Source organism: Oceanicella sp. SM1341 (genome assembly GCF_003448965.1).
In the GTDB taxonomy this organism is placed as follows: Bacteria; Pseudomonadota; Alphaproteobacteria; order Rhodobacterales; family Rhodobacteraceae; genus Paroceanicella.
The window spans coordinates 161,668-211,128 of record NZ_QRGC01000005.1; the positions used below are offsets into that span (position 1 = coordinate 161,668).

At 68.5% G+C, this 49,461-nt stretch carries 46 protein-coding genes, 2 tRNA genes and 1 pseudogene (1 of these 49 only partly in view); 19 read left to right on the plus strand and 30 right to left on the minus strand.

From position 1 onward, the window contains the following. From acs to D3P35_RS07335, 6 genes are all read right to left on the minus strand, one after another. Positions 1 to 775 carry the start of an acetate--CoA ligase gene (gene acs / locus D3P35_RS07310; RefSeq protein WP_118134009.1) on the minus strand. Its footprint begins 1,163 nt before the window's first position, so 775 of the gene's 1,938 nt are visible here — the first part of the coding sequence; the start codon lies at positions 773 to 775; its stop codon lies beyond the left edge, outside the window. Between the two features lie 61 nt (positions 776 to 836). After that, the gene (locus D3P35_RS07315; RefSeq protein WP_118134011.1) at positions 837 to 1,604 is read right to left on the minus strand and encodes an ABC transporter ATP-binding protein; all 768 of its coding nucleotides are present in this window, start codon (positions 1,602 to 1,604) and stop codon (positions 837 to 839) included. After that, on the minus strand, positions 1,601 to 2,359 hold the full coding sequence (locus D3P35_RS07320) for an ABC transporter ATP-binding protein (protein ID WP_118134013.1): 759 nt from the start codon (positions 2,357 to 2,359) through the stop codon (positions 1,601 to 1,603). Before D3P35_RS07320 ends, D3P35_RS07315 begins: the two co-directional genes overlap by 4 nt. A 10-nt stretch (positions 2,360 to 2,369) precedes the next feature. Next, the gene (locus tag D3P35_RS07325; RefSeq protein WP_118134015.1) at positions 2,370 to 3,533 is read right to left on the minus strand and encodes a branched-chain amino acid ABC transporter permease; all 1,164 of its coding nucleotides are present in this window, start codon (positions 3,531 to 3,533) and stop codon (positions 2,370 to 2,372) included. A gap of 1 nt (position 3,534) precedes the next feature. Next, positions 3,535 to 4,563, minus strand: a complete 1,029-nt coding sequence (locus D3P35_RS07330; RefSeq protein WP_118134017.1) for a branched-chain amino acid ABC transporter permease — start codon at positions 4,561 to 4,563, stop codon at positions 3,535 to 3,537. A 78-nt stretch (positions 4,564 to 4,641) separates the two neighbouring features. Then, the gene (locus tag D3P35_RS07335) at positions 4,642 to 5,985 is read right to left on the minus strand and encodes a substrate-binding protein (RefSeq protein WP_118134019.1); all 1,344 of its coding nucleotides are present in this window, start codon (positions 5,983 to 5,985) and stop codon (positions 4,642 to 4,644) included. Positions 5,986 to 6,195: 210 nt separating this feature from the next. On the opposite strand from D3P35_RS07335, the gene D3P35_RS07340 reads away from it, so the two are divergent. From D3P35_RS07340 to D3P35_RS07365, 6 genes are all read left to right on the plus strand, one after another. Next, positions 6,196 to 7,506, plus strand: coding sequence for a helix-turn-helix transcriptional regulator (locus tag D3P35_RS07340; RefSeq protein ID WP_118134021.1), 1,311 nt, complete (start codon positions 6,196 to 6,198; stop codon positions 7,504 to 7,506). 569 nt (positions 7,507 to 8,075) lie between these two features. Beyond that, positions 8,076 to 8,453 (plus strand): response regulator transcription factor, encoded by a 378-nt coding sequence (locus D3P35_RS07345; protein WP_118134023.1) that lies wholly within the window; start codon positions 8,076 to 8,078, stop codon positions 8,451 to 8,453. Positions 8,454 to 8,463: 10 nt separating this feature from the next. Next, positions 8,464 to 8,769, plus strand: coding sequence for a hypothetical protein (locus D3P35_RS07350; RefSeq protein WP_118134025.1), 306 nt, complete (start codon positions 8,464 to 8,466; stop codon positions 8,767 to 8,769). Continuing rightward, on the plus strand, positions 8,769 to 11,543 hold the full coding sequence (locus D3P35_RS07355; RefSeq protein WP_198670504.1) for an ATP-binding protein: 2,775 nt from the start codon (positions 8,769 to 8,771) through the stop codon (positions 11,541 to 11,543). Before D3P35_RS07350 ends, D3P35_RS07355 begins: the two co-directional genes overlap by 1 nt. 35 nt (positions 11,544 to 11,578) lie before the next feature. Next, positions 11,579 to 12,466, plus strand: coding sequence for a tRNA (adenosine(37)-N6)-dimethylallyltransferase MiaA (miaA, locus tag D3P35_RS07360; RefSeq protein ID WP_118134029.1), 888 nt, complete (start codon positions 11,579 to 11,581; stop codon positions 12,464 to 12,466). A 169-nt stretch (positions 12,467 to 12,635) separates the two neighbouring features. Continuing rightward, a complete protein-coding gene (locus D3P35_RS07365) occupies positions 12,636 to 13,880 on the plus strand; it encodes a glycoside hydrolase family 108 protein (RefSeq protein WP_118134031.1) in 1,245 nt (414 codons plus the stop codon). A gap of 13 nt (positions 13,881 to 13,893) precedes the next feature. Here D3P35_RS07365 and pobA read toward each other — a convergent pair whose 3' ends face one another. Next, complete coding sequence (gene pobA, locus D3P35_RS07370) at positions 13,894 to 15,063, minus strand: 4-hydroxybenzoate 3-monooxygenase (protein WP_118134033.1); 1,170 nt, start codon at positions 15,061 to 15,063, stop codon at positions 13,894 to 13,896. 106 nt (positions 15,064 to 15,169) lie between these two features. Between pobA and D3P35_RS07375 the strand changes: the two genes are divergently transcribed. Continuing rightward, complete coding sequence (locus D3P35_RS07375) at positions 15,170 to 16,033, plus strand: helix-turn-helix domain-containing protein (protein WP_157982059.1); 864 nt, start codon at positions 15,170 to 15,172, stop codon at positions 16,031 to 16,033. A gap of 422 nt (positions 16,034 to 16,455) precedes the next feature. Continuing rightward, positions 16,456 to 17,823 carry an aminotransferase gene (locus tag D3P35_RS07380; protein ID WP_118134037.1) on the plus strand — a complete coding sequence of 456 codons (1,368 nt, stop codon included), beginning with the start codon at positions 16,456 to 16,458 and terminating at the stop codon, positions 17,821 to 17,823. 827 nt (positions 17,824 to 18,650) lie between these two features. On the opposite strand, the gene D3P35_RS07385 is transcribed toward D3P35_RS07380, so the two are convergent. Next, complete coding sequence (locus D3P35_RS07385) at positions 18,651 to 19,082, minus strand: DUF6314 family protein (protein ID WP_118134038.1); 432 nt, start codon at positions 19,080 to 19,082, stop codon at positions 18,651 to 18,653. A 48-nt stretch (positions 19,083 to 19,130) separates the two neighbouring features. Here D3P35_RS07385 and purB point away from each other — a divergent pair, with 48 nt between their 5' ends. The 4 genes from purB to D3P35_RS07405 all read left to right on the plus strand — a co-directional run bounded on the left by purB (position 19,131) and on the right by D3P35_RS07405 (position 23,772). Then, positions 19,131 to 20,429 carry an adenylosuccinate lyase gene (gene purB, locus D3P35_RS07390; protein WP_118134040.1) on the plus strand — a complete coding sequence of 433 codons (1,299 nt, stop codon included), beginning with the start codon at positions 19,131 to 19,133 and terminating at the stop codon, positions 20,427 to 20,429. 165 nt (positions 20,430 to 20,594) lie between these two features. Beyond that, a complete protein-coding gene (locus tag D3P35_RS07395) occupies positions 20,595 to 21,485 on the plus strand; it encodes a fatty acid desaturase (RefSeq protein ID WP_118134042.1) in 891 nt (296 codons plus the stop codon). 132 nt (positions 21,486 to 21,617) lie between these two features. After that, positions 21,618 to 22,682 (plus strand): aromatic ring-hydroxylating dioxygenase subunit alpha, encoded by a 1,065-nt coding sequence (locus D3P35_RS07400; RefSeq protein ID WP_118134044.1) that lies wholly within the window; start codon positions 21,618 to 21,620, stop codon positions 22,680 to 22,682. Positions 22,683 to 22,965: 283 nt separating this feature from the next. Continuing rightward, the gene (locus tag D3P35_RS07405) at positions 22,966 to 23,772 is read left to right on the plus strand and encodes a hypothetical protein (protein WP_118134046.1); all 807 of its coding nucleotides are present in this window, start codon (positions 22,966 to 22,968) and stop codon (positions 23,770 to 23,772) included. Positions 23,773 to 23,883: 111 nt separating this feature from the next. Here D3P35_RS07405 and D3P35_RS07410 read toward each other — a convergent pair whose 3' ends face one another. Further along, positions 23,884 to 24,471, minus strand: coding sequence for a TetR/AcrR family transcriptional regulator (locus D3P35_RS07410; protein WP_118134048.1), 588 nt, complete (start codon positions 24,469 to 24,471; stop codon positions 23,884 to 23,886). Between the two features lie 194 nt (positions 24,472 to 24,665). Here D3P35_RS07410 and D3P35_RS07415 point away from each other — a divergent pair, with 194 nt between their 5' ends. Genes D3P35_RS07415 through D3P35_RS07425 form a run of 3 tightly spaced genes read left to right on the plus strand, consistent with a single transcriptional unit; the run spans position 24,666 to position 28,490 of the window. After that, positions 24,666 to 25,187, plus strand: a complete 522-nt coding sequence (locus D3P35_RS07415) for a (2Fe-2S)-binding protein (protein WP_118134050.1) — start codon at positions 24,666 to 24,668, stop codon at positions 25,185 to 25,187. Then, on the plus strand, positions 25,184 to 26,242 hold the full coding sequence (locus D3P35_RS07420) for a xanthine dehydrogenase family protein subunit M (RefSeq protein ID WP_118134052.1): 1,059 nt from the start codon (positions 25,184 to 25,186) through the stop codon (positions 26,240 to 26,242). Before D3P35_RS07415 ends, D3P35_RS07420 begins: the two co-directional genes overlap by 4 nt. Beyond that, positions 26,235 to 28,490 carry a xanthine dehydrogenase family protein molybdopterin-binding subunit gene (locus D3P35_RS07425; RefSeq protein ID WP_118134054.1) on the plus strand — a complete coding sequence of 752 codons (2,256 nt, stop codon included), beginning with the start codon at positions 26,235 to 26,237 and terminating at the stop codon, positions 28,488 to 28,490. The genes D3P35_RS07420 and D3P35_RS07425 overlap by 8 nt, the downstream gene beginning before the upstream one ends. Before the next feature lie 66 nt (positions 28,491 to 28,556). On the opposite strand, the gene D3P35_RS07430 is transcribed toward D3P35_RS07425, so the two are convergent. The 3 genes from D3P35_RS07430 to D3P35_RS07440 all read right to left on the minus strand — a co-directional run bounded on the left by D3P35_RS07430 (position 28,557) and on the right by D3P35_RS07440 (position 30,468). Continuing rightward, positions 28,557 to 29,738 (minus strand): arabinose transporter, encoded by a 1,182-nt coding sequence (locus D3P35_RS07430; protein ID WP_118134102.1) that lies wholly within the window; start codon positions 29,736 to 29,738, stop codon positions 28,557 to 28,559. A 219-nt stretch (positions 29,739 to 29,957) separates the two neighbouring features. Then, positions 29,958 to 30,033, minus strand: a tRNA-Ala gene (locus tag D3P35_RS07435). A 90-nt stretch (positions 30,034 to 30,123) separates the two neighbouring features. Next, positions 30,124 to 30,468: an FYDLN acid domain-containing protein gene (locus tag D3P35_RS07440; RefSeq protein ID WP_118134056.1), complete on the minus strand. Its 345-nt coding sequence runs from the start codon at positions 30,466 to 30,468 to the stop codon at positions 30,124 to 30,126. Between the two features lie 278 nt (positions 30,469 to 30,746). Between D3P35_RS07440 and D3P35_RS07445 the strand changes: the two genes are divergently transcribed. Then, positions 30,747 to 32,000, plus strand: coding sequence for a polyhydroxyalkanoate depolymerase (locus D3P35_RS07445; protein ID WP_118134058.1), 1,254 nt, complete (start codon positions 30,747 to 30,749; stop codon positions 31,998 to 32,000). Positions 32,001 to 32,017: 17 nt separating this feature from the next. Continuing rightward, the gene (locus D3P35_RS07450; protein ID WP_118134060.1) at positions 32,018 to 32,707 is read left to right on the plus strand and encodes a M48 family metallopeptidase; all 690 of its coding nucleotides are present in this window, start codon (positions 32,018 to 32,020) and stop codon (positions 32,705 to 32,707) included. Positions 32,708 to 32,836: 129 nt separating this feature from the next. On the opposite strand, the gene D3P35_RS07455 is transcribed toward D3P35_RS07450, so the two are convergent. The 6 genes from D3P35_RS07455 to D3P35_RS07480 all read right to left on the minus strand — a co-directional run bounded on the left by D3P35_RS07455 (position 32,837) and on the right by D3P35_RS07480 (position 37,615). Then, positions 32,837 to 33,277, minus strand: a complete 441-nt coding sequence (locus tag D3P35_RS07455; RefSeq protein ID WP_118134062.1) for a low molecular weight phosphatase family protein — start codon at positions 33,275 to 33,277, stop codon at positions 32,837 to 32,839. A gap of 4 nt (positions 33,278 to 33,281) precedes the next feature. Continuing rightward, entirely contained in the window at positions 33,282 to 33,752 is a 471-nt protein-coding gene (locus D3P35_RS07460) for a UPF0262 family protein (RefSeq protein ID WP_118134064.1), read from the minus strand. Continuing rightward, complete coding sequence (gene hisD / locus D3P35_RS07465; RefSeq protein WP_118134066.1) at positions 33,749 to 35,062, minus strand: histidinol dehydrogenase; 1,314 nt, start codon at positions 35,060 to 35,062, stop codon at positions 33,749 to 33,751. The genes D3P35_RS07460 and hisD overlap by 4 nt, the downstream gene beginning before the upstream one ends. A 583-nt stretch (positions 35,063 to 35,645) precedes the next feature. Further along, positions 35,646 to 36,125 (minus strand): DUF2948 family protein, encoded by a 480-nt coding sequence (locus tag D3P35_RS07470; RefSeq protein WP_118134068.1) that lies wholly within the window; start codon positions 36,123 to 36,125, stop codon positions 35,646 to 35,648. 8 nt (positions 36,126 to 36,133) lie between these two features. Further along, a complete protein-coding gene (gene murA, locus D3P35_RS07475; RefSeq protein ID WP_118134070.1) occupies positions 36,134 to 37,399 on the minus strand; it encodes a UDP-N-acetylglucosamine 1-carboxyvinyltransferase in 1,266 nt (421 codons plus the stop codon). A 30-nt stretch (positions 37,400 to 37,429) separates the two neighbouring features. Continuing rightward, the gene (locus D3P35_RS07480; RefSeq protein ID WP_118134072.1) at positions 37,430 to 37,615 is read right to left on the minus strand and encodes a hypothetical protein; all 186 of its coding nucleotides are present in this window, start codon (positions 37,613 to 37,615) and stop codon (positions 37,430 to 37,432) included. Positions 37,616 to 37,697: 82 nt separating this feature from the next. Here D3P35_RS07480 and D3P35_RS07485 point away from each other — a divergent pair. Both D3P35_RS07485 and D3P35_RS07490 read left to right on the plus strand, forming a co-directional pair. Then, positions 37,698 to 37,772 (plus strand) — tRNA-Thr (locus tag D3P35_RS07485). Positions 37,773 to 38,428: 656 nt separating this feature from the next. After that, positions 38,429 to 39,493, plus strand: coding sequence for a bifunctional 2-polyprenyl-6-hydroxyphenol methylase/3-demethylubiquinol 3-O-methyltransferase UbiG (locus D3P35_RS07490; protein WP_118134074.1), 1,065 nt, complete (start codon positions 38,429 to 38,431; stop codon positions 39,491 to 39,493). A gap of 39 nt (positions 39,494 to 39,532) precedes the next feature. Here D3P35_RS07490 and D3P35_RS07495 read toward each other — a convergent pair whose 3' ends face one another. The 12 genes and pseudogenes from D3P35_RS07495 to D3P35_RS07540 all read right to left on the minus strand — a co-directional run bounded on the left by D3P35_RS07495 (position 39,533) and on the right by D3P35_RS07540 (position 49,380). Continuing rightward, positions 39,533 to 40,780 carry a DNA phosphorothioation-associated DGQHR protein 1 gene (locus tag D3P35_RS07495; protein WP_118134076.1) on the minus strand — a complete coding sequence of 416 codons (1,248 nt, stop codon included), beginning with the start codon at positions 40,778 to 40,780 and terminating at the stop codon, positions 39,533 to 39,535. Further along, a complete protein-coding gene (locus tag D3P35_RS26070; RefSeq protein ID WP_157982060.1) occupies positions 40,777 to 41,322 on the minus strand; it encodes a hypothetical protein in 546 nt (181 codons plus the stop codon). Before D3P35_RS26070 ends, D3P35_RS07495 begins: the two co-directional genes overlap by 4 nt. A 9-nt stretch (positions 41,323 to 41,331) precedes the next feature. Further along, positions 41,332 to 42,885 carry an ATP-binding protein gene (locus D3P35_RS07500; protein WP_118134078.1) on the minus strand — a complete coding sequence of 518 codons (1,554 nt, stop codon included), beginning with the start codon at positions 42,883 to 42,885 and terminating at the stop codon, positions 41,332 to 41,334. Further along, entirely contained in the window at positions 42,882 to 44,966 is a 2,085-nt protein-coding gene (dndD, locus tag D3P35_RS07505; protein ID WP_118134080.1) for a DNA sulfur modification protein DndD, read from the minus strand. Before dndD ends, D3P35_RS07500 begins: the two co-directional genes overlap by 4 nt. Positions 44,967 to 44,969: 3 nt before the next feature. Continuing rightward, positions 44,970 to 45,173 (minus strand): hypothetical protein, encoded by a 204-nt coding sequence (locus D3P35_RS07510; protein WP_093412630.1) that lies wholly within the window; start codon positions 45,171 to 45,173, stop codon positions 44,970 to 44,972. After that, a complete protein-coding gene (gene dndC, locus D3P35_RS07515) occupies positions 45,174 to 46,328 on the minus strand; it encodes a DNA phosphorothioation system sulfurtransferase DndC (protein ID WP_118134082.1) in 1,155 nt (384 codons plus the stop codon). A 31-nt stretch (positions 46,329 to 46,359) separates the two neighbouring features. Then, entirely contained in the window at positions 46,360 to 46,761 is a 402-nt protein-coding gene (locus D3P35_RS26075) for a hypothetical protein (RefSeq protein WP_157982061.1), read from the minus strand. A 29-nt stretch (positions 46,762 to 46,790) separates the two neighbouring features. Continuing rightward, positions 46,791 to 46,916, minus strand: a pseudogene (locus D3P35_RS26715) (IS5/IS1182 family transposase); the annotation flags it as partial. 172 nt (positions 46,917 to 47,088) lie between these two features. Continuing rightward, positions 47,089 to 47,898 (minus strand): DNA adenine methylase, encoded by an 810-nt coding sequence (locus D3P35_RS07520; protein ID WP_118134084.1) that lies wholly within the window; start codon positions 47,896 to 47,898, stop codon positions 47,089 to 47,091. Positions 47,899 to 48,075: 177 nt separating this feature from the next. Further along, entirely contained in the window at positions 48,076 to 48,423 is a 348-nt protein-coding gene (locus D3P35_RS07525; protein WP_118134086.1) for a hypothetical protein, read from the minus strand. A gap of 1 nt (position 48,424) precedes the next feature. After that, positions 48,425 to 49,069 (minus strand): lysozyme, encoded by a 645-nt coding sequence (locus D3P35_RS26080; protein ID WP_157982062.1) that lies wholly within the window; start codon positions 49,067 to 49,069, stop codon positions 48,425 to 48,427. 47 nt (positions 49,070 to 49,116) lie between these two features. Further along, on the minus strand, positions 49,117 to 49,380 hold the full coding sequence (locus D3P35_RS07540) for a hypothetical protein (RefSeq protein WP_118134089.1): 264 nt from the start codon (positions 49,378 to 49,380) through the stop codon (positions 49,117 to 49,119). Between the last annotated feature and the right edge of the window lie 81 nt (positions 49,381 to 49,461).

Consider the following 49,461-nt stretch of genomic DNA (forward strand, 5'->3'; position numbering starts at 1 on the left):
TGTAGAGGATGAACAGCGGGTCCTCCGCCGCCACTTCCACCGCCGGGCAGTGGTCGGAGACGCGCTCCATCTCCTCGTGCAGCCAGGTGTCGCGGTCCGGGTTCCAGGCGATGTCGCCGCCGGTGCGGCGCACCACCAGCATCTTCACGTCCGGCAGCTTGGCCAGCGCCTTGTCGGCATTGGCCTTGAGCGCGGTCTGGCGGCCGCCGCGCGGCGCCTCGTCGGCGGTGATGACCAGCTTCGCGCCGCAATCCACCACGCGGCTTGCCAGCGCATCGGGCGAGAAGCCGGCGAAGACGATGGAATGCACCGCCCCGATGCGCGCGCAGGCGAGCATGGCATAGGCCGCCTGCGGGATCATCGGCAGGTAGAGCACCACGCGGTCGCCCTTCCGCACCCCCATGCCGTGCAGCACGTTGGCAAAGCGGCAGACCTGCTCGTAGAGCTCCTGGTAGGTGATGTGCTGGGAGACGCCGGGGTCGTCGCTCTCCCAGATGATCGCGGTCTGGTGGGCGCGGGCGGGAAGGTGGCGGTCGATGCAGTTCGCCGCCACGTTCAGCGTGCCGTCCTCGAACCACCTGATCGAGACGTTGTGATAGTCGAACGAGGTGTTCTTCACCTTCGTGTAGGGCTTGATCCAGTCGATGCGCCGGCCGTGCTCGCCCCAGAAGGCGTCCGGGTCGCTCACCGAGGCCTGGTACATGGTGCGATAGGTCGCGTCGTCGACCAGTGCATGCGAAACCGTATCGGCGGATGGGGTGCGCATGTCGTTCATCGCGGGCTCCTCTCCTGAACTTTCTGTCCTTTTGCCGGAGGGACTCGGGCGGTCCCCCGGATCAGATGGCGAGATACTCGTGCCGCAGGTCGGCGTTGTCGAGCACCTCCTTGGCGGTACCGTCGAACACCACTGTTCCCATGTCGAGAATTATCGCCCGGTCGGCCAGTTGCAAGGCGGCCACGGCGTTCTGCTCCACCAGGATGGTGGTGATGCCGAGCTCCTTGATGGAGGCGACGATGCGCTCGATCTCCTGCACGATGACCGGGGCGAGGCCCTCGTAGGGCTCGTCGAGCAGCAGCAGCTTGAGGTCGCGCGCCAGCGCCCGGGCCACGGCGAGCATCTGCTGCTCGCCGCCCGACATGGTGATCGCCTCCTGGCGGCGGCGCTCGGCGAGGCGGGGGAAGCTCTCGTAGATGCGGTCGAGCGACCAGCCCTTCGGCCCGGTGATCTGGGCGAGCTGCAGGTTTTCCTCCACCGTGAGGCCGGGGATGATGCGCCGGTCCTCCGGCACGAGACCCACGCCGAGGTTCGCCGCCTGGTGGGCGCGCATGGTGTGCAGCGGCTGGTGGTCGAGCCAGATCTCGCCGTGGCGCAGGGCGGGCGTGTCGACCCGGGCGATGGTGCGCAGGGTGGAGGTCTTGCCGGCGCCGTTGCGGCCCAGCAGCGCCACCACCTCGCCCTCGTGGATGTTGAAGTTCACGCCCTGCACGATGTAGCTCTCGCCGTAATAGGCGTGCAGGTCCCAGGCCGAGAAGAAGGCCGGGGCGGTGGCGGCGTGGTTGGCGTTGCGCGCGGCGCCGCCGGGGGTGTGATCGAGCGGGGTCATGCGTGCGCTCCTCCGAGATAGGCTTCCTGGACCTTGGGGTTGCCCTTGATGTTCTCGGGCGCGTCCTCGACGATCGGCGTGCCCTGGGCCATCACGGTGATGCGGTCGGCGAGCGAGAAGACCACGTGCATGTCATGCTCGATCACCACCTTGGTGATGCCCCGGCTCTCGCCGATGCGCTTCAGCAGGTCGATGGTGTTGTTGGTGTCCGCGCGGCTCATGCCGGCGGTGGGCTCGTCGAGCAGCAGCAGCTTCGGGTCCTGCGCGAGGCACATGGCGAGTTCGAGCCGCCGCTTGTCGCCGCGCGAGAGGGCGGAGGCGATCATGTTGCGCTTGGAGGCGAGGCCCACGTCCGAGAGGTTGCGCTCGGCATGGTCGCGGATCTCGCCGTCGGCCTTCACCCGGCCGAAGGCGTTGAGGCGGTAGGCCCCGTCACGCCGGGCGAAGCTCGCGATCATCACGTTTTCCCACAGCGAGAGGTCGGCGAAGATCTCGGGTGTCTGGAAGACGCGGCTCACGCCGGCCTGGTTGATCTGGTGCGGCTTCAGCCCCAGCAGGGACTGGCCGTTGAACATCACCGAGCCGGTGTCGGGCATCAGCCGGCCCACGAAGCAGTTGAGCAGGGTCGACTTGCCGGCGCCGTTGGGCCCGATGATGGCGTGCACGGAGCCTTCGCGCACGCTCAGGTTCACGTTGTTGAGCGCCTGCAGGCCGCCGAAGCGCTTGTTGACGTTCTGGACCTCGAGAATTCCCATGATGTCCTCCTCACTCGGCCGGCACGCGGGCCGTCGCCTTGTCGCCGCCCTTGGGGCGGGAGAACCAGGCGATGATGCGGTTGAACCCTTCCACCAGCCCGCCGGGCAGGAAGATGACGATGATCATGAACAGCAGGCCGAGGGTGAGGTGCCAGCCCTCGCCCACGAAGGCGCCCATCACCCAGACCACGCCCTCGCGCAGGGTCTCGGGCAGGAAGTCGAGGAAGCCGGAGAGCACGTTGTCGTTGATCTTGGAGAAGATGTTCTCGAAGTACTTGATGAAGCCCGCGCCCAGCACCGGGCCGATCAGCGTGCCCACGCCGCCGAGGATGGTCATCAGCACCACCTCGCCGCTTGCGGTCCACTGCATGCGCTCGGCGCCGGCCAGCGGGTCGGTGCAGGCCATCAGCCCGCCGGCGAGCCCGGCATACATGCCCGAGATCACGAAGGCGGTGAGCGCGTAGGGCCGGGTGTTGATGCCGGTGTAGTTCAGCCGCGCCTGGTTGGTGCGGATGGCGCGCAGCATCAGCCCGAAGGGCGAGCGGAAGATGCGCAGCGAGATGTAGAAGGCGATGATCAGGATCACGGCGCAGAAGTAGAAGCCCACGTTGAACTGCACGTCCATGCCGAGGAAGGAGCCCCGCCAGGTGTCGATCATCCTCAGCCCCAGCACCGAGGGCAGCGGCAGGCCCTCGGAGGCGCCGTCGAGGATGCGCGGATCGGAGGAGAGCACCTTCAGCCCGGTCTCGCCGTTGGTGATCGGGGTGAGCACCGAATAGGCGAGGTTGTAGCACATCTGCGCGAAGGCGAGCGTGAGGATGGAGAAGTAGATGCCCGAGCGCCGCAGGCTCACGTAGCCGATCACCAGCGCGAAGAGGCCGGAGAGCAGCACCGCGAGGATGATCGCCGGGATCACCGACATGGAGAGCAGCTTGAAGCTCCACACCGCCATGTAGGAGCCGATGCCGAGGAAGGCGGCATGGCCGAAGGAGAGGTAGCCGGTGAGGCCGAAGAGGATGTTGAAGCCCACCGCGAAGATGCCGAAGATCGCGAAGCGCTGCAGCAGGTCCGGGTAGCCCGCCCCGAAGGGCGCGAGGATGATCGGGCCGAGCAGCACCATGGCGGTGAAGGCCAGCATGATCGCGGTGTCGTTGTTGCGCAGTTTCTCGAGCATGTCAGGTCTCCATCACACCCTTGCGGCCCATGAGGCCACGGGGACGCAGCAGGATGACGGCAATGGCGACGAGATAGATGATGATCTGGTCGATGCCGGGGAAAATCTGCTTCACCTCGTTCATCGAGGCGAAACTCTGCAGGATGCCGAGCAGGAAGCCGGCCGCGACGGCGCCGGGCAGCGAGCCCATGCCGCCCACCACGACGACCACGAAGGACAGCACCAGGAAGTCCATGCCCATGTGGTAATCGGGCGAGACGATGGGGGTGAACATCACGCCCGCGAGCCCGGCAACCACGGCCGCGAGCCCGAACATGAAGGTGAAGCGCTTGTCGATGTCGATGCCCAGCAGGCCCACGGTCTCGCGGTCGGCCATGCCGGCGCGCACCACCATGCCGAAGGTGGTGAACTGCAGGAAGCAAAACACCGCGCCGATGATGCCGGCGGCGAAGAGGAAATAGACGAAGCGCCACAGCGGGTAGACGATCGTGCCGGCCTGGAAGCCCATCCAGGCGCCGAAATCCATCATCCCGCGCAGCGCGTCGGGCGCGGGCTGGGGGATCGGGTTCGCCCCGAACCAGCTCTTGATGATCTCCTGCAGCACGATGGCGAGGCCGAAGGTCACGAGGATCTGCTCGGCATGCGGGCGCTTGTAGAAATGCTTGATGAGCCCGCGCTCCATCACCACGCCGACGATCATCATCAGCGGCACGGCGAGCAGGATGGACACCAGCACGGAGTATTCCAGCAGCACGGTGCCGAAATCGCCGAACCAGTCGGTGATGTAGGGGGTGCGGATCTCGGCCGGGGTGCCCCAGGGGGTTTTCTCGGTCTCGCTCAGCGCCACCTTTTCCAGCGAGAGCAGCTTCTGCATGGTGACGGCGCAGAAGGCGCCGATCATGAACAGCGCGCCATGGGCGAAGTTCACCACGCCCAGCGTGCCGAAGATGAGAGTGAGGCCGAGGGCGATCAGCGCATAGGCCGAGCCCTTGTCGAGGCCGTTGAGGATCTGCAACAGGATGGCGTCCATCGCCGGTGTCTCCCCCGTGATGCCGGTTGATCTCGGGCCGGCCGGGGGGTGTCCCGGCCGGCGGATGTCAGCGCTGTGTCAGGCGCCGGGGTTGCACGAGCCCAGTTCGCCGCCGGCGAACATCGGGTGGTCGGAGGCGTAGGTCACGTCCTCCACTGGCACCTCGGAGACGACCTCGAGCAGGTCGTACTGGTTGGTGGGGTTGTCGGCCCCCTTCACCACGAGCACCTTCTTGAAGCACTGGTGGTCGGCGCCGCGGTAGAGGGTCGGGCCGTTGCCGAGGCCGTCGAACTCGTAATCCTCCAGCGCCGCGATCACCTCGCAGGGGTTGAAGGTGCCGGCCCGCTCCACCGCATCGGCGTAGAGGATCGCCTGCACGTAGCCGGTCTGCGCCGCCTGGCTGGGGGGCGAGCCGTATTCCTGGCCGAAGGACTTGGTGAAGGCCTGGGTGGCCTCGTCGGGCAGTTTCCAGTCCCAGTTGGCGGAGCCGTAGATGCCCTTCACGTTCTCGCCCGCGCCCTGCGCCATCAGCTCGGAGTAGAGCGGCACCACGATCTCGAAGGTCTTGCCGTTCACCTGCTTGTCGCGCAGGCCGAACTGCACCGCCTGGGTGAGCGAGTTCACCATGTCCTTGCCGTAGTGGTTGAGGATCAGCACGTCGGCGCCGGAGTTGAGCACCGGGGTGATGTACTGCGAGAAGTCGCCGGCGCCGAGCGGCGTGCGCACCTTCTGCACCGTCTCCCAGCCGATCGCCTCGGTGGAGGCGGCGATGCTCTCCTCCTGGGTCCAGCCCCAGGTGTAGTCTGCGGTGAGGTGGTAGGCGCGCCGGTCCGAGCCGTAGGCGTCCTTCAGCACGGGCGCCAGCGCCGCGCCGGACATGTAGGCGTTGAAGAAGTGGCGGAAGCCGTTCTTCTTGCGGTCCTTGCCGGTGGTGTCGTTCGAGTGGGTGAGGCCGGCCATGAAGATGACCCCCGCCTCCTGGCACAGGCCCTGCACCGCCACCGCGACGCCGGAGGAGGAGCCGCCGGTGATCATCACCGCCCGGTCCTTCTCGATCATCGCCTTGGCCGAGGCGCGGGCGGCATCGGACTTGGTCTGGGTGTCGCCGGTGACATAGGCCACCTTCTTGCCCAGGATGCCGTTGCCCTGCAGCGCCTTCGAGGAGAAGGTGTTGAGCATGCCGCCGTCGCCCTCGCCGTTGAGGTGCTTGACCGCGAGCTGGTAGGCGCGCAGCTGGTCGGCGCCCTCGTCGGCATAGGGGCCGGTCTGGGGCACGTTGAAGCCGAGCGTGACCGTGCTGCCCGTGGGTTCGTTGACATAGGCATGCGCGCCGCGAACGAAGAACGAGGGGGCGGCGAGCCCCACGCCCAGAGTGGCACCGGTCTTCAGCAGCCCACGACGCGTGAATCTGTTACCCGACATGCGGATCCTCCCATTTGACTATACTCCGCCCGGGCTCCCCGGACGCGTTGCCTATTCTGGCGAGTCATTCTCCGACCAATCTGTAAATCCTCAAACAAGTTATTGCTTTGATTGCATTATATTGTAATAATTTGACGATGTTGCGTTGCAAATCAGTCAAGAATTTACATTGCAACGCGGTAAATCGTTGAACCGGAGGGTGAAATCACGATGGCGCGATCCCTCGCCGGCCTGCGCATCCGCGAGCGCCGCCTCGCCCTCGGCCTCACCCAGGTCGATCTCGCCGCCCGGGCGGGCATTTCGGCCTCCTATCTCAACCTCATCGAGAAGAATCGCCGCGCCGTGGCGGGGCGCGTTCTGCTCGCCCTCGCCCGCGCGCTCGACCTCGCGCCGGCCGAGCTCACCGGCGCCCCGGAGCAGAGCCTGCTCGCCGCCCTGCAGGAGGCGGCGACCGCGAAGGGCCTGGCCTCGGCCCGGCCCGAGGAGCTGCTCGGCCGCTTCCCGGACTGGGCGCGCCTGCTCGCCGGCATGCTCGACGAGAACCAGCGCCTGCGCCGCGCCGTCACCGCCCTGTCGGACCGGCTGGCGCATGACCCGTTCCTCGGCCAGTCGGTGCACGAGATCCTCACCAACGTGACCGCGATCCGCTCGACCACCGACATCCTCGCCGACCCCGGCGAGATGGCGCCCGCCCAGCGCGGCCGCTTCCTCGACATCCTGGGCCAGGAGAGCACGCGGCTCGCCGAGGTGGCGCAGGCGCTCGCCACCTATTTCGACGCCGCCGCCACCGCCAGCGCCCCGGCCGCGACGCCAGAGGAGGCGCTCGACCAGTTCCTCGACGCGCATGACCACCAGTTCCCCGCCCTCGACGCCGAGCCGGGCGCGCCCCTCGCGCCGCTCATGGAGCACGAGAGCCTCGGCGCCGCCCCGGCCCGGCGGCTCGCCCAGGCGCATCTCGAGCGCTATGCGCGTGACGCGATGCTGCTGCCGCTGGCCGAGTTCGCCGCCCGGGCCGAGGAGGCGCGCTTCGACCCGCTGCGCCTCGCCACGCTCTTCGCCGTGCCGCCGGAGCGGGTGTTCCGCCGCCTCGCCACCCTGCGCCGCGACGGGCTGGAGGCCCCGCCCATGGCCTGCCTGCAGGTGAGTGCGGCCGGCCACGTGCTGATGCGCCGCCCCCTGCCCGGCCTGCCCCTGCCCCGGCACGGGCGGGGCTGCCCGCTCTGGCCGCTGTTCGACGCGCTCGGCCGCCCGGGCGAGCCGCGCGCCGCCACCTGCGCCCTGCCCGACGGGGCGGAATACCTCGGCCTCGCCCTCGCCACGCCGCTGGCCCCGCCGGGCTTCGGCGCGCGGCCGGTGTGGCAGGGCTCGATGCTGCTGGTGCCGCTCGTGCTGGCCCGGCGCGCCGGCATGGCCCCGCCGCCGCAGGGCGAGGCGCCCGAGCCCGTCGGCCCCGGCCCCGGCTGCCGCATGTGCCCGCGCGCCGATTGCACCGCCCGGGCCGAGCCCTCGGTGCTGGCCTGAGCGGCGGGCCGCGGGTCGAAGCGCCCGAGCCGGTACTTCCCAACCCCGTCTACCGCATGCGCGGGCGCTGGGGCTGCGCTGCCCGCACCAGGGTCTTCGCGCCGGCCTGCCAGCCGGGCGGAACCGACGATGCCGCCGCAGGGCGAGGCGCCCGAATTCGCAGGCCCCCGCCCCGGCTGCCGCGCCCCCCCTTTGCGACGGTTGCGCCGCGCGCGCCGCGCCCACCGGGCTGGCCGGAGCGGCGGGGCTGGCGGCACGCGCGAGGGGACGTGGCCGGCGCCACCGGTTGGCCTGTTGCCGGGGGGGGCAGCGCCGATCCGCGGCCCCCGAATCCGCGTGCCTGACCGCGCGGCAGGCCATGCTGTCGCGGCCTCAGCCCCCGCCGGCCGCCGGCCGGGCCCGTGCGCGGCACCGGCGTCGAGCCTGCCACCCGGGGTTGCGACGTGGCGGCAGGGCGGACCATCCGGGCCCGTTGGTCCAAAAAGCATTTGCCAGCCGCGCCCCTCCCGGGCGATGATCGGCCGATAACAGGGCCGTGACAGAGCCCGAGCAAGGGGAGGGGCCGCGTCGTGACGCGCCGGGTACTCATCATCGAGGATGAGCCGAACATCATCGAGTCGCTCGCCTGGCTGCTCGGACGGGAGGGGTTTGACGTGACCAGCGAGCAGGACGGCGGCGCGGCGCTGGACCGTATCGCGCGCGAAACACCCGACCTCGTGATCCTCGACGTGATGCTGCCGCATTGCGACGGGTTCGAGATCCTCCGCGCCATCCGCGCCGGCAAGGACACCGCCCGCACCCCGGTCATCATGCTCACCGCCCGCGGCCAGGCGCGCGACCGCGAGACGGCGGAGAAACTGGGCGTCGACCTGTTCATCACCAAGCCCTTCCTCAATTCCCACGTGGTGGAAAGCGCCCGGCGCCTCGCCGCCCGCGCCGAGCCCTGAGGCGGCGGCCATGCAGGCGCCCCCCTCCGCCCCCGGACATGCGGCGCCCCCCGCGGGCGCGGCACCGGGCGACGCCCCCGGGCCCGACCCCGGCGCCGACCGGCACCGCGGACGCCAGCTGCAGGACCGCGCCCTGGTGCTGCCGCTGGTCGCGGTCTTCCTGTTCATGCCGCCGGCCATCCGGCTCTTCGCCGGGCCGCAGACCCTGCTCGGCCTGCCGGTGATCGTGCTCTATGTCTTCGGTGTCTGGGCGCTGCTGGTGCTCTGCGCCTTCCGCCTCTCGCGCGGGCTGGCGCGCGGCGGCGAGGCGCCTTGATCTCCTCCAACCTGATCATCGGCGTGTGCACGGCCTATGTCGTGCTGCTGTTCGGCGTGGCCTTCCTGGCCGACAGGCGGGCCCGGCGCGGCCGGCTCGACTGGCTGCAGTCGCCGCTGGTCTACACGCTGTCCATCTCGGTCTACTGCACCGGCTGGACCTTCTACGGCGCCGTGGGCTCGGCGGCGCGCTCGGGGCTCGAGTTCGTCGCCATCTACACCGGGCCGGTGATCGTGTTCATTGGCTGGTGGTGGTTCCTGCGCAAGCTGGTGCGCATCGGGCGGCTGCAGCGCATCACCTCGATCGCCGATCTCGTCTCCTCGCGCTACGGCAAGTCCAACACCCTCGCGGTGCTGGTGACCGTGCTCGCCGTGGTCGCCTCCACCCCCTACATCGCGCTGCAGCTCCAGTCGCTCACGCTGAGCTTCACCGTGTTCGCCCCGGCGCGCGAGGGCATCCCGCCCGATGGCGCGGGGTTCTGGATCGCGGCCGGGCTCGCGCTCTTCACCATCCTCTTCGGCACCCGCAACGTCGACGCGAACGAGCGCCACCACGGCGTGGTGACCGCCATCGCGCTGGAGGCGGTGATCAAGCTCGTCGCCCTCGTGGCGGTGGGGCTCTTCGTGGTGTTCGGGCTGGGGGGCGGCCCGGGCGAGGTGTTCGCCGACATGCCGCCCGCCCTCACGGCGCCCGAGGGGTTCGGCGCGCGCTGGCTCACCATCACCTTCCTCTCGGGCGCGGCGGTGGTCTGCCTGCCGCGCATGTTCCAGGTGACCGTGGTGGAGAACGTCGACGAGCGCCACCTCGCCACCGCGGCCTGGGCCTTCCCGCTCTACCTGCTGCTGATCTGCCTCTTCGTGCTCCCCATCGCGGTGACCGGGCTGCGCCTGCTGCCGCCGGGGGCAAACCCGGACATGTTCGTGCTCACCCTGCCGCTGATGGCGGGCCAGGACGTGCTGGCGCTGGTGGCGCTGATCGGCGGGTTCTCCTCGGCCACCTCGATGGTGATCGTGGCCACCATCGCCCTCTCCACCATGGTGTCGAACCACATCATCATGCCGATCTGGCTGCGCCTCACCCTGCGCGAAACCAAGACCTCGGGCGACGTGCGCTCCATGCTGCTGATCAGCCGGCGGGCCAGCATCATCGTGCTGCTGCTGCTGGGCTATCTCTACTTCCGCCTCTCGGGCAGCTCCACGGCGCTCGCCTCCATCGGGCTGATCGCCTTCGCCGGGGTGGCGCAGATCCTGCCGAGCCTCGTGGCGGGCGTGTTCTGGCGCGGAGCCACGCGCCGCGCCGCGCTTGCCGCCACCGCCTGCGGCTTCGCGATCTGGGTCTATACCCTGCTGCTGCCGAGCTTCGAGGCCGGGCTGGGTGCGCCCGGGCTGCTGGCCAACGGCCCCTGGGGCATCGCCGCCCTGCGCCCGCACGCGCTCTTCGGGCTGGAGGGGGTCGACCCGCTCTCCCACGCCCTGTTCTGGTCGATGAGCGTGAACGTGGCGGTGCTGGTGGGCGTGAGCCTCGTCACCCTGCCGAGCCCGCTGGAGCGGCTGCAGGCGGCGCTCTTCGTCGACGTGTTCCGCATGCAGACCGCGGCCCCCGGCGCCTACATCCGCCGCTACGCCACCTCGGAAGACCTGTTCACCCTCGCCCAGCGCATCCTCGGCACGGAGCCCGCGCACCGGCTCTTCACCGAGCTCGCGCGCGACCAGGGCCTCTCCTCCGGCCTGCCGCGCCCGGATGACGCGCTGATCGAGCGGCTGGAGCGTGAGCTCGCGGGCGCCGTGGGGGCTGCCTCGGCGCATGCGATGGTGGGGCAGATCGCCTCCGGCGAGACGATCTCCATGGGGGCACTCATCTCCATCGCCGACGAGACCGCCCAGATCGTGGAATATTCCCACCGGCTGGAGGAGAAATCCCGCGAGCTGGAGGAGACCGCCGCCGAGCTGCGCCTTGCCAACATGCGCCTGCAGGAGCTGGGCGCCCAGCGCGACGCCTTCCTCGCCCAGGTGAGCCACGAGCTGCGCACGCCGATGACCTCGATCCGCTCCTTCTCCGACATCCTGCGCGAGAACCGCGACCTGCCGCCGGAGCAGGCGCGCCGCTTCCTCGGCATCATCTCCGACGAGAGCCAGCGCCTCACCCGGCTGCTCGACGAGATCCTCGACCTCGGCTTCCTCGAGAGCAGGCGCGTGGCCTGGGAGCTGGAGCAGGTCGACCTCGAGGACGTGCTCGACCGCGCGCTCTCGGCCACCGAGGCGCTCACCGCCCGCTCGGGCCTGCGCATCACCCGCTCGGCCCGCCAGCGCGACGCGCAGGTGATGGCCCAGCGCGACCGGCTGGCGCAGGTGTTCATCAACCTCATCTCCAACGCGGTGAAATACGCCGGGCCCGACGCCGCCCTCACCCTCACCATCCGCGCCGAGCGCGGCGGCATCACCGTGGACGTGGCCGATGACGGCCCCGGCGTGCCCGACAGCGACCGCGAGCAGATCTTCGAGAAGTTCGCCCGGGCCCGCGGCCTCTACGACAGCCGCGGCGCCGGGCTGGGCCTGCCGATCAGCCGCGAGATCATGCGCAACTTCGGCGGCGACCTCACCCTGCGCGCCAGCCGGCGCGGGGCGATCTTCCGCGTCTACCTCCCCCGGCCGGGCACCGAGGCAGCACAGCGCGCGGCCGCCGCCCCGGGCAGCGGAAGCACGGCCGGCGCCGCCACAGGGGCAATGCCCCCCCGCGCGGCTGCGGCGGATGACAGCGCGCCCGGGCTCGGGTAAGCAGCGCCGCAGGCAGCCCTTCGGAAGAGCACAGCATGACCGCGATCCTCCTCGCCGGCCCCACGGCCTCCGGGAAATCCGCCCTCGCCCTCGCGCTGGCGCGCGAGACCGGCGGGGTGATCGTGAATGCCGATGCGCTGCAGGTCTACGCCGACTGGCGGCTGCTCACCGCCCGGCCCTCGGCGGAGGAGGAGGCGCAGGCGCCGCACCGGCTCTACGGGATGCTGGGCTTCGACGCACCCTGGTCGGCCGGGCACTGGCTGCGCGCCGTCACCGCCCTTCTGCGGGAGGTCGAGACGCCGATCTTCGTCGGTGGCACCGGGCTCTACTTCCTCGCCCTCACCGAGGGGCTGGCCGAGATCCCCGAAACCCCCGCAGAAGTGCGCGCCCGCGGCGACGCGCTGCGGCGCGCGCAGGGCGCGGCGGGCCTCGCCGCCCTGCTCGCCGAGCGCGACCCCGGGACGCTTGCGCGCATCGACGCGCGCAACCCCATGCGCCTGCAGCGCGCCTGGGAGGTGCTGGAGAGCACCGGCCGCCCGCTCTCGGCCTGGCAGGACGACACGCCGCCGCCGGTCATCGCCCCCGACACCGCGCTGCGGCTGGTGATGATGCCCGAGCCCGGCTGGCTCAACGCCCGCATCGACCGGCGCTTCGACATGATGATGGCAGACGGCGCGCTCGACGAGGTGCGCGCCGTCCTGCCCCGCTGGCAGCCGGAGCGCCCGGCGGCACAGGCGCTCGGAGCGCGCGAGCTTGTCGCCCACCTGCGCGGCGAGACCGGGCTGGCGGAAGCGGTGGCGCAGGCCAAGCTCGGCTCGCGGCAATATGCCAAGCGCCAGCGCACCTGGTTTCGCAACCGCATGAAGGGCTGGCGGCAGGTCGACCCCGCCGCCCTGCCGCCGCTGCGCGACCTGCTGGGCTGAGCGCGCCGTTGGACCGCGCCCCGGCTTTGCGGTAGACTGCGCGCGCTCCGCGGGTTTCCTTCGCGTTTCGTGACACTGCGCACATCGCTGCCCCCCGTTTGCTTCCATCGTTGCACAGGCGCCGCGGCGCACCACCCCCGTGTTCAACGTCATCGCGACGGAGGCAATCATGGCACCCCTCATCGGCCTCGCCCTCTCGGTTCTGCCCTCCCTGGCCAAGCGCATCGTCGACAACGTGCTGCCCGACGTGGAGAGCAAGGTGACCGGGGTGGTGCGCAACGTGCTCGGCACCACCGACCCTGCCGAGATCGAGCGCAAGCTGCAGGACGCGAAGCTCGCCGCCGAGCTGCGCCTCGCCCTCGCCCGCATCGAGGCGGAGGCGGACGCCCGCGAGCAGCAGATGCGCCTCGAGACCATGCGCCTGCAGTTCGAGACCTTCCGCGCCGAGCTGGGCGACACGAAGAGCGCGCGCGACACCATGACCAGCCTGGTGAAGGAGGGCAGCATCATCGCCTGGGGGCCGGTGGTGGTCTCCACCATCGTGGTGGTGGGGTTCTTCGTGGTGCTGCGCCAGCTGGTGATCGGCGACATCGTCCTCACGGCGGAATCGCAGGCCCGCTTCCAGATCGTGAACATCACCGTGGGCGCGCTCACCGCGGGCTTTGCCACGGTGATCAGCTTCTGGCTGGGCTCCTCGCAGGGCTCGCGCACCAAGGACATGAACGCCCTGCGCGCGCAGGGGCTGGTGGCCGACGCCCAGCGCGAGAGCGCCCAGGCCACGCGCGACATCGTCACCGAGCAGGGCCGCCAGACCGCGGCGCTGATCGGCAAGGTGACCGCGGCACCGCCGCCGCCCGCCCCCGCCGCCGCCGCGCCGGCCAAGAGCGCGCGCCGCTTCCAGCGCTGCATGCAGACCATCTTCCAGCACGAGGGCGGCTATGCCGACCACCCGCACGACCCCGGCGGCGCCACCAACATGGGTATCACCCACAAGACCCTCGCCGCCTGGCGCAAGGTGGAGAGCTGCACCCGCGAGGAAGTCCGCGCCCTCACCGAGGAGGAGGCGACCGAGATCTACCGCGCGCTCTACTGGAACGCGCTGAACTGCGACCAGCTTCCGCTGGGCGTCGACCTCGTGACCTTCGATTTCGGGGTGAACGCGGGCGTGGGCCGGGCCGCGCGCATGCTGCAATCCATCGTGGGGGTGGAGGCCGATGGCCAGATCGGCCCCATCACCCTCGGCGCGGTGAAGCAGATGGAGGCGGAGTTCGTCATCACCCGCTTCAGCGAGCGGCGGCTCGACTATTACAAGAGCCTCGCCGGCTGGGAGACCTTCGGCCGCGGCTGGGAACGCCGCACCTCCGAGACCCGGGAAATCGCCCTGCGCCAGGCCGCGGAGCCGGCGCGGGGCTGAAGCAGGGCCGGCCTCAGAACGGCAGGCCGACGTAATTCTCCGCCATCGCCGCCTGGGCGGCGGGGGAGCTCGCGAGATAGTCGATCTCCGCCTCCTGGATGCGCTGGCCGAAGGCGCCCTGGTCGTCGAAGCGGTGCAGGGTGGTGGTCATCCACCAGGAGAAGCGCGTGGCCTTCCACACCCGCGCCAGCGCACGCTCGGAGTAGGTGTCGAGCCCGCCCGGCTCGCCGTCGCGGTAATGCGCGATCAACGCTTCGGAGAGATAGTGGACGTCGGACATGGCGAGGTTGAGCCCCTTCGCGCCGGTGGGCGGCACGATGTGCGCGGCATCGCCACAGAGAAACAGCCGGCCCCAGCGCATGGGCTCGGCCACGTAGGAGCGCAGCGGGGCGATGGATTTCTCGATCGACGGGCCGGTCACCAGCGTCTCCGCCGCCTCGTGGGGGATGCGGCGGCGCAGCTCGTCCCAGAACCTGTCGTCGGACCAGTTCTCGACATGAGCATCCACCGGCACCTGCAGGTAGTAGCGGCTCAGGTGCGCGTTGCGCATGGAGCAGAGGGCGAAGCCGCGGGCGTGGTTGGCATAGATCAGCTCGTGGCTCACCGGCGGCGTCTCCGACAGGATGCCCAGCCAGCCGAAGGGATACACCCGCTCGGTCTCGCGCAGCACCGATGCGGGGATGCAGCCGCGGCTCACGCCGTGGAACCCGTCGCAGCCGATGACGAACTCGCAGTCGATGCGCTCCTCGGTGCCGTTCTTCACGTAGGTCACCCAGGGGGCGGAAGTGTCGAGCCCGTGCGGGGTCACCCCCTCGGCCTCGTGGATCACCGTGCCTCCGGAAGCGGCGCGGGCGAAGTAGAGGTCGCGGGTCACCTCGGTCTGGCCGTAGACCATCACCGGCTTGCCGGCGCGTTGGACAAAATCAACACGGAACTGCGCGTTGCGCGCCGCAAGGAACGTGCCCTCGTGCACGAATCCCTCCCGGTCCATCCGCGCGCCCACGCCGGCGGCACGCAGCATTTCCACCGTGCCCCATTCCAGGACACCGGCCCGGATGCGGCCCAGAACATAATCGCGTGTGCGCCGCTCGAGCACCACGTTTTCAACGCCTGCAAGGTGCAGGAGCTGGCTCAGGAGCAGCCCCGAGGGCCCTCCACCGATGATGACAACGGGTGTACGCATTGAAAGATCCTCCCTTTTGCGTGCAATCTACCCCTGCGCCGGGCTTCTTGCGACAGGAGAGGTCGGACGATTACTTGCACAAATCGAACATGGGAGAGTGTGTCGCATGGCGATCCCCAGCTTCGAGCTTTTCGGCGAGGCGGAAACCACCGGCGACATGCCGGACGTGCTGCACTGCGAGTCCATCGCGGCGCGCAGCCGTATCTACGACTGGTCCTTCGTGGCCCACAGGCACCACGGGCTGCACCAGTTCTTCTGGGTTTCGCGCGGCGGCGGCCGGGTGAGCATCGACGGTGAGCCGCAGGGCTTCGGGCCGCACACGCTGCTGTTCATCCCGCGGCTCTGCGTGCACGGCTTCGCCTTCACGCCCGGCACCTCGGGCTGGGTGGTCACCCTGCCCGCCTCCATGCCGCTGCCGGTGCCCGAGACCCCGCAGGTGCTCAAGGTGAACGGCGTGTCCGACCCCGCGGGGGTCACCGGCCTCTTCGCCGCCATCGCCGAGGAGCATTCGCACGAGCGCCCGGGCCGGGCCGAGGCGCTGCAGGCGCATGCCATGCTGCTCTCGGTCTGGGTGATGCGGGCGATGGAGGCGCGCGAAACCCCGCCCGACAGCCCGCGCCGCAAGCTCATGCGCCGCTTCGGCGCCCTGCTGGAGGAGAACTACCGCCAGCACTGGCAGGTGGACCGCTACGCCGAGACCCTCGCGGTCACCCCCACGCATCTCACCCGCACCTGCCGCGAGGTGACCGGCAAGGCCGCCTCGGCGCTGATCCAGGAGCGGGTGCTGCTCGAGGCGCGGCGCCAGCTCGCCTACACCGACATGCGCGTCTCCGAGATCGCGCAGGACCTGGGCTACCAGGACCCCGCGTATTTCACCCGCATCTTCACCAACAAGGTGGGCCGCACCCCCACCGCCTTCCGCGAGGCCCCCGGCGCCGGCGCCCCCGACCTCGGCGAGGCCACGCCCTGAGCTGACCGCCCGCCTCGCCGGCGGGCGGGCGCGACACTGTCACCTCCGCCCCCCTGCCCCGGGGGGCGCCACAGGTCTGCCCCCGCGTGCGGCCCCTGCCTTGCGGGCCTGCTCCGCCCCGGCCCGCAAGGCAGCGACGCTCCGTGGCCACGGGCAACTCATGCCCCCACACGATCTCGGGCAGGATCTGCCTCGCGCGGCCCCCGGCGCGACCCGCCTCGCGCGGCCCCCGGCGCGACCCGCCTCGCACGGCCTCCGGCGCGACCCGCCTCGCACGGCCTCCGGCGCGACCTGCCTTGCGCGGCCTCCGGCGCGATACCTCCGGCGATGCGCTCTGCGTGGCACCGCCCGTTTCCCCCGGATTACCATTGACGCGCCCTCGGCCATCGGCTCGATTGGGGGCCGGAAAAATGGAGATCCCAATGCCTCAGTTCGCCCCGAATTCCTGGGAAGCCCGCGCCGACGAGAACGTGATGTACGGCTTCACCGACCTGCCCTCGCTGCACGCGCGCGGCCCTGTCGTGCTCACCCACGGCACCGGCATCAACGTGCATGACGTGCACGGCCGCTCCTATCTCGACGCGAACTCGGGCCTGTGGAACATGGTGGCGGGCTTCGACCACAAGGGGCTCGCCGAGGCCGCCAAGGCCCAGTACGACCGTTTCCCCGGCTACCACGCCTTCTTCGGCCGGCTGTCGGACCAGACCGTGGCGCTGTCGGAGAAGCTCGTCGAGGTCTCGCCCTTCGAGCACGGCAAGGTGTTCTTCACCAACTCCGGCTCCGAGGCCAACGACACGATGGTCAAGATGCTGTGGTTCATCAACACGGTGATGGGCCGCCCGGAGAAGCGCAAGATCATCACCCGCTACAACGCCTACCACGGGGTGACGGCCGTCTCCGCCTCGATGACCGCGAAGCCCTACAACCAGTTCTTCGGCCTGCCGCTGGAGGGGTTCGTGCACGTCGAATGCCCGCACTACTGGCGCGAGGGCCAGCCGGGCGAGAGCGAGGAGGCCTTCGTCGCCCGCCTCGCCGCGAGCCTCGAGAGCCGCATCCTCGCCGAGGGGCCGGAGACCATCGCCGGTTTCTTCGCCGAGCCGGTGATGGGCGCGGGCGGGGTGATCGTGCCGCCGATGGCCTATTTCCCGGCCATCCAGGCGGTGCTGAGGAAATACGACATCCCGCTCATCTCCGACGAGGTGATCTGCGGCTTCGGGCGCACCGGCGCGGTCTGGGGCTGCGAGACCTTCGGCTTCATGCCCGACGCGATCATCTCCTCGAAGAACCTCACCGCGGGCTATTTCCCCATGGGCGCGGTGATCCTGGGCGAGAAGCTCGCGGCCGAGCTGATGGAGGCCTCCGAGAAGATCGAGGAATTCGTGCACGGCTTCACCGCCTCCGGCCACCCGGTGGGCTGCGCCGTGGCGCTGAAGGCGATCGACGTGATCCTCAACGAGGGGCTGATCGACAATGTGCGCGCCCTCGCGCCGCAGTTCCGCGCCCGGATGGACGCGCTCCTGGAGCTGCCCAACATCGGCGAGGCCCGCGGCATCGGCCTGATGGGCGCGCTCGAGGCGGTGAAGGACAAGGACACGAAGACCCCCTTCGGGCCCGAGGTGTCGGTCTCCGAGCGCATCGCCAACCGCTGCACCGACAACGGGCTGATCTGCCGCCCGCTCGGCCAGGCGATCGTGCTCTGCCCGCCGTTCATCATCACGCCCTCCGAGCTCGACCACATGTTCGACATGCTCGAAAAGTCCCTGCGCGAGGTCTTCGCCGAAGTCGCCTGACCTCCCGCGCGACCGCCGGGCGCGCGCGCCCGGCCCGGCCCAAAGGCGCGGTGCCCGACAGGGCAGCGCGCCACGGGAGCCCTCCGCCTCCGCCGGGCAAGGGCGCCGACGCCTGATCGGGCCCGCACGCCCGACAAGGACCCGGCTCGCGACGGCATGCCGGAGCGTTCTCCCTCCCCGCCCGAGCGCTGACCACGGACATCGCGAGGCGGCCCGATCCGACGGCACGCCGGTTGCTCCCGGCCCGGGCCGTGTCTGGTGCAACATGCTCCGGAACCTCGGGCCGGTCTCGAGCCATGCCCCGTGGCCACCCCGCCCTGAAGTCGCGCGCTTCGATGCGGATACGCAAGGTGCCTTCGCCAGCCCCCAGTCGTCCGGCGGACACCGGCCCGTCACCCCCCTGGCACCCGGTGACCGCGAAACCCGGAGCACACCCGTGCACACTCCGGGACTTCGATCCGCCCGCGAGGCGCGCGTTCCACGCCGACCGCCTTGCGCCCGACTGCTGCTCCATACCGGATGACGACCGACCGGAGGCACTTCACCGCTCGGGCAGTGGGCTTGCACCGGGCTTCCCGGGCATGGGGAAAATGCGCCCGGCTTCGATCGAGCCGCCGGCTCCCGTCCAACCAGCACCGACCAGCCACACGCGCCCCGCAATCGCACTTGCACGGTCGCGCGTCCCCGCCGCGAGGCGCGCGCTCCGCCGGCCATGCGACGAAACGGGGCCCTCCCGCCCTCCGTCGACCCGCCCTGCGGGCGCGTCTCCTGCGGTTTGGGCCCGGCCGCGCGTGCCGCGCGGCGGGGATGGCGGAGAGGGGGTGCGCTCAGTCCGGGCGGCTGTAGCGGGTGACGAGGCGGTAGTCCTTGCGCGGGCCCTCCACCCGCCACTCGCACTGCCAGCGGTCGGGGTCGGGGCCGAAGACATAGGCCACCTCGTAGCGGTCCGGCGGGCAGAGGTGCAGGGCCTCGGCACGCCGCGCGTCCGCCTCGAAGGCGTGGAAGAAGCGGCCGTCCTCGAAGTAGACCTGCACCTCGTCCCCGCCGGGAAAGCGGTAGATGTAGCGCCGCGTGGCGCGCATGGTGAGGCCGGCGAGGCTGAGCGTGCCGTCCTCCTCGTAGAGCAGCCCGCCGGGCACGGGCGAGAAGCTCGCCCGGCCCTCGAAGCGCCCGGTGCGCGCGCTGTCGAGGTCATGCACATGCCGGTCCACCCGCCAGTGCCCGAGGAAGCGCGCCGCCGCGCCGGTTGCCTTTTCCATGGCGCTTTGCTACCTCGCGGCCAGCCGCATCGCAATCCGGAGAGCCAGATGATCCCGCGTTACTCCCGCCCCGACATGGTCGCCATCTGGTCGCCGGAAACCAAGTTCCGCATCTGGTTCGAGATCGAGGCGCATGCCTGCGACGCCCAGGCCGCCATCGGGGTGATCCCCAAGGCCGCCGCCGAGGCGGTGTGGAAGGCGAAGGACGTCGAGTTCGACATCGCCCGCATCGACGAGATCGAGGCCGTCACCAAGCATGACGTGATCGCCTTCCTCACCCATCTCGCCGAGCATGTCGGCGAGGAAGCGCGCTTCGTCCACCAGGGCATGACCTCCTCGGACGTGCTCGACACCTGCTTCAACGTGCAGCTCACCCGCGCCGCCGACATCCTGATCGCCGATCTCGAGGGCCTGCTGGAGGCGCTCAAGCGCCGCGCCTTTGAGCACAAGGACACGGTGCGCATCGGCCGCTCGCACGGCATCCACGCCGAGCCGGTCACCATGGGCCTCACCTTCGCGCGCTTCTACGCCGAGATGAAGCGCAACCTGGAGCGCATGAAGACGGCCCGCGCCGAGATCGCCACCGGCGCCATCTCCGGCGCGGTCGGCACCTTCGCCAACATCGACCCCTCGGTGGAAGAGCACGTGTGCAAGGCCCTAGGCCTCGCCGTGGAGCCGATCTCCACCCAGGTCATCCCGCGCGACCGCCACGCCGCCTTCTTCGCCGCCATGGGTGTCGTCGCCTCCTCGATCGAGAACATCGCCATCGAGGTGCGCCACATGCAGCGCACCGAGGTGCTGGAGGCCGAGGAATTCTTCTCCAAGGGCCAGAAGGGCTCCTCGGCGATGCCGCACAAGCGCAACCCGGTGCTGACGGAAAACCTCACCGGCCTCGCGCGCCTGGTGCGCATGGCCGTGGTGCCGGCGATGGAGAACGTGGCGCTCTGGCACGAGCGCGACATCTCCCATTCCTCCGTCGAGCGCAACATCGGCCCCGACACCACCATCACGCTCGACTTCGCGCTGGCCCGCCTCACCTCGGTGATCGACCGCCTGGTCGTCTACCCCGACAACATGATGGCGAACCTCAACAAGTTCCGCGGCCTGGTGCACTCGCAGCGCGTGCTGCTCGCCCTCACCCAGAAGGGTGTGAGCCGCGAGGACGCCTACACCCTCGTGCAGCGCAACGCGATGAAGGTCTGGGAGCAGGGCGCCGATTTCATGACCGAGCTGAAGGGCGATGCGGACGTGCGCGCCGCCCTCTCCGAGGCGGAGATCGAGGAGAAGTTCGACCTCGGCTACCACACCAAGCACGTCGACACGATCTTCGCCCGCGTCTTCGGCTGAGCCTTGCACCCGGGCCCGGGCCGGGCACCGGAAACCGCGCAGCGGTGACACGCCCGGGCGGGGGCTCGATGCCCCCGCCCAGGCGTTTTTCGTCCCGCGCCCCGGTCGACATCCCGCCCCCGCCCGTGCGAGGCTGCCCCTCTACCGCCACCACGGGAGGGGGAGATGGACCACCGCGCCCTCGTCGCATCGCTCACGCCGCAGGAGCGTGCCCGGCTCACCGAGACGTCAGACCGCGCCGGCCTCGCCCGGCTGGCGCTGCATGCCGGGGCCATCGCCGGGCTCGGCACGCTCATCGGGCTGCGGGTGCCGCTCTGGCCGCTGCTGATGCTGCCGCAGGGCGTGCTCATCGTCTTCCTCTTCAGCCTGCTGCATGAGACCACCCATCGCACGCCCTTCCGCAGCCGCTGGCTGAACGACACGGTGGCGCGCGCCTGCGGCTGGCTGCTGCTGCTGCCGCCCGAGTGGTTCCGCTACTTCCATCTCGCGCATCACCGCTTCACGCAGGACCCGGAAAACGACCCCGAGCTGGCCGAGCCGAAACCCGCCACCCCCGCCGCCTGGGCGCTGCATGTCTCAGGCCTGCCCACCTGGGCCCGCGCCGTCCGCCTGCTCCTGCGCAATGCCGCCGGCCGGTGCGACGACCCTTACGTGCCCGCCCGCGCCCTGCCCCGCATCCGGCGCGAGGCACGGCTGATGCTGGCGGGCTACGCGCTCGCCGCCCTGCTCCCGGCCCTTGCGGGCTCCGCGCTGCTGCTCTGGGCCTGGGCGGTGCCGGCGCTGCTGGGCCAGCCCTTCCTGCGCCTCTACCTGCTCGCCGAGCATGGCCGCTGCGCGTATGTGGCCAACATGCTCGAGAACACCCGCACCACCTACACCACCCGGGCCGTGCGCCTGCTGGCCTGGAACATGCCCTTCCATGCCGAGCACCACGCCTACCCTTCCGTGCCCTTCCACAAGCTGCCGGAGTTCAACCGCATCATCGCCTCCCGCCTGCGCGTCACCGAGCGGGGCTATGCCCGCTTCACCGCCGGCTACCTCGCCTCGCTGCGCTGAGGGCGCCGAATACTGCGGGGGTCGGTGAAAACCTGACCCTCCGATCAAATATTCATCGCCCGAAAACTTCGCCTTGCACCGCAAAGCAATTTCAATAGCGTGACGGGACACGGGTTTTTCGGAGCGCTGATCATGATGCTTGGGAATGACGCCGCCTGGTCGCTGCCTGCCACGGCCTACACCGACCCCGCCCGGTTCGAGACCGAGCGCCGGATGATCTTCGAGACGAACTGGTTGCTGTTCTCCTGGTCCGCGCGGCTGCCCGAGCCGGGAGATTACGTCACCGGCACGCTGGCCGGGCACAATCTCTTCATCATGCGCGGCGACGACGGCGTGGTGCGCGCCTTCCACAACGTCTGCCGCCACCGCGCGGCCGAGCTGGTGCGCGGCGAGAGCGGGCATTGCGGCGGGCTCGTCACCTGTCCCTACCACTCCTGGGGCTACCTGCGTGACGGGCGGCTGCACCGGGCGGTGAACTTCGGCCCCGAGACCGTGTTCGACCCCACCGAGTGGGGCCTGATGCAGGCCGATTGCGAGGAATGGCGCGGCCTCGTCTTCGTGCGCATCGCCCGCGGCGGGCCGAGCGTCACCGAATGGCTCGGCCCGGTGGCCGATTTCGCCGCTCCCTTCCCGCTCGAGAAGCAGCACTACTTCTCGAAGAAGGAGCGCGTGGTCGACGTCGACTGGAAGATCTACGGCGAGAACTATCTCGAGTGCTACCACTGCCGGGCCATGCACCCCGGCCTGTGCTCCACCCTCGACATCGACCGCTACCAGATCGACGTCCACGAGCGCGACAGGTTCTTCCACCTGCACGCCCCCGCCCGCAGCCCCGACGCCACGCAGGGCACCTATCTCTACCGCTTCCCGTTCCTGATGCTGAACCTCTACGACTGGGGCTCCTCCATCGCCACGGTGGAGCCGCTGGGCCCGGGCCGCATCCGCCACATCAACTGGTATTTCTTCGAGGACATCTCGCCCGAGAAGGAAGAGGAAAACCGCCGCTCCGCCGCCTGGTCGGCCGAGATCATCACCGAGGATCTCGAGGTCATCACCGCCGTGCAGCGCAACATGAACGCCGGAATGTTCCGCCAGGCGCCGCTGTCGCGGGCCGAGGAATACGCCGTGATCGCCTTCGACCGGATGTGCGAGGAGGCGATCTCGCCGCCCGATCCGCTGGTTGTCGCCGCCGAGTAGCGTGGCGCGCCACGCCCGCGGCCTGTCCGCGCCGGGCTGCTGCAGCGCAGCGCCGGCGGCGGGGCTTTCCCTGTCGCCGAAATCTGGCCCGACGGGGCGATTCGGGGTATCCTCGCAGGGTTTCGCCGGCGCGCAGGCCGGGCCGCGGCGCGGGCGGAACGGCAGGGTCCGCGGTCCCTTCCCTGTTTCGGCGGAAGGCCCGGGCAGCAGTTCAGGATGATATCGGCAAAGCCCGCACCCCGCCCCCGGGCGGGGGAGACGGGCAAGGGGAGGAGCCCGTGTCATGGAGCTGAGAACCGGCTGGCTGATCGCCGCGCTGGTGGCGCTCGGCGCTGCCGCACCGATGATCTGGCCCGGAGGGCCCTGCGGCTGGACCGAGCGCATCACCGGCTCGGGCTGCCTCTCGGAGACCCGCATCGACGGCTTGCGCCTCGCCGCGCTCGATCCGGTCGCCGCCACGCCCGGCGGGCTGGCCATTGCCGGGCTCCTGGACGAGCCGGTGCTGCTGCGCTACGACCCCGCCACCCGCCGCGTGACCGAGCGCGTGTCGCTGCCGATGGGCCCCGGGCGCCCCGAGGGGCTGCTGCCGCGCGAGGACGGCACGCTGGTGGTGACCTGCACCGCGGGCGCGCCCTGCGCCGAGGGCGGGCATTCGGCGGTCGAGGTGCCCGTCGGCACGGCGCCCGTGGCCCGGTCGATCCCGGCGCCGGGCCCGGCGGAGCGGCGCGCCCGGCACGACGGGGTCGAGACCGCGGACGGCGGCCGGGCCGCCTGGCGGGGCGACGGACGGCAGATCCGCCTGCTCGATGCCGGCGGCGCCGAAACCGGCCGCATCGACCTTCCCGGCCGCCCCGGCGCCGCACGCTGGCTGGTGGCGGACCCCGGAAGCGAACGGCTGGCCGCGGTTTCCGCCCATGGCTACGGGCGCTCGGTGGTGCATGTGCTTTCGCCGGCGAAACAGGTCGTGCTCCGGCGCTTCGAGGTGGCCGGAGGGCGCCCGCACGTGGTCTGGCTCGACGGCGACCTGCTGCTGGTCACCGAGGCCAGGCAGGGGCCCGCCACCGTGCTGCGCCGCTTCGCCGTGCCCTGAACGGGCCGGCACCGCACGGGCGCGCCACCCGGGAAGCGGCGGAAGCCCGGCTTCCGGAGCCGCTCGCCCCGTCGCGGCGCGGCGGCATGTCTCGGGGCCCCGGCCGGGCGCTCAGCCCTTCGGGCCGGTGCGCAGCCCGTCGACGAAGACATCGAGCAGGCGCAGCACCGTGGGCTGCCAGCCCGGCTGGTCACGCGTGTAGCACATGCCGATCAGCGCGCGGATGACGTCTTCCGCGGAGACATCGTCGCGGATGGCGCCGGAGGCCACGGCCCGGGCCATCAGCCGTTCCACCGCGCCGCGGGTGCGGCTGGTGGTTTCGGCGAAGAACGGGTCGGTGCTGTCCACCGCGGGGGCGAGGGCGGCGAGCATGCCCTTCTTGGTGGCCACCATCCCCACCGCCGCGTGCAGCCACAGGCGCAGCGCCTCCACCGGGTCTGCCGCCGAGGAGGTGGCCCCGGCCAGCGCTTCCAGCTCGTCCACCTCGTGGGCATAGACGTCGCGGAACAGCGCCTCGCGCGTGGGGAAGTGGCGGTAGAGCGTGCCGATGCCCACGCCGGCCGTCCGCGCCACCGCCTCCAGGCTCGCCTCCGGCCCGCCGGCGCTGAACACGTCACGCGCCGCGCGCAGCAGCTTCTCGCGGTTGCGCAGCGAGTCCGCGCGGGGCTTGCGGCTTGTTTTCTGCTCGGCCTGTCCCATTCTTCGATCAGGTCTCCTTTTACCCTTGATAAACGGAGGCACCCTCCGTATAACATGTCCACGTGCCGGATGCGACTCCGCCCATGCAGAGGATCGCACGTTCCGGTCACCAGACGAAAGCGCCCGCGGCACATGCCGCGCAACCTCTCTCCGGCGTCGACCCACACCTGATATATATACCGATCGGAGCATTCATGACTCTGTCCATCAGCCTCACGGTCAACGGGGTCCGGCAGGATCTCGCCATCGACGACCCGCGCGTGACCCTGCTCGACCTCCTGCGCGACCGGCTCACCCTCACCGGAACCAAGAAGGGCTGCGACCGCGGCCAGTGCGGTGCCTGCACGGTGCTCGTGGACGGCCGCCGCGTGAATTCCTGCCTCTCGCTGGCGCTCAGCCTCGACGGCGCGGAGGTGCTCACCATCGAGGGCCTTGCGAAAGGCGACGCGCTCGACCCCGTGCAGCAGGCCTTCATCGCCCATGACGGCTTCCAGTGCGGCTTCTGCACCCCCGGCCAGATCATGAGCGCCGTGGGCCTGCTGAACGAGGGCGAGACCGGCGACGACCCCGAGCGCATCCGCGAGGGGATGAGCGGCAACCTGTGCCGCTGCGGCGCCTATGCCGGCATCGCCGAGGCGGTGAGCACCGCCCGCCGCCTGCGTGACGAGACCGCGCGCCCCCTGCGTGACGAGGACGAAACCCGGAGGATCGCATGAACCTGTTCGACTACGTGCGCCCGGCCTCGGTGGCCGAGGCGGTGGCCGCCGCCACCGAACCCGGCGCGGCCTATCTCGCCGCCGGCACCAACCTGCTCGACCTCATGAAGCTCGGCGCGGCGCGCCCGCAGCGGCTGGTGGACATCACCCGCCTGCCCGGGCTCGACACCATCGAGGCGCTGGAGGACGGCGGCTACCGCGTGGGCGCCATGGTGCGCAACGCCGATCTCGCCCGGCACCCCGGCTTTGCCGCCGCCTTCCCGGCGGTGGCGGAGGCGCTGCTCTCCGGCGCCTCGGCCCAGCTGCGCAACATGGCCACCGTGGGCGGAAACCTGATGCAGCAGACCCGCTGCGCCTATTTCCACGACACCGCCGCCGCCTGCAACCGCCGCGCCCCCGGCACCGGCTGCGACGCCGCGGGCGGCGAGAACCGCACCCATGCCGTGCTGGGCTGGAGCCCGTCCTGCATCGCCACCCACCCGTCGGACTTCTGTGTCGCCCTCGCGGCCCTCGACGCGATGGTGGAGATCGAGGGCCCGTTCGGCCGCCGCAAGCTGGCGCTGGAGGAGTTTCACCTGCTGCCCGGCACCACGCCGGAGCGCACCACGGTGCTGGCGCCGGGCGAGATGGTGACGGCGCTGCTGCTGCCGCCCGCCGCCGCCGGCTTCCGCGCCAATGCCCGCTACCTCAAGCTGCGTGAGCGCACCTCCTTTGCCTTCGCGCTGGTCTCCGCCGCGGCGGCGCTACAGCTGTCGGGCGGGCGCATCACCGCCGCGCGCATCGCCATGGGCGGCGTGGCGGCGAAGCCCTGGCGCGCCCGCGCCGCGGAGGAGGTGCTGGAGGGCGAGGCGCCCGAGCGCGCCGCCTTCGAGCGCGCCGCCGAGGCCGCCCTCTCCGAAGCCGCCCCCTCGGGCGACAATGCCTTCAAGATCGCGCTTGCGAAGCGGGTGGTCACCCGGGCGCTGAGCATGGCCGCCGCCGGCACGCCCGCGCGGATGCCCGCCCTGCCCGGCTCCGCCTTCGCGACAGACAACGGGAGTTCCGCCGATGAATGAGCCCCTTCCCTATCCCGCCGCCCCGGTGCGGCACGGCTCGAACAGCGGCCAGCCGATGACCCGCCGCGACGGCCGCCTGAAGGTGACCGGCGCGGCCACCTATGCCGCCGACACCCACCCCGAGGGCCTGCTGCACGCCGCCCTGGCGGTGAGCAGCATCGCCCGCGGCCGGGTGAGCTTCCTCGACGTGGAGGCCGCGAAGGCGCATCCCGGCGTCGTGGAGGTGATCACGCCGCAGAACCGCCCCGCGCTGGCGCATGACCCCGACAGCAAGACCCTGCCCTTCAGCTTCCGCATGGACGCGCTGCAGAACGACCGGGTGCGCTACGCCGGCCAGCCCATCGCCGTGGTGGTGGCCGAAACGCTGGAGGCCGCCACCGAGGGCGCCCGCCTGCTAGCCCCGCGCTACGAGGCCGAGGCCGCGCGCATCGGCTTCGGGAACGGCCTGCCCGAGCCCGCCCCCATGGTGGGCGTGGGTGCCCCCGGCCGCGCCGAGACCGGCGATCTCGAGGCCGGGTTCGCCGCCGCGAGCCAGATCGTCGAGACCGGCTACGAGACCCCCGCGCAGTACCACAACGCGATGGAGCCGCATGCCATCGTGGCCGCCTGGGACGGCGATCACCTCTCCATCGACATGCCCAACCAGGCCATCGCGATGAGCCAGGCGAGCTTCGCCGCCTTCTTCGGCATCCCGGTGCAGAACGTGTCGCTGCGCAGCCCGTTCCTGGGCGGGGGCTTCGGCTCGAAGGCGATCCTCGCGGGGCCGCAGGTGCTGTGCATCCTCGCCGCGCGCATGCTGGGCCGGCCGGTGAAGCTGGTGCTCACCCGCGCGCAGATGTACGGGCCGGTGGGCCACCGCGGCGCCACCCGCCAGACCCTGCGGCTGGGCACCGACGCGCAGGGCCGCCTCACGGCACTCGAGCATCACGCCGTCTCCGAGACCAGCACCTTCGACGACTTCATCGAGCCGGCCGCCAATGCCTCGCTGAACCTCTACGCGAGCCCGGCCATCCTCGCGCGGCACGACGCGATGCGCATGGACACGGGCACGCCCGGGCCGATGCGCGCGCCCGGCGAGGCCTCCGGCTCCGCCGCGCTGGAATGCGCGATGGACGAGGCGGCCCAGGCCGCCGGGCTCGATCCGCTGACCTTCCGGCTGATCAACTACGCCGAGACCGACCCGATCTCCGGCAAGCCCTACTCGGCCAAGGAGCTGCGCGCCTGCTACATGCGCGGCGCCGAGAGCTTCGGCTGGGCCGGCCGGCCGCTCGCCCCCCGCCAGATGCGCGACGAGAACGGCCTGCTCACCGGCTGGGGCATGGGCAGCGCGCTCTTCCCCGCGCCGATGTTCCAGGCCGAGGCGCGCGCCGTGCTGCGCGCCGACGGCTCGGCCCTGGTGGAGACCTCGGGCGCCGACATGGGCCAGGGCGCCTGGACCGCGCTCGCCCAGCTCGCCGCCGACGGGCTGGGGCTGGACATCGACCAGGTGGAGTTCCGCTCCGGCAGCACCGACCAGCCGGACGGCGGCATCGCCGGCGGCTCGGGCCACACCGCCACCGCGGGCGGCGCGCTGCACGCGGCGGGGCGCGACGTGGTGGCCCGGCTCACCGAGCTCGCCACCGCCGACCCCGAATCGCCGCTCTTCGGCGCCGGCAACTCCGGTGTCACCGCGCGGGACGGCCGGCTGGTGCGCAACGACGACGAGAGCCGCAGCGAGGCCTATGCCGACATCCTGGCCCGCGCCGGGCTGGAGGCGCTGGAGGGCACCGGCCGCGGCGCGCGCGACCCGGCAAACGCCGAGGCACGGGCGATGTTCTCGCATGGCGCGGTGTTTGCCGAGGTGAAGGTCGACCCCGAGCTGGGCCAGATCCGGGTGAGCCGCATGGTGGGCGCCTTCGCCGCCGGGCGGATCGTCAACCCGCGGCTGGCGCGCAGCCAGCTCTACGGCGGGATGATCTGGGGCCTGTCCTTCGCCCTGCACGAGGAGGCGGTGCACGACCTGCGCTCGGGCCGGGTGATGAACGCCGATCTCGCCGGCTACCACGTGCCGGTGAACGCCGACACGCCGGCCATGGAGGCGCTGCTGATCGACGAGGACGACCGCTTCGTGAACGATCTCGGCATCAAGGGCGTGGGCGAGATCGGCATCACCGGCAGCGTGGGCGCCATCGCCAACGCGATCTGGCACGCAACCGGGGTGCGGGTGCGCCGCTTCCCCATCCGCATCGAGGACGTGCTGGGCCTCTGAGCCCGGCACGACGGCGGCACGAGGGGCCGGGGGCGCCAGGCCTCCGGCCCCTTTCGCCTGCGCCTGTCAGGCCGCCCGGGCCCGCGCCCGGGCGAGCCGCAGCGCGAGCACCAGCCCCGCCAGCCCGGCCAGCGCCCCCACGAGGAATACCGCAGGGTAGCCCGCCCTGTCGGCCATCAGCCCGGCCACCGGGCCGGTGAGCCCGTAGGCGAGGTCCTGGAAGGCGGCAAAACCCCCCAGCGCCGTGCCGCGCAGATGGGCGGGCACCAGCCGCACCACCTCGCGCCCCATGCCGGGGAAGATCAGCGAACAGCCCAGCCCGGTGAGGAAGGCGCCCAGCAGCGCCGGGCCCGGACCCGGCGCGAGCCAGATCAGCGCCTGCCCCGCCGCCTCGACCCCGAGCGAGCCGATGGCCACCGGCAGGCCGCCCACCCGGTCCGGCAAGCCGCCCAGCAGCAGCCGCACCAGCACGAAGCCTGCCCCGAAGGCGGTGAGGCCGAAGCCCGCGCCGCTCCACCCCCTGTCGAGGAAATGCAGCGAGAAGAACGCCCCGATGGCGGCGAAGCCGATGCCCTGCGCGCAGACGATGGCGCCATGGGTGCGGATGGTGCCCATGAGCGACCAGAAGGAGGGCCGCGCCGCGTCCGGCACCGCCGGCACCCCGGGCACCAGCGCCATGGCGAACAGCCCCGCCAGCGGCAGCACCGCCGCCACGGCCATGGTGCCGGCAAAGCCGAGCGCCCCGTAGAGCCAGAGGCCCAGCGGCCCACCCAGGGCGAAGCCGCCGTAGAGCGCGGCTCCCACCAGGGCCAGCACCCGGCCCGCGCGCTCGGGCCCGACGAGACCGATGCCCCAGGCCACGACACCGACCCCCACCAGGCTCTCGCCCAGCCCGATCAGCAGCCGCCCGGCCGCGAGCACCGCGAAGGCGCCCGCCGGCGCGGCCGGCAGCAGCCCCGCCAGCAGCGACACCAGCGCCCCGGCGATATAGCAGCCGAGGCCCAGCCGCGCGGCCCCGCGCGCCCCGCGCCTGTCGGACAGGCTGCCGGCCCGCCCGCGGCTGAGAATCGTCGCGAGAAAGACGATTCCCACCGCCAGCCCGGCCAGCGCGTTGTTGAACCCCAGCGCCCCGGTGACGAACAGCGGCACCACCGGCAGCGACATCGCCACGCAGAGATAGGAGACGAAGAGGATGAAGGTGAGAAGCCAGAGACGGCCCTGCGCGGGCCAGGCGGCGGCAGCGGTCATGCGTGCATCCCGGATCTGCTCCGCGAGGCCGAAGCGCACACGCGCTCCGACCCCTGACGGATCGTTGAGCGCGTTGGTTGACGTTGAACGCTTACGGCCGGCGCACCGGCCTCACCGGCTTAGTCCCTCGCGCCGCATGCGTCAACGAAACCGGGAGCCGGAAAAGAAAAAGCCTCGCTGCATCAGCGAGGCTTTTGTCTGCTAACCCCTGGAGGTTAGTGGTGGAGCCAAGGGGAGTCGAACCCCTGACCTCTTGAATGCCATTCAAGCGCTCTCCCAACTGAGCTATGGCCCCGTAGTGTTCCGGTGTCTCTCCGGTGACGCGGTGTTTAGTGGCCTCCCGCCGCGAGTTCAAGCGGAAAATTCGCGGCGGAAGACATTCCGTTCAGTTTTCTGAATCGTCGTCGGAATCGCCGCGCTCACCGATCTCCTCGATGGACACGGTATCGTCGTCATCGTCGTCGTCGAGCACGTCGTCATCGGCCACGTCGATGTCGTCATCATCATCGTCGAGCACGTCATCGACCATGTCGTCGGAGGAGGCAGCGGCGGCGGCGGCAGCCGGCTTCGCAGCCTCGGCCCGCTCGGCCCGGCCCCGCTTCAGGGTCAGGCTCTCGAGGCTGAAGGACCCCCCGCAGACGGGGCAGGTTGCCGGGTCGTTGGTCAGATCGTAGAAGCGGGCCGCACAGCTCGGACAGACCCGTTTGACGCCCCATTCGGGATTAGGCATGTTGACCCCCTGATCGCAGGTGGAAAAAAAGACGCCCGGCCATGCCACAGCCCCCCGGGCTTGTCAAAGGCTTTGGCAAAAAAGTCACCAGGCCCTTCCGCCGGGGGCGGACGGGCGGCAGATGCTGTCCGCCGGGGGGCGGACGGGCGATAGAACTTGCAGCGCCTTCGACCCGTATTTACCTTTCGCGCGTAACACAAGGGGTGCAGGGCGATTTCCTGCGTCCCGTCCCCAGGCGCCGTGCCCGTCCGGGCCGCGTCACCCAGAAGGATCCGCCAGTGCTCTATCACGCCTACGAACTCGCCCATGCCGCCGTCTCGCCCATGCGGCTTGCGGCGCGGCTGGGCCAGGAGGCCCTGCAGAGCCCGTTCAACCCCTTCGCCGCCAGCATCGGGGCACGGGCCGGCTCCGCCTTCATCGAGCTGTTCATCAACGCCACCCGCCGCTACGGCAAGCCCGAGTTCGGGCTGGACGAGACGGAAGTCTCCGGCACCACCGTGCCGGTGATGGTGGAGGAGGTGATGGAGCTCCCCTTCTGCAAGCTCCTGCATTTCAAGCGCGATTCCGCCGTCGCCCGCGCCCGGAACGACCCGCCGGTGCTCGTGGTGGCCCCCATGTCGGGCCATTACGCCACCCTGCTGCGCGGCACGGTTGAGGCGATGCTGCCCGAGCACGAGGTCTACATCACCGACTGGACGGACGCGCGCGACGTGCCCCTGGTCGACGGCGTGTTCGACCTCGACGATTACGTGGACTACGTGCGCGAGTTCTGCCGCTTCATCGCCCGGCGCGGCGAGCGGGCGGCGGTGATGGCCGTGTGCCAGCCCGGCGTGCCGGTGATGGTCGCCGCCAGCCTGATGGCCGAGGACGCGGACCCCGCGCGCCCCGCCTCCGTCACCCTCATGGGCTCGCCCATCGACACGGCGCGCAACCCCAAGGTGCCGAACGATCTCGCCACCGAGCACCCGCTCGAGTGGTTCGAATCGAACGTGATCGTCACCGTGCCCTGGCCCAACAAGGGCTTCATGCGCCGCGTCTACCCGGGCTTCCTGCAGCTCTCGGGCTTCATGTCGATGAACCTCGACCGGCATCTCGACGCTCATCTCAACCATTTCCGCCACCTCGTGCGCGGCGATGGCGAGAGCGCCTCGGCCCACCGCTCCTTCTACGACGAATACCTCGCCGTGATGGACCTCACCGAGGAATTCTACCTCCAGACCATCGACCGCGTGTTCCAGCGCCGCCTGCTCGCCAACAATGCCTATGACTACCGCGACCGTCGGGTGAACCCCGGCGCCGTCCGCGACGTGGGCTTCCTCACCATCGAGGGCGAGAAGGACGACATCACTGGCATCGGCCAGACCGAGGCCGCGCATGACCTGCTGGTGAACCTGCCGGCGGAGAAGAAGGCCCACTGGGTGCAGCCGAAGGTCGGCCACTACGGCGTGTTCAACGGCTCGCGCTGGCGCCAGCACATCCAGCCGAAGGTGCGGGAGTTCATCCGCGCCCGCCGCACCCCGGTCCGCGGCTGAAGGGGCCGGCCGTCACCTTGGGCGAAACCATCACCCTGCTCGATCCGCCGGTGGACATCCGGCTGAAGCGCCTTGCCCGGGCGCGACGCCTCACCCTGCGCATCGCCGCCACCGACGGCACGGTGCATCTCACCCTGCCCGCGCATGTGCCGCTGGCCGAGGCGCGGATGTTCGTGCTCCGGCAGGAGGACTGGCTGCGCAGCCGCCTCGCCCGCGCGCCGCAGCCGGTCACCGTGGCGCTCGGCACCGCCCTGCCGGTGGAGGGGCGGATGCTGCGCCTCGTGGCCGCCGCCGGCCGCCGGGTGCAGCGTGACGAGACCAGCCTCGCCCTGCCCGGCGCCGCCGAGGGCGCGGGCCGCCGCGCCGAGACCTGGCTGCGCACGCTGGCGCGCGAGCGCCTCGTGCCCGCGGCCGATGCCTACGCCGCCCGCCTGCGCCGCGCCCCGGGCCGGATCACCCTGCGCGACACCGGCTCGCGCTGGGGCTCCTGCACCTCGCGGGGTGATCTGATGTTCTCCTGGCGCCTCGCCATGGCCCCGCCCGAGGTGCTCGACTACGTCGCCGCCCACGAGGCCGCGCACCTGGTCGAGATGAACCATTCCGAGCGCTTCTGGGCCCAGGTGGCCCGCATCTGCCCCGACTACGCCACCCACCGCGCCTGGCTGCGCGAGCATGGCGCGAGCCTGCACCGCTACCGCTTCCGCTGATCTCCGCCGCCAGAGGCCCCGGCGCGGAGCTCGGCTCCCCCTCGCCGCCCGCGCCCGCGCGCGGAGGCGCCAGCCGCAGCTCGGGAGGAATCCGCCGCGCAGGCGGCGGTCCGCATCATCGGGGGCGCTTCAGCCGAAACGGTCGCGGATATGCTGGAGGATCTGGTCGCGGGTCTGGCGATAGGCGGAGAGCTTGTCCTCGCGGTTCTCGCCCAGCCCCGTGGGGTCGAGCACCGGCCAGAACTCCACGTCCACGGCATTGTAGCGGGTGAGCTCCTGCGCGTGCCGCTGGGCGGCGGGCGAGAGCGCCACGATCAGGTCGTAGCCGCCCAGGTCGTCGCCCCATTCCTGCATCTCGTCGAAGCTGCGCGCCCGGTGCTTCTCCAGCGTGATGCCGAGCTCGGCCGCCACCGCCACTGCAAAGCCGTCCACCTCGATGTCATGCTTCACGCCGGCGGACTGCACGTAGATCTCGTGGCCGTAGAGGCTCTTCATGATCCCCTCGGCCAGCGGCGAGCGGACGGCATTGTAATCGCAGCAGAACAGGACCGAGTGGGGCCGCGGCGCCATCGGCTCAGCCCTTGTAGTGCAGGACGCAGATCAGGGTGAACAGCCGCCGCGCCGTGGGCATGTCGGTTTCCACCTTGCCCTCCAGGCGCTCCATCAGGATCTGCGAGCCCTCGTTGTGGATGCCGCGCCGCCCCATGTCGATGGCCTCGATCTGGCCCGCGGGCAGGCGCTTCACCGCGTCGAAGTAGCTCTCGCAGATCTGGAAATAGTCCTTGATCACCTGGCGGAACGGGCTCAGCGACAGGTGGAACTCGCCCAGCGGCGCGCCGTCCTCCGCCTCGATCTCGAACACCAGCCGCCGCTCGCGCACCGAGAGCCGCAGCCGGTAGGGGCCGTTGCCCTGGTGGCCGGGCAGCGTGAAGCTGTTCTCCTCCAGCAGGTCGTAGATCGCCACGCGCCGCTCCTGCTCCACCTCCGGCGAGGGCAGCGCGAGCCCGGTGTCGTCGAGCACGATGTCGATCAGGCGGTCGCTCATGGGGCGGGTTCCCGGTTCAGCCGGTCGAGCCGGGCGCGCACGGACAGCCCGTGCGCCTCCAGGCTCTCCGAGATGGCGAGGGTCTCGGCCGCGGGGCCGATGGCGGCAAGGGCGCCGGGCGTCATCCGCGCCAGCGTGGTACGTTTCATGAAGTCGAGCACCGAGAGGCCGGAGGAGAAGCGCGCCGAGCCCGAGGTGGGCAGCACGTGGTTCGGCCCGCCCACGTAGTCGCCGATCGCCTCCGGCGTCCAGGCGCCGAGGAAGATCGCGCCCGCGTGGCGCACCTTCGCGCAGACGGCCTCCGCGTCGGCGGTGCAGATCTCGAGGTGCTCGGGCGCGATCCGGTCCGAGATCGCGGCCGCCTCGTCGAGATCGGCCACGGTGATCACCGCGCCGAAGTCCCGCCAGGAAGCGCCGGCGATGGCCCGGCGCTCCAGCGTCTCCAGCCGGCGCTCCACCGCGGCCGCCACCGCCGCGCCGAAGCCGCGGTCGGGCGTGACGAGGATCGCCTGGGCGCTCTCGTCATGCTCGGCCTGGCTCAGGAGGTCGAGGGCCACCCAGTCCGGGTCGGTGGTGCCGTCGGCGATCACCAGGATCTCCGAAGGGCCGGCGATCATGTCGATGCCCACGCGGCCGAACACCCGGCGCTTGGCGGCGGCCACGAAGGCGTTGCCCGGCCCGGTGATCTTGTCGACAGGCGCGATGGTCTGCGTGCCATGCGCCAGCGCCGCGATCGCCTGCGCGCCGCCGATGCGGTAGACGGTGTCGACCCCCGCCAGCCGGGCGGCGAGCAGCACCAGCGGGTTCGCCTTGCCATCCGGCGTCGGCGCGCAGATCACCAGCCGCTCCACCCCGGCCACGCGGGCGGGAATGGCGTTCATCAGCACCGACGAGGGGTAGGAGGCGAGCCCCCCCGGCACGTAGAGCCCGGCGGCCGAGACCGGGGTCCAGCGCCAGCCGAGCTCGGCGCCGGCGGGGTCGGTCCAGCGCTCCTCGCCGGGCAGCTGGCGGGCGTGGTAGGCGCGGATGCGCTCGGCGGCGAGGGCGAGCGCCTCGGCCTCCGCCGCCGGCACGGTGGCGATGGCGGCGTCGATCTCGGCGGCGGAGAAGGCGAGGGTTTCCGGCGTGAGCGTCAGCCGGTCCCATTTCGCGGTGTACTCGATGACCGCGGCGTCGCCCCGCGCCGCGACATCGGCGAGAATGCCGGCCACGGCGGCATCGGCATCCTCCTCCACCGCGCGCCTGGTGGCGAGGAACTGCCGGAAGCGGGTGGGGAAATCGTCGGCGGAGGTGTCGAGGAAGGACGGCATCGGGCACTTTCACTGGCAGGGCACTGACCCGCTTTACCCCGGCCGCCCCCACGGCTCAAGCGGCGCGCGTGCCCCTGACGGGGGTGCCGACCCGTCGGAGAGGGGCTGCGCCCCCCGCCTCCGGCCCGGCGTCGGCCCCTGCGGGCCCTCCGCACCAGGCGGAACCGGCCGCGCCTGCGGCCAGCGGCGAGAGGGGGCTCGATGCCCCCGAGCCGCTCCCGCCCCGCGGTAACGCCGGGGGTGGAGGTGCAGCGCCGCCGGGGGGGCCTTTCGCGGGCGACCCGCGCTGCACCCCCCCGGACGCGGCGGACATCCCGTCAGGCACTACCTGCCTCCCGCGCAGAGCGACACGGCGGAACCCTCATCGCCGCCGGGGGCGTGGGCTCGGCCGGCACCCTGCTCCGCAGGGGACACGGCCGCGAAGCCCTGGCAGCGCGCGACTGCCCCCGGAGGCACGTCGCGCCGCCAGCTTGCGCCCGATCCCCCGCAGCTTCGAAGAGCGGTTGCCCCCTCGCAAGGAGGCACGCGCCTCCGCCGGAGCCGGGTTCCGGCCCGGGGCGCAGCGGCGAAACGGGGCTGGTGCTCAGTCCGCGTGGCCCGGCGCCTTGCCGGAGGGGGCTACATAGGGGCGGGTAACGTCGGTGAGGCTCACGTCGAGGCATTCCACCTCCACCGCGATCTCGCCATCACCGGCCAGCCACAGGGTGAGCGTGCCCGCCCCGTCCTCGCACGGCGTGAAGGAGAGCGACAGCAGCGAGAGCACCATGTCCTTCTGCGCGGTGTCGAGGCCGCTGGAGCGCACCGCGAGGGCGGATTCGACCACCAGCAGGCTGCGCACCCGCTCGTAGGCCCGGCCCGCGCGCTCCGCGGCCACGCGGTCTTCCCAGCGGAAGCGGTTGAGCAGCAGCGCCAGCCGGTGGTGGCGCCGGGCAAAGGCCACGTCGCCCACCGTGGTCACGGCATCCTGTGCGAGCGCCGAGATGACCGTGAGGTCCTCCGCCGTCTCGGCCTTCAGCCGCAGCGGGCCTTCGCCCGCGTCCTCGAACTTCGCGTCGCCGCTCATCGCCTGCCCTATCCTTTCACGCGCTCCACCTGCGCGCCGCAGGCCTGGAGCTTGTCCTCGAGGCGCTCGTAGCCCCTGTCGAGATGATAGACGCGCGAGACCGTGGTTTCACCCTCCGCGGCGAGCCCGGCGAGAATCAGGCTCACCGAGGCGCGCAGGTCGGTCGCCATCACCGGCGCGCCGCGCAGGCCCTCCACCCCGGTCACCTTCGCCGTGCCGCCGTGCACCTCGATGCGCGCGCCCATGCGCAGCAGCTCCGGCGCGTGCATGAAGCGATTCTCGAAGATCCGCTCCTCGAGCAGGCTCTCGCCGGCACCGAGCGTGAGCATCGCCATCATCTGGGCCTGAAGGTCGGTGGGAAAGCCCGGATAGGGCTCGGTCACCACGTGCAGCGGCCGTATCACCCCGTTGCGCCGGCTCACGGCGAGACCGCGGCCGGTCTCCTCCACCGCGATATCCGCCTCCTCGAGCTTGTCGCAGAAGGCGCCGAGCAGGGCGCGCTCGCCGCCGATCAGCTCCACCCGGCCGCCGGCGATGGCCGGGGCCAGCATGTAGGTGCCGAGCTCGATGCGGTCGGCCACCACGCGGTGGGTGGCGCCGTGCAGCCGCTCCACGCCCTCGATGGTGATCTCCGGGCTGCCCTCGCCCTCGATCCGCGCGCCCATGGCGCGCAGGCAGCGGGCGAGATCGACGATCTCCGGCTCGCGCGCGGCGTTCTTCAGCACCGTGGTGCCCTTGGCCAGCGTGGCGGCCATCAGCAGGTTCTCGGTGGCGCCCACCGAGGCGAAGGGCAGCTCGAACGCGGCACCCTTCAGCCCGTTCGGCGCCTTCGCGTGCACGTAGCCGTCGCGCAGGTCGAGCTCGGCGCCAAGCGCCTCGAGCCCGCGCAGGTGCAGGTCCACCGGCCGCGCGCCGATCGCGCACCCACCGGGCAGCGACACCTCCGCATGCCCCTCCCGCGCCAGCAGCGGCCCGAGCACCAGGATCGAGGCGCGCATCTTGCGCACGATCTCGTAATCCGCCCGGGTGGAGGCGATTCGCTCTGCGCCCAGCGCCAGAACCTTGCCGGCCTGCAGCGCCGCCACCTCGCAGCCCAGGCTGCGCAGCAGGTCGGTCATGGTGCGGATGTCCGAGAGCCGCGGCGCATTCGTGAGCGTCAGCGGCTCATCGGTGAGCAGTGCTGCCGGCATGAGCGTGAGACAGGCGTTCTTCGCGCCGGAAATCACGATCTCGCCGTTCAGGGGCTTGCCCCCGGTCACGATGATCTTGTCCATGTCTGGCCTGCCTCTCGTCCGGACCCGTGCTCAGGTCTCTTCGTCCGTGTCGTTGCTGTCATCGGAGGCGGCGCGCGCCCGGCCCTGTGCCTTGCGCCGCTGCAGATTCGCCCTCAGGGCGGCGGCGAGTCGCTCCTCGCGGCTGCCGGCGGCCGCCGGCTTGCCCCGCGCGGGCCCGCCACGGGGCCCCGTCCTGCTGCTCTCGTCCTCCGTCATGAGCGGCTTTTAGCGCATGGCACACATCGGGTCCAGAATAACGCTTGCACTCCCCGTCCGATCCGCTAAAAGGCCCCCCGAAGCTGCCGTAGCTCAGGGGTAGAGCACTCCCTTGGTAAGGGAGAGGTCGAGAGTTCAAATCTCTCCGGCAGCACCATTCATCCTCATGAAATTGCTAGAGAACATTGATTCGTGGACGCTCAGTTCACGTGAGCGCTTGTGCATGCGGGCGCTCAGTTTTGCGAGGTATGTTGGCACAAATCTGACACACGCTTTCGGGTCGACAGGTTGAGCTCTACGCGACTCGTACGCCGAGCAGGGTATGTCCGAAGGCGATCCAGGTGCAGAATGGCGCTCTGCCCGGCAAGAAGGGCGGTGAGCGGACTTACGCCAGTGTAGCAACGCGGTGGGAGAAAAGCGCAGACACCAGACACTCGCTTCGACATCGCAGGGGGGAGAGATGCGCAGACAATGGGCATGGCCTTTGCGGGTCTTTAGGGACGAGCTTCAGGTGTTCTCGTCGACTTTTCCCGGACGCTGGTCTTCCCCCAGGCCCTTGGCGATTTCATAGGAACTGTCGCGCTGCCCTTCCTTGGAACGCTCCTATCGATCATTGAGCCGTCGTGCCCCATGGAACCCTGACCAAGAGGGAGATTTCGCTCTCACTGCTTGGACCTCACAGCAATGAACCCCGCGCGGTTTGGATCTGCGCCAGCGTATTGATGCTGGGCCCGAGGAAACACGCCATCGATATCATCGTTTGGAGCCACTATGTTGCGATCGAACGACACCTAAAAGAAGGCACAAGGACGGATGAGCCCGACGCAAGACCAGATTGATCACGACATGCGCCTCGCCGCCTTCGAACAAAACCACTTGGCTTTTCGGTCTCTCAACCAGCAGATGTGGCAAATTCCGCTGATTTCGATGACCTTGACGGGCGGTCTGTGGTTTGGCGTCTCACGGGCTGAGGACTTCCCGCTCTTCCAGTTCGCTCTCCTGTTCCTGGCTGCGGCAGGCAACGGTGCGCTGTTTATCGTCATCTTGCGCCTTCGTTTTGTCATGCAGCGCTACCTCAATTGGCTGGAAGACAACTACCCCACCGGCTTCGTATCAGCGGATGACGGCGAGCACTGGTATCATAAGTCGTTTGTAGTTCGCACTTCGTTCCAGGCCATGTTACTCTTCGCCTCGGCGTTGAGTATTGTCCTGCTCATCGTGACCAGCTGCAATACTTGGAAAGAGGCTAAGGGGCAGATGCCTGACGATCGTGCACTGACGTACTATCAACAACACGCAAGCAGCCTCGCCGACGGCTATGAAGCACTGACCTTTGAGGCCGCGCATCCAGGTCTTGCTAAGATCATGACCACCGACCGCGCCGGTGAGAAACTGCGCGTTCTCGACATCGGTGCAGGGACAGGCCGAGATGCCGCGTGGTTCGCCAGTCATGGTCATCACGTAGTTGCAGTAGAACCATCTCAGGCCATGCGCACGCTAGCCCAAACGCTACATGCCGGCCTATCCATTGATTGGCGTGACGACAGGCTTCCTGAGCTGGAGGAAATGCTCAACCGCGGGGAGTGCTTCGACATCATAGTCGCAAGCGCGGTATGGATGCATGTGCGCCCTGATGATCGAAAGCAGGCGTTGCGGTCAGTTGTATCGCTGTTGGCAGACCAAGGGATGCTCTACCTGACTCTGCGCCTCGGGCCTGAAGAGCCCGAGCGCGGCATCCACAAGGTCTCCCTTGAGGGCTTCAAAGCAACGGCGGAGTCTCTGGGCCTCAAAGTTCAAGAACTCGAAACCCAAGCCGATCTTCTGGGCAGGACGCACATTCATTGGCAAGCACTTAGAATTGACGCTTGGCCTGAATGATTGGAATGACGTCACTCGTCGCAAGCAAATAGCTCTTCGCTAGTGGACTGCTTCCTCGACGAATATGGCGGCTTCGATCGCTTTTCGGATAACTGTCCGACCAGATCCAGAGGGGTTCTTGAAGCGATCTTCAGCGAAATTGATTTCGCCCGCACCCGCAAGCTTTTCGACAAAGTAGTCCTCGCTGATATTCCTATCATCATAGGACCGTCCTGCCAGTTGTCTCAGGATGTCGAATGCCGCCTGAACGCCGATTGTTCTCAAGATGAATGAATCGGGTTTGGCGGTCGCCCAGAAAGTCCTCTCACATGCCTTCAGGTAGTTCAGGACCATCTTGAATATAAGCGCGTCGTTCCCTTCGATGTAGACGTCTCGTAGTGGAGATTTATCTTTCGGTCCTTCGCTGAGTACCCCGCGCGGACTGGCTGCACCTTTTCGCATCGCGTTGGCGTCGCGCTTGGGGTTGCTCGAAAACAATCGCAGCACACCATCGACGACGACGGCTGTCGAAACCTTCCAGTCTGCTTCCGCAGCGAGCTCTTGGAGCGCCTTGTCAAGTTTCGGTGCAACCATGATCCGTCCACGCAACGGCGACTCTGGATCAGTTGCCAGCTTGCGGGTGAAAAACACCGCAAGTTTGTCAGGCGTCCAGTAGGTCTCTTCTTCGTCCGAGACATTGTAACCGAAGAGTTCATAGGTCAGCGATCTGTCGACCTTTTTCTGGTTCGAGTTGATCGTCGCAAAAATCTGAGCTTGCAGCGCCTTTGGCAGGTCGATGAAGATTGAACACAGCAAATCCATGCTCTGCATCGCCTCTTTCTCGGCGCGGGCGAACGAGAACAAGCGGTGTTGACCATCTATGATGGCCGCAAGCTTCTCAGCCGTGGGAATTGTCAGCGTGTAGCAGCCATCATCAGCTTCTTCGATCGACCAGACACGAGAGTCATCAACGGGAGCGCCCGTGGTTTCCTCGCTGATGTATTCTAGCTCGCCTTGGTCAAAGCCAGACTCCAAGTCGTAATTGGCAGCGATGATGATTGAGTTCGGAAATGCGGAATCTACACGATTGATGTAGTCGCTGATTTCGGTCAGGCGCTTATCCTGAAGCAAACGCTGCGTTCCTTTAAGCTCATAACCATCGCCGTCAGGTTTCATGATCGCGCGCATGCTGTCGCTTGCAGCTACCTGCAAGAGAAGCTCCGCGGGAAGGACCGCGACATAGAATGTGCCCAAGCGTTGCTGAACCTTAAGAGCTTTTGTGACGTAGGGAAAAGCGATCGCCGTCATTGAACGAACCCTTTTGTGCTTCCGCCGAGCTTGCGGTCCACACTGCCTCCAACAGCGTCGTCACTTCGCGGCTTCGTTTTCAGATCAGGATTATCAGCATTCGCAACCGTCCATATCCAGAGACCGAAAATAGACAAAATCACCGACAAAACAAAAACTTGTATCGGAGATTCTTGACGAAACTCCTGAATCCCATGGAGGACAGCAAAGCCGAGCATCACCAAGAGAGAAGCAATGGAAAACACAATCATTAACGAGTCGGACTTCTTTGCTGCCTCCAGAGCCAATTGCAAAGACGCTGCGCCGATCAGTGCGGGGTAGAAGACGGCAATGGCTGCTCGAATGCCTGATAGTGATGAAGTGTCGAACGGATTGCCGGAAAACCAATATTTAGCGACCTCAACGACGACGCCGAGGCCACTGAAAATTATCACACCGAAAAACAAGTAGAACAGGAATGTCAAATCGGTGAGCGGAACCTTGGTTCGGCGCTTCAGCTCGCGCCAGAATTCAAGGTTGTAGTCCGAGTTCTTCTTCTCCATGCCCGCGTCTCATTCTTCCCTAGCAGGTCGCCACGCCTTGATCTTCTTCGTCGATTGATCAAACCGTGCGAAGCACTGACCCTTTTGCAGATTGGTCAGGTTTGCCCCCTTGCCGAGCACACGGGCAGCCGCCCCAGGTTTGGCGTTGGTCGCAAATGCTGCGACAAGGCCCATATTGTCCAGGAAGTCATCCTCTTCGCCCGAGAAGTCATCCGGCGATTGCGACACCAGCATGACCGCGCCACCCTTGGATCGGCTCATGCGGATGAGACGCGAAAGCGACGGCAACTTGGTGCCAAGGATTTGGTGCGCCTCATCGACCATACACAGGACGCGGAGACCCCGAGCCCCATCGGGGCCGACAGCTGAGTCTTCCAAGCTGTTCAGGTACTGATCGAGCGCGTCGAGAAGCAGGTTGACCACGATTGTACGGCTATCTTCCGCAACGGTGGGCGGAAGCTTGATGATCCAGCTTCTTTGGAAAAATTCCGCTGGAGACATCTCCGGCTCAAAAAGCGGGAACCGGCACAACTCTTCCATATTGGCGACCGCGCCATCTTCCCTGGCTTCATGCTCCTGATAGACCTCCAAGAGCCGATCGTGGATATGGCGAAGTTCGCAGGGGCTTTCCGACGCCAGAGCGCGTGCCGCAGCTTCATGGACGTAGGTTCTTTGTCGATCGCCAAGCCTAGCGCCCTTCAAACGTGAGAAGGACTCACGGAAGCGAGACGCGGCTTGGTCGATGCCAAATGGATCCCTCTCGGTGAGAGCGAGAACATCCAGGGGGATTGGCATGCGCGGCGGCTCGATGACCTGAGCGTCAAAGACCTCACCAAGCGGCGCTTGCCCCTTCGTGCCGGTGAACGCTGCCAAGTCACCTTTGAAGTCAAAGGCGATGAGGGGGACGGGGGCTTGCTCGCGAATGCCGCGCAGCATCGCTGCGGCCATCACCGTCTTGCCCGAGCCGCTACCGCCCATGACGGCAGCATGCGGTGCCCCGCCTGTGCCATTCAGGCTCCAGTAGACCTTTTCCTTAGTGGCGACATCTTCACCGATCTCGCCGAGAAGGACTTTGATTTCACCGCTGGAGAACGTCGTCCCAGTCGTTCCATTGCCACGAGAGGACGGCAACCGCCCTCCTGCCGTCGGCAGCTCCGCTACTTCCACAAGGCGTCGTACGAATTGAGCGACGTCCTGCCCAGCCTGCTCCCACTCTTCATCGAGCTTGGCCAAACCACGTCGCCAATGCGCGCCAACAAGCGATATCAAGCGCTTCGTATCGATATCCGGTTCGCCGCTGCGCTCGACGATGAGAGACAGCCACACCGAAAGCGCCGTACCGGTGCCAAACAACGTATCGCCCTTGATCACCTTTCCCGGCTCCAACTCATCGGCCGAGGTATCAACCGGCGCGCTGATCGCCAAAGATCGAGAAATTGCCAGACGGGCGGGGAGATAGCGCTTGCGCATCCCCAACCGCCCCATGAAATCCGTGTTCAGCTTGTCGCTGTCGTAATCTGTCCGGAAATTCGCACCAGCCACTTCAACAAGGGAGATACTCATGCGCGTTCTCCCGCTTCTTCGAAGTATCCAGGTCTGACCGTCGACTGGCCGATGTCGCCTACGCGCTCAAAGTTCACGAGGTATTTCTTCTGAACATGGGGCGCGATCTCGCGCAGATAGTCGCCAACCACTTCTGTGTTGGTCGAAAGCAGGATCACCTGATGCTCCCGCTGCACGAGGTGATTAAGCACGCCCTTGCGGTGCTCGATATCAAGCCGTCCGAGCGGCGTATCGACAACCATGGGGAAGCCACGTCCGGAAACCGACGATACGGCCGAAATCAGCGCTTGCGTGAAAATCTGCTTCTCACCCGCCGAAAGGTCGTAGCCACGCAGGTCCATGCCGTTGCTATTGAGAAGCTTCACATCGCAATTTTCGTCAATCGCGATCCGTTCAACCAAGTCCTTCTTGTGCGCCATGGAGCGGTGCGCCTCCGTCATCGCCGCCGCAATGGCATCGATCTGACTTGGTACAGCCTTGGCGACAATTTCGTCGACCATGAGAGCGACTTTGTTTGCCCGCGCTGCACGGCGGGCAGACGGCGCCGCCTGATCAAGCTGGCCCGAAAGCTTCGTCAGCTCAGTGTTCTTCTGGTTGATCTGGCTCTCAAGGGACGACATCTCGCGCTTCAGCGCACCGATTTCCTGATCGCACTGCTGAAGGTCGCTGTTCACCTGATTGAGGCGTTCGCGCTTGGTGTCGACATGCGGCGCAACGGCTTCCGTGCGCATCACTTCGTCTTGCAGCCGCTTGAGCGAGTCCTCGTTGGCTGAAATGTTGTTCAGCAGCTCTACGATGGCAGGAGCACCCAACTCGTCCAGCTCATCGAGCCGGTCGATCACCTTGGAGCGCTCAAGTTCATTGAGGTACGGATGAAGATACTCTTCCGCGCAATTGTCAGGCGGCGGATACCAGAGCTTCTCCCAGGCATTGCGGGCGCTATCCAGCACACCCTCCCGCTGGCCATCGCTCAGGGTCGGGTTGATTTCCTGCATGCCGGTATCAACCGACGACAGGAACCGCTCCAGATTGCTGTCACCCTGGTTCTTGCCGTTTTCCCAACGCTCGCGCACACCCTCGCTCAGCAGGCGGGATTTGACGCTTTGTCGAAGGCTCAAACCCGAAAGAGCGAGAGCCAAGTCCTTCATCATCAGGTCTTCAAGCCGAGCCTGCCCATCTTCGATGGTACGCTCGTAGTTCTTGATCTGCTCAAACTGCTCCTGAAGCAGCGCCTGCGAGCCCGTGCCGAAGCTTGCCAGCTCCCGGATCAGATGCTCTTGCTCTTCCTTCAGGACAGCGCGGGTCGGCTCAATTTCGGCGAGGCGTGTGGCGCGCTTGTCATACTCGAAATTAAGCGTATGGCGGTCCAGTTCCAGCTTCTCGATTGTCTTGTCCGAGACATTAGGCGACTCTTTGCGTCGCACCTCAGCATAAGACCGAAGGTCTTTCGCCAGCTGCTTCAAAACGGGGATGCCAAGCAACCCTTCGATACCGGCGCGCACCTGAGCCGACATTTCCCGTTCAGCAAGGACGCTGACCTGCTCGCCGTCAAACATGAAGAAATGCGCCAGCGTGAAGGGCAGAAGGTTCTCAGCGATGTACTCGCGGAACCAGTCGGCGCGCTCATTGCCCTGCAACGCACCCGGTCCAACTGCCTTGCGCGTTGATCCCTCATAGATGTGAATTTCTTCGTCTTGAGGACGATAGACGCCAGAGTCACTGAAGTGCCAGATTCGCTGGATTTCGAGGGGTTCGTCGTTCTCATCGGTAAAGACCAGCTTTACCGAACACGATGTCCGCCCCGCCGCCGTTGCACCACGGTGAAGCGCTTTTTCCAGGAAGTTCTTGTAGGACGTCGCAAGACGTTCCTTGTCTGCCCCGGCGAACGGCGAGCGCGCAACCAGGGGAAGGCCATCGCGGCCAAACATCCCAAGCACGATAGCCTCGAAAAGGCTCGTCTTACCGTAGCCATTCGGCGCGCCGATCAGGATGATGTTCTTTTCTCTTCCTGGGGCCGGGAAATCGAAGTTCGCGGTGGTATAGGCTTTCCAATCCCGCAGCGTGATCTGGGAAATATGCATGAGTTATTTTTCGTCCACCTGAATACGGTCCAGGATATCGTCAAATGAATCCCATAGGCCCGCGCGGCGCTGCTTCCCGGTCTGCTCGACTTCAACCTGAACAAGCTCTTCGAACTCAGCGAACAGCATGCCGTTGGTCTTGCAGGCATCCTTGATCATGGCGCGCCCGTCTGGGTTGTCGAGAAGCACAACAACATTACGCGGCATCTACTTCTCCTTTATGATCTCACGAACACTCATCGTCTTAACCTTGCCGTGACCAGCGATCTCCTCTGACCAAAGCTGATGGATGAGATCGACTTCTTCATCCGAAATCAAGCTTTGGCTGGTTACTTTCTCTAGATCGCGCAGCCGCTCAAATATTTCGGACCGTGTTTGCAGCGTAAACGGCCCAGGAATAAAAGTTCCGCCATCTGTGATCGTAATACGACCATCGCGGCGGCGCGCCTGCCGCCGTTCCTTCTGATTACGGATGGATGCAAGCCAGTCGCGGAAATCCAGCAGCGGGGTGAACTCTGCATATCCCGCCTCAACAAAGCCTTCGAGGCTCCGGTCTTTCTCCACAACCGTGCAGGTCCAGCAGCCGAAGCGCGAGGATGTCGTCCCGCAGGAGGGAGCATCCTCCTTGGACGTCACGACAGGACATTCGCCGCCGCTGGCATTCCGATAGAGCCCGATCAGCTTGAGGTGAGAGCCACCCCAAGGCGGCTCGTTCAGTGCGAGAAACTCCCAGACGTCATCCGTGTCGAGGTCAACGATCGGGCGGAAAACCATGCAGCCGACGAGGTCATTGTGCTTGTTGAGCCGCTCGCCGTTGTCGTAGCGGTTCACAGATGCTGCGCGCGTGGAACTTTCCGATCGACGCACACCCAAGAGAAGAACTGCCTGTCCCGCAGCATCCACCTGACTTTTGATGTATCGGCTGGTGGGCAGGATTTTCATCCGGTCGGTGCACCATCTGAAAGACCGGTTCGGGGAAGGGTAACCACGTCCAATCAAGTTTACCCAGAACGACTGCTCCGGTGCAGGCCGAGTGATCTTTGTGATGATAGGAAGGCCGAACGCGTTGGCCGCGTTCCCGATTTCTTCAACGCTATCGATGATGTGCTGAACAACTAACGGGCTCTCGACCAGCGTATCGTTCGCAACAATGTGTACGGGACGCTTGCGCTGCGATGGCGGGAGCGACAGGAGCATCTCAAACGCAAGATGTGCTACGAGCGTGCTGTCTTTCCCTCCCGAATAGCCAATGATCCATGGCCATACATGATCTTGACGATACTCATCAAGGAGTTCCGCTCGGATGCTCCGGAAGAGCGCCTCGCTCTCATCTTCGACCAAAAATGCTTTGGAGCCGTCCATATACCTGCCGTCCTTGTAAGCTGAGTGCGATTCACGCGCCGTATCTGTATTTTGCATGGCTGTAGGCTTCGCTTACTGCAAATTGCGGATCGCCCTCGGACTTGCCCAGATCTGGGGTCACGGTTGCGTCCCGCCTAGGGTGGCTGAGACTGCGTGTCAACCCAACCAGACAGGCAGTCTCGGCCATCCTGCACTCATCCCTTGCGTGTTTGAAGAACAATGCCAGCCCTTTGGGGCTGACAGCTTCGTTGTTCTGTGCCAGCCCTTTGGGGCTGACAGCTTCGTTGTTCTGTCTGGAGCTTGCAAGCCCCGGGCCATCAAGACCAAGCCCTTTCCGATTGCTTCGTGCGTGTCCGGCGGTCTCCCCAACCTTCCTCCTCATGGCGTGCATTTCGGATGCTCCCCCTCCACCGGACACGATCTTGACGGCCATCCCCTCGCTCATTGGCGCGGGCCTAGGCTCACAGAGGTGCCAGCCACCGAGGAGTGATCGCCCGAAAGCAGCGGCGTCCCCTCGCGGTTTGCCAAGATGGTGGCTAGGATCTTGCGGGACATGGTTGTGGTCAGCAGCCGATCGCGGTCCGCAGTACAGCCTAGCCCGTAGCGAAAAGAAGCGATGTCCGCTCCCTGCGCATCGCGCTCGTTCATGCCATGGGCCGCAAACTAACGCTACCCGCCCGTAGCACAGTTCCAAGACAACAAACGCCCCGCCAGCGTCAGCCGGCGGGGCGCACGTATCCTTAGCGACTGCTCCCCCGCCTCAGCCGAACAAATCCCGCTCCACAGCGCGATCCGCCACCACGAGCTCCGCGGCATCCACTGCCGCTCCCCGGCCCGCAGTGTAGCTCAGGCTCACTCCATCGAGGTGGAACCGCCCGAACCAGTCCCGCGTCTCGGCCGTGTCGTTGATCGACATCACGAACCGTCCTTTCAGCCCGGCGAGCAGCCCGGCCATCTCGGCGAAGTCCGCCCGCGCGAACATCCCCTTGCCGTAGTCGTTCTCGCCGCCGAGGTATGGCGGGTCGAGATAGAACAGCGTGTCAGGGCTGTCGTAGCGGGCGAGCACCTCGCGCCAGTCGAGGCTCTCGAACACCACGCCTGAGAGCCGGGAGTGCGCGGCCTCCAGCAGCGGACCGAGCCGGGAGATGTCAAACCGCGGGCCGCAGGTCGGCGCCACCCCGAAGGCACCGCCGATGTTGCCGCCGAACGCCAGGCGCTGGAGATAGAGGAACCGCGCGGCGCGCTCCAGGTCGGTGAGCGTGGCGGGGTCGGTCCGGCGCAGGCGCTCGAACTCCTCGCGCGCGGTCACGTGGAAGCGCATCGTGTCCATGAGATAGGCGTAGTGTCGCTGGAGGATGCGGAAGAGATTCACGATCTCGCCGTTGCGGTCGTTGGCGACCTCGAGCCGCGGGCGGAAGGGACGGCGCAGGAAGACGCCGCCCATGCCGACGAAGGGCTCGACGTAGGTCTTGTGGGGGATGCGGGAGATGCGATCGATGAGGGTCCGGTGCAGGGCCCTCTTGCCGCCCAGCCAGGGGGCGACGGGTGCGGCGGCGCGCACTTGTTCCATGAGGTGAATCCGTGTCAGGTCGCGCGGCCCGCGCGGGCACGGGCGACCACTTCGATTCGATCCTGGTCGGCACGGTCTCTTCTCAACATGTGGCCGTGTGGTTCGGGCTGTTGGCGCAGCCCGGGCCCCCGCCGTGGCGGCGGGGGCTGATCTCAGGAGCGGCGGGCGTCGAGCCCCCTACCCCGCCCCACCGAGCACCGCGGCCACCTTCGCCCGCAGCACATCCTCGGAGGCGCCGAGCCTCTTCACCGCATCCGGCACCGAGCGCTTCACGTAATTGACCGCCGTCTCGATCTGCGCGGCATCCGGCAGCGCGCCGGTGGCGGGCAGCGTCACGCCGGCCCGGCGAAGCGCCAGGCGCACGCCGGTCATGATGGCGGCATCAAGGGCGGCGCGGTGCTTTGCCTCGATGTCGAGGCCGAGGCGCTGCTTTGCGACGAGGGCGAGCCAGGCGACCAGCACCGAGGCGAGCGTGCCGGCGAGCTCGAGCGCCACGGGCGCGAGGGCGTTGAGGATGGTGTGCATGTCAGGCTCCTGTCAGCCAGGTGAGGATACGGGCGAAGAGGGACGGCCGGGGCGCGGGCGGCTCCGGCTCGGGGTCAGGGTCAGGCTCGGCCGGCTCGGGCTCCACCAGCGCCAGGAACTCGGGCACGGGCATCACGCGCAGCACGCCCTGCAGGCGACCGGAGGTGTCCGCCCGCCAGATCGGCACCGGCTTCTCGGGATAGGTGCCGGCACGGAACAGCTCCCGCTCGGCATCGCGGCGCGGGATGATCTCGGGCGGCTTGTGCCAGTTGTCGAAGGCGAGGGCCGCGCCGCGGCGGTCGCCGGCGTTGAGCAGCTCCACCAGCCGCGCGCGGGTGATGCCGCCGGTGTTGAAGTCGAACGAGATGAGGGCGTCGAACTCGTGCTGCGAAAGGGGCACGGCGACCGCCGCCAGCACGCGCGCCTCGCAGAGGGCGAGATCGGCGCGGAAGATCTCCACCGCCTGGGCGATGGCCGCGTCTAGATCGGCCGGCATGCCGGTGGGCATCGCGCCGGGGTCCGGCCCCCCTGCCCCGGCGGTGTGGCCGATGCCGAAGGTCCAGGTGCCTTTCGTGTCGCGGTAGGGAGCGGGCACAAGGCCCTCGTGCGCGGCCAGGGCGGCCACGCCTTTTGGGGATGTTCTCATGGGGGATCTCCGGGGGAGCGATGGGCGCGGCAGTTGCGGCGCCGGGCCTACCGACCGCGGGCCTCGATGCTGGCCTTGAGCTCGCCGATGGCGGCGAGGATGTTGTCGAGCTTCTGGCGATCGCCGGCGGCGGTGATCTCGGCGATGCGCATGCGGTCGGCGAGCTGCTCGACGCGGCGGGTGCGCTCGGCGCCGGCATCCTCCACCGCACCGATGCGCGCCTGCATGGTGGCGTAGGTCGCCGTCACCACCACGATCATCGTGCCGATGGAGATCAGGTTGCCGACGCTCACGGTGCGGTCGAGGCGCATGGGTTTTTCCCTCTCGCGCGGGGGGCCGGGGGATTGTGTCATGCCCGCCCCCTCAGATCGCGATGCCGAAGCGCCCCAGCC

Excerpts from the sequence above, each read along its gene's own strand:
- D3P35_RS07350 (WP_118134025.1), top strand. The coding sequence starts at position 8,464 with ATGCAGGCGCCCCCCTCCGCCCCCGGACATGCGGCGCCCCCCGCGGGC.
- D3P35_RS07380 (WP_118134037.1), top strand. The coding sequence starts at position 16,456 with ATGCCTCAGTTCGCCCCGAATTCCTGGGAAGCCCGCGCCGACGAGAAC.
- hisD (WP_118134066.1), bottom strand. The coding sequence starts at position 35,062 with ATGCCGTCCTTCCTCGACACCTCCGCCGACGATTTCCCCACCCGCTTC.
- D3P35_RS07335 (WP_118134019.1), bottom strand. The coding sequence starts at position 5,985 with ATGTCGGGTAACAGATTCACGCGTCGTGGGCTGCTGAAGACCGGTGCC.
- D3P35_RS07320 (WP_118134013.1), bottom strand. The coding sequence starts at position 2,359 with ATGGGAATTCTCGAGGTCCAGAACGTCAACAAGCGCTTCGGCGGCCTG.
- D3P35_RS07490 (WP_118134074.1), top strand. The coding sequence starts at position 38,429 with ATGAGCCCGACGCAAGACCAGATTGATCACGACATGCGCCTCGCCGCC.
- pobA (WP_118134033.1), bottom strand. The coding sequence starts at position 15,063 with ATGCGTACACCCGTTGTCATCATCGGTGGAGGGCCCTCGGGGCTGCTC.
- D3P35_RS07425 (WP_118134054.1), top strand. The coding sequence starts at position 26,235 with ATGAATGAGCCCCTTCCCTATCCCGCCGCCCCGGTGCGGCACGGCTCG.
- D3P35_RS07525 (WP_118134086.1), bottom strand. The coding sequence starts at position 48,423 with ATGCACACCATCCTCAACGCCCTCGCGCCCGTGGCGCTCGAGCTCGCC.
- D3P35_RS07460 (WP_118134064.1), bottom strand. The coding sequence starts at position 33,752 with ATGAGCGACCGCCTGATCGACATCGTGCTCGACGACACCGGGCTCGCG.
- murA (WP_118134070.1), bottom strand. The coding sequence starts at position 37,399 with ATGGACAAGATCATCGTGACCGGGGGCAAGCCCCTGAACGGCGAGATC.
- D3P35_RS26070 (WP_157982060.1), bottom strand. The coding sequence starts at position 41,322 with ATGGAGAAGAAGAACTCGGACTACAACCTTGAATTCTGGCGCGAGCTG.
- D3P35_RS07495 (WP_118134076.1), bottom strand. The coding sequence starts at position 40,780 with ATGACGGCGATCGCTTTTCCCTACGTCACAAAAGCTCTTAAGGTTCAG.
- D3P35_RS07520 (WP_118134084.1), bottom strand. The coding sequence starts at position 47,898 with ATGGAACAAGTGCGCGCCGCCGCACCCGTCGCCCCCTGGCTGGGCGGC.
- D3P35_RS26075 (WP_157982061.1), bottom strand. The coding sequence starts at position 46,761 with ATGGCCGTCAAGATCGTGTCCGGTGGAGGGGGAGCATCCGAAATGCAC.
- D3P35_RS07415 (WP_118134050.1), top strand. The coding sequence starts at position 24,666 with ATGACTCTGTCCATCAGCCTCACGGTCAACGGGGTCCGGCAGGATCTC.
- D3P35_RS07385 (WP_118134038.1), bottom strand. The coding sequence starts at position 19,082 with ATGGAAAAGGCAACCGGCGCGGCGGCGCGCTTCCTCGGGCACTGGCGG.
- D3P35_RS07510 (WP_093412630.1), bottom strand. The coding sequence starts at position 45,173 with ATGCCGCGTAATGTTGTTGTGCTTCTCGACAACCCAGACGGGCGCGCC.
- D3P35_RS07455 (WP_118134062.1), bottom strand. The coding sequence starts at position 33,277 with ATGGCGCCGCGGCCCCACTCGGTCCTGTTCTGCTGCGATTACAATGCC.
- D3P35_RS07375 (WP_157982059.1), top strand. The coding sequence starts at position 15,170 with ATGGCGATCCCCAGCTTCGAGCTTTTCGGCGAGGCGGAAACCACCGGC.
- D3P35_RS07440 (WP_118134056.1), bottom strand. The coding sequence starts at position 30,468 with ATGCCTAATCCCGAATGGGGCGTCAAACGGGTCTGTCCGAGCTGTGCG.
- D3P35_RS07500 (WP_118134078.1), bottom strand. The coding sequence starts at position 42,885 with ATGAGTATCTCCCTTGTTGAAGTGGCTGGTGCGAATTTCCGGACAGAT.
- D3P35_RS07340 (WP_118134021.1), top strand. The coding sequence starts at position 6,196 with ATGGCGCGATCCCTCGCCGGCCTGCGCATCCGCGAGCGCCGCCTCGCC.
- D3P35_RS07470 (WP_118134068.1), bottom strand. The coding sequence starts at position 36,125 with ATGAGCGGCGACGCGAAGTTCGAGGACGCGGGCGAAGGCCCGCTGCGG.
- purB (WP_118134040.1), top strand. The coding sequence starts at position 19,131 with ATGATCCCGCGTTACTCCCGCCCCGACATGGTCGCCATCTGGTCGCCG.
- D3P35_RS07410 (WP_118134048.1), bottom strand. The coding sequence starts at position 24,471 with ATGGGACAGGCCGAGCAGAAAACAAGCCGCAAGCCCCGCGCGGACTCG.
- D3P35_RS07365 (WP_118134031.1), top strand. The coding sequence starts at position 12,636 with ATGGCACCCCTCATCGGCCTCGCCCTCTCGGTTCTGCCCTCCCTGGCC.
- miaA (WP_118134029.1), top strand. The coding sequence starts at position 11,579 with ATGACCGCGATCCTCCTCGCCGGCCCCACGGCCTCCGGGAAATCCGCC.
- D3P35_RS07405 (WP_118134046.1), top strand. The coding sequence starts at position 22,966 with ATGGAGCTGAGAACCGGCTGGCTGATCGCCGCGCTGGTGGCGCTCGGC.
- D3P35_RS07330 (WP_118134017.1), bottom strand. The coding sequence starts at position 4,563 with ATGGACGCCATCCTGTTGCAGATCCTCAACGGCCTCGACAAGGGCTCG.
- D3P35_RS07420 (WP_118134052.1), top strand. The coding sequence starts at position 25,184 with ATGAACCTGTTCGACTACGTGCGCCCGGCCTCGGTGGCCGAGGCGGTG.
- D3P35_RS07315 (WP_118134011.1), bottom strand. The coding sequence starts at position 1,604 with ATGACCCCGCTCGATCACACCCCCGGCGGCGCCGCGCGCAACGCCAAC.
- D3P35_RS07480 (WP_118134072.1), bottom strand. The coding sequence starts at position 37,615 with ATGACGGAGGACGAGAGCAGCAGGACGGGGCCCCGTGGCGGGCCCGCG.
- D3P35_RS07540 (WP_118134089.1), bottom strand. The coding sequence starts at position 49,380 with ATGCGCCTCGACCGCACCGTGAGCGTCGGCAACCTGATCTCCATCGGC.
- D3P35_RS07395 (WP_118134042.1), top strand. The coding sequence starts at position 20,595 with ATGGACCACCGCGCCCTCGTCGCATCGCTCACGCCGCAGGAGCGTGCC.
- dndD (WP_118134080.1), bottom strand. The coding sequence starts at position 44,966 with ATGCATATTTCCCAGATCACGCTGCGGGATTGGAAAGCCTATACCACC.
- D3P35_RS07430 (WP_118134102.1), bottom strand. The coding sequence starts at position 29,738 with ATGACCGCTGCCGCCGCCTGGCCCGCGCAGGGCCGTCTCTGGCTTCTC.
- D3P35_RS07325 (WP_118134015.1), bottom strand. The coding sequence starts at position 3,533 with ATGCTCGAGAAACTGCGCAACAACGACACCGCGATCATGCTGGCCTTC.
- dndC (WP_118134082.1), bottom strand. The coding sequence starts at position 46,328 with ATGGACGGCTCCAAAGCATTTTTGGTCGAAGATGAGAGCGAGGCGCTC.
- D3P35_RS26080 (WP_157982062.1), bottom strand. The coding sequence starts at position 49,069 with ATGAGAACATCCCCAAAAGGCGTGGCCGCCCTGGCCGCGCACGAGGGC.
- D3P35_RS07400 (WP_118134044.1), top strand. The coding sequence starts at position 21,618 with ATGATGCTTGGGAATGACGCCGCCTGGTCGCTGCCTGCCACGGCCTAC.